This window comes from Listeria aquatica, assembly GCF_014223975.1.
In the GTDB taxonomy this organism is placed as follows: Bacteria; Bacillota; Bacilli; order Lactobacillales; family Listeriaceae; genus Listeria; species Listeria aquatica.
The window spans coordinates 1-57671 of record NZ_JAARRM010000001.1; the positions used below are offsets into that span (position 1 = coordinate 1).

The 57671-nt window shown below is 38.8% G+C and carries 56 protein-coding genes, 14 tRNA genes, 1 rRNA gene, 1 pseudogene and 1 riboswitch (1 of these 73 running past the window's edge); of the genes and pseudogenes, 62 read left to right on the forward strand and 10 right to left on the reverse strand.

The annotated features are described in order from the left end of the window. Nucleotides 1-154: 154 nt before the first annotated feature. From rrf to HB912_RS00080, 15 genes are all read left to right on the forward strand, one after another. Nucleotides 155-270 (forward strand): 5S ribosomal RNA (gene rrf / locus HB912_RS00010). A 13-nt stretch (nt 271-283) separates the two neighbouring features. Further along, nucleotides 284-358 (forward strand) — tRNA-Asn (locus HB912_RS00015). 10 nt (nt 359-368) lie between these two features. After that, nucleotides 369-455: transfer RNA gene (locus HB912_RS00020), tRNA-Ser, on the forward strand. A gap of 32 nt (nt 456-487) precedes the next feature. After that, a tRNA-Glu gene (locus tag HB912_RS00025) sits at nt 488-559 on the forward strand. A gap of 52 nt (nt 560-611) precedes the next feature. Next, nucleotides 612-687: transfer RNA gene (locus tag HB912_RS00030), tRNA-Val, on the forward strand. A 9-nt stretch (nt 688-696) separates the two neighbouring features. Then, nucleotides 697-770: transfer RNA gene (locus HB912_RS00035), tRNA-Met, on the forward strand. Between the two features lie 4 nt (nt 771-774). Then, a tRNA-Asp gene (locus HB912_RS00040) sits at nt 775-850 on the forward strand. A 3-nt stretch (nt 851-853) separates the two neighbouring features. Then, a tRNA-Phe gene (locus tag HB912_RS00045) sits at nt 854-926 on the forward strand. 13 nt (nt 927-939) lie between these two features. Next, a tRNA-Tyr gene (locus HB912_RS00050) sits at nt 940-1023 on the forward strand. 10 nt (nt 1024-1033) lie between these two features. Next, nucleotides 1034-1107, forward strand: a tRNA-Trp gene (locus HB912_RS00055). 22 nt (nt 1108-1129) lie between these two features. Next, nucleotides 1130-1205, forward strand: a tRNA-His gene (locus HB912_RS00060). A 19-nt stretch (nt 1206-1224) separates the two neighbouring features. Beyond that, nucleotides 1225-1296, forward strand: a tRNA-Gln gene (locus HB912_RS00065). An 11-nt stretch (nt 1297-1307) separates the two neighbouring features. Beyond that, nucleotides 1308-1379: transfer RNA gene (locus tag HB912_RS00070), tRNA-Gly, on the forward strand. A 23-nt stretch (nt 1380-1402) separates the two neighbouring features. After that, nucleotides 1403-1476, forward strand: a tRNA-Cys gene (locus HB912_RS00075). Between the two features lie 45 nt (nt 1477-1521). Further along, nucleotides 1522-1605 (forward strand) — tRNA-Leu (locus tag HB912_RS00080). A 172-nt stretch (nt 1606-1777) separates the two neighbouring features. On the opposite strand, the gene HB912_RS00085 is transcribed toward HB912_RS00080, so the two are convergent. Then, nucleotides 1778-2440, reverse strand: coding sequence for a HutD family protein (locus tag HB912_RS00085; RefSeq protein ID WP_185371656.1), 663 nt, complete (start codon nt 2438-2440; stop codon nt 1778-1780). A 389-nt stretch (nt 2441-2829) separates the two neighbouring features. Between HB912_RS00085 and HB912_RS00090 the strand changes: the two genes are divergently transcribed. From HB912_RS00090 to HB912_RS00145, 11 genes and pseudogenes are all read left to right on the forward strand, one after another. Continuing rightward, complete coding sequence (locus HB912_RS00090; protein WP_185371657.1) at nt 2830-4854, forward strand: urocanate hydratase; 2025 nt, start codon at nt 2830-2832, stop codon at nt 4852-4854. Between the two features lie 13 nt (nt 4855-4867). Continuing rightward, nucleotides 4868-6133 carry an imidazolonepropionase gene (hutI, locus tag HB912_RS00095; protein WP_185371658.1) on the forward strand — a complete coding sequence of 422 codons (1266 nt, stop codon included), beginning with the start codon at nt 4868-4870 and terminating at the stop codon, nt 6131-6133. A gap of 18 nt (nt 6134-6151) precedes the next feature. Continuing rightward, nucleotides 6152-7051 carry a glutamate formimidoyltransferase gene (ftcD, locus tag HB912_RS00100; RefSeq protein ID WP_185371659.1) on the forward strand — a complete coding sequence of 300 codons (900 nt, stop codon included), beginning with the start codon at nt 6152-6154 and terminating at the stop codon, nt 7049-7051. 11 nt (nt 7052-7062) lie between these two features. Further along, the gene (locus tag HB912_RS00105; protein WP_185371660.1) at nt 7063-7689 is read left to right on the forward strand and encodes a cyclodeaminase/cyclohydrolase family protein; all 627 of its coding nucleotides are present in this window, start codon (nt 7063-7065) and stop codon (nt 7687-7689) included. A 16-nt stretch (nt 7690-7705) separates the two neighbouring features. Further along, the gene (locus tag HB912_RS00110; protein WP_185371661.1) at nt 7706-9367 is read left to right on the forward strand and encodes a formate--tetrahydrofolate ligase; all 1662 of its coding nucleotides are present in this window, start codon (nt 7706-7708) and stop codon (nt 9365-9367) included. A gap of 29 nt (nt 9368-9396) precedes the next feature. Beyond that, entirely contained in the window at nt 9397-9996 is a 600-nt protein-coding gene (locus HB912_RS00115) for a HutD family protein (RefSeq protein WP_185371662.1), read from the forward strand. Nucleotides 9997-10044: 48 nt separating this feature from the next. Beyond that, nucleotides 10045-11370 carry an APC family permease gene (locus HB912_RS00120; RefSeq protein ID WP_185371663.1) on the forward strand — a complete coding sequence of 442 codons (1326 nt, stop codon included), beginning with the start codon at nt 10045-10047 and terminating at the stop codon, nt 11368-11370. Nucleotides 11371-11398: 28 nt separating this feature from the next. Further along, nucleotides 11399-12946: a histidine ammonia-lyase gene (gene hutH, locus HB912_RS00125; RefSeq protein ID WP_185371664.1), complete on the forward strand. Its 1548-nt coding sequence runs from the start codon at nt 11399-11401 to the stop codon at nt 12944-12946. A 66-nt stretch (nt 12947-13012) separates the two neighbouring features. Further along, a pseudogene (gene glmL / locus HB912_RS13135) lies at nt 13013-14385 on the forward strand (methylaspartate mutase accessory protein GlmL). 57 nt (nt 14386-14442) lie between these two features. Beyond that, nucleotides 14443-15081: a Vat family streptogramin A O-acetyltransferase gene (locus tag HB912_RS00140; protein ID WP_185371666.1), complete on the forward strand. Its 639-nt coding sequence runs from the start codon at nt 14443-14445 to the stop codon at nt 15079-15081. Between the two features lie 18 nt (nt 15082-15099). Next, nucleotides 15100-15828, forward strand: coding sequence for an epoxyqueuosine reductase QueH (locus HB912_RS00145; protein ID WP_425324762.1), 729 nt, complete (start codon nt 15100-15102; stop codon nt 15826-15828). A gap of 21 nt (nt 15829-15849) precedes the next feature. On the opposite strand, the gene HB912_RS00150 is transcribed toward HB912_RS00145, so the two are convergent. Continuing rightward, entirely contained in the window at nt 15850-16572 is a 723-nt protein-coding gene (locus tag HB912_RS00150; RefSeq protein WP_185371667.1) for a YebC/PmpR family DNA-binding transcriptional regulator, read from the reverse strand. A gap of 152 nt (nt 16573-16724) precedes the next feature. Here HB912_RS00150 and HB912_RS00155 point away from each other — a divergent pair, with 152 nt between their 5' ends. Then, nucleotides 16725-17066, forward strand: coding sequence for a zinc ribbon domain-containing protein YjdM (locus tag HB912_RS00155; RefSeq protein ID WP_185371668.1), 342 nt, complete (start codon nt 16725-16727; stop codon nt 17064-17066). Between the two features lie 74 nt (nt 17067-17140). On the opposite strand, the gene HB912_RS00160 is transcribed toward HB912_RS00155, so the two are convergent. Further along, the gene (locus HB912_RS00160) at nt 17141-18595 is read right to left on the reverse strand and encodes an MFS transporter (protein WP_185371669.1); all 1455 of its coding nucleotides are present in this window, start codon (nt 18593-18595) and stop codon (nt 17141-17143) included. 180 nt (nt 18596-18775) lie between these two features. Here HB912_RS00160 and HB912_RS00165 point away from each other — a divergent pair, with 180 nt between their 5' ends. Beyond that, nucleotides 18776-19519, forward strand: a complete 744-nt coding sequence (locus HB912_RS00165) for an SDR family NAD(P)-dependent oxidoreductase (RefSeq protein ID WP_185371670.1) — start codon at nt 18776-18778, stop codon at nt 19517-19519. Between the two features lie 49 nt (nt 19520-19568). Here HB912_RS00165 and HB912_RS00170 read toward each other — a convergent pair whose 3' ends face one another. From HB912_RS00170 to HB912_RS00185, 4 genes are read right to left on the reverse strand one after another with little or no spacing between them, the layout of a single operon-like run. Further along, nucleotides 19569-19709, reverse strand: coding sequence for a hypothetical protein (locus tag HB912_RS00170; protein WP_185371671.1), 141 nt, complete (start codon nt 19707-19709; stop codon nt 19569-19571). A 29-nt stretch (nt 19710-19738) separates the two neighbouring features. Next, complete coding sequence (locus tag HB912_RS00175) at nt 19739-20593, reverse strand: polysaccharide deacetylase family protein (protein WP_185371672.1); 855 nt, start codon at nt 20591-20593, stop codon at nt 19739-19741. A gap of 13 nt (nt 20594-20606) precedes the next feature. Beyond that, nucleotides 20607-21476, reverse strand: a complete 870-nt coding sequence (gene rsiV / locus HB912_RS00180; protein WP_185371673.1) for an anti-sigma-V factor RsiV — start codon at nt 21474-21476, stop codon at nt 20607-20609. Further along, entirely contained in the window at nt 21463-21966 is a 504-nt protein-coding gene (locus HB912_RS00185) for an RNA polymerase sigma factor SigV (protein WP_185371674.1), read from the reverse strand. The genes rsiV and HB912_RS00185 overlap by 14 nt, the downstream gene beginning before the upstream one ends. Nucleotides 21967-22172: 206 nt before the next feature. On the opposite strand from HB912_RS00185, the gene uvrC reads away from it, so the two are divergent. The 25 genes from uvrC to HB912_RS00310 all read left to right on the forward strand — a co-directional run bounded on the left by uvrC (nt 22173) and on the right by HB912_RS00310 (nt 44400). After that, on the forward strand, nt 22173-23294 hold the full coding sequence (uvrC, locus tag HB912_RS00190) for an excinuclease ABC subunit UvrC (RefSeq protein ID WP_185371675.1): 1122 nt from the start codon (nt 22173-22175) through the stop codon (nt 23292-23294). Between the two features lie 64 nt (nt 23295-23358). Then, nucleotides 23359-23802 carry a MepB family protein gene (locus HB912_RS00195; protein ID WP_185371676.1) on the forward strand — a complete coding sequence of 148 codons (444 nt, stop codon included), beginning with the start codon at nt 23359-23361 and terminating at the stop codon, nt 23800-23802. Nucleotides 23803-24487: 685 nt separating this feature from the next. Continuing rightward, entirely contained in the window at nt 24488-25120 is a 633-nt protein-coding gene (locus tag HB912_RS00200) for a DUF4352 domain-containing protein (RefSeq protein WP_185371677.1), read from the forward strand. Nucleotides 25121-25926: 806 nt separating this feature from the next. Next, a complete protein-coding gene (locus HB912_RS00205; RefSeq protein WP_221635611.1) occupies nt 25927-27972 on the forward strand; it encodes a heavy metal translocating P-type ATPase in 2046 nt (681 codons plus the stop codon). Between the two features lie 169 nt (nt 27973-28141). Next, nucleotides 28142-28552: an NAD(+)--rifampin ADP-ribosyltransferase gene (gene arr, locus HB912_RS00210; protein WP_185371679.1), complete on the forward strand. Its 411-nt coding sequence runs from the start codon at nt 28142-28144 to the stop codon at nt 28550-28552. 166 nt (nt 28553-28718) lie between these two features. Then, on the forward strand, nt 28719-29150 hold the full coding sequence (locus HB912_RS00215; RefSeq protein WP_425324763.1) for a DMT family transporter: 432 nt from the start codon (nt 28719-28721) through the stop codon (nt 29148-29150). A gap of 39 nt (nt 29151-29189) precedes the next feature. After that, on the forward strand, nt 29190-29633 hold the full coding sequence (locus HB912_RS00220) for a DMT family transporter (protein WP_244964421.1): 444 nt from the start codon (nt 29190-29192) through the stop codon (nt 29631-29633). Nucleotides 29634-29715: 82 nt separating this feature from the next. Beyond that, nucleotides 29716-30402, forward strand: coding sequence for a DsbA family oxidoreductase (locus HB912_RS00225; protein ID WP_185371682.1), 687 nt, complete (start codon nt 29716-29718; stop codon nt 30400-30402). A 110-nt stretch (nt 30403-30512) separates the two neighbouring features. Continuing rightward, complete coding sequence (locus tag HB912_RS00230) at nt 30513-30944, forward strand: universal stress protein (protein ID WP_036071441.1); 432 nt, start codon at nt 30513-30515, stop codon at nt 30942-30944. Between the two features lie 275 nt (nt 30945-31219). After that, nucleotides 31220-32821: an aspartate 4-decarboxylase gene (aspD, locus tag HB912_RS00235; RefSeq protein ID WP_185371683.1), complete on the forward strand. Its 1602-nt coding sequence runs from the start codon at nt 31220-31222 to the stop codon at nt 32819-32821. 245 nt (nt 32822-33066) lie between these two features. After that, nucleotides 33067-33462, forward strand: a complete 396-nt coding sequence (locus HB912_RS00240; protein WP_185371684.1) for a peptidase — start codon at nt 33067-33069, stop codon at nt 33460-33462. 96 nt (nt 33463-33558) lie between these two features. Beyond that, nucleotides 33559-34563 (forward strand): inorganic phosphate transporter, encoded by a 1005-nt coding sequence (locus tag HB912_RS00245; RefSeq protein WP_036071452.1) that lies wholly within the window; start codon nt 33559-33561, stop codon nt 34561-34563. A 145-nt stretch (nt 34564-34708) separates the two neighbouring features. Continuing rightward, a complete protein-coding gene (locus HB912_RS00250; RefSeq protein ID WP_185371685.1) occupies nt 34709-35095 on the forward strand; it encodes a DUF1149 family protein in 387 nt (128 codons plus the stop codon). A gap of 81 nt (nt 35096-35176) precedes the next feature. Continuing rightward, nucleotides 35177-35413: a hypothetical protein gene (locus tag HB912_RS00255; RefSeq protein WP_185371686.1), complete on the forward strand. Its 237-nt coding sequence runs from the start codon at nt 35177-35179 to the stop codon at nt 35411-35413. Nucleotides 35414-35464: 51 nt separating this feature from the next. After that, complete coding sequence (locus HB912_RS00260) at nt 35465-36274, forward strand: ZIP family metal transporter (RefSeq protein ID WP_185371687.1); 810 nt, start codon at nt 35465-35467, stop codon at nt 36272-36274. Between the two features lie 227 nt (nt 36275-36501). Further along, complete coding sequence (locus HB912_RS00265) at nt 36502-37884, forward strand: polysaccharide deacetylase family protein (protein ID WP_185371688.1); 1383 nt, start codon at nt 36502-36504, stop codon at nt 37882-37884. A 227-nt stretch (nt 37885-38111) separates the two neighbouring features. Further along, complete coding sequence (locus tag HB912_RS00270; RefSeq protein ID WP_342354348.1) at nt 38112-38414, forward strand: PadR family transcriptional regulator; 303 nt, start codon at nt 38112-38114, stop codon at nt 38412-38414. Continuing rightward, nucleotides 38411-38821: a permease prefix domain 1-containing protein gene (locus HB912_RS00275; RefSeq protein WP_185371689.1), complete on the forward strand. Its 411-nt coding sequence runs from the start codon at nt 38411-38413 to the stop codon at nt 38819-38821. The genes HB912_RS00270 and HB912_RS00275 overlap by 4 nt, the downstream gene beginning before the upstream one ends. A gap of 1 nt (nt 38822) precedes the next feature. Further along, complete coding sequence (locus HB912_RS00280; protein ID WP_185371690.1) at nt 38823-39611, forward strand: hypothetical protein; 789 nt, start codon at nt 38823-38825, stop codon at nt 39609-39611. Between the two features lie 72 nt (nt 39612-39683). Continuing rightward, nucleotides 39684-40202, forward strand: a complete 519-nt coding sequence (locus HB912_RS00285) for a VanZ family protein (RefSeq protein ID WP_185371691.1) — start codon at nt 39684-39686, stop codon at nt 40200-40202. Between the two features lie 58 nt (nt 40203-40260). Further along, nucleotides 40261-40647: a hypothetical protein gene (locus HB912_RS00290; RefSeq protein ID WP_185371692.1), complete on the forward strand. Its 387-nt coding sequence runs from the start codon at nt 40261-40263 to the stop codon at nt 40645-40647. Nucleotides 40648-40722: 75 nt separating this feature from the next. Continuing rightward, a riboswitch (TPP riboswitch) is annotated at nt 40723-40817 on the forward strand. A gap of 95 nt (nt 40818-40912) precedes the next feature. After that, nucleotides 40913-41479: an ECF transporter S component gene (locus HB912_RS00295; protein ID WP_185371693.1), complete on the forward strand. Its 567-nt coding sequence runs from the start codon at nt 40913-40915 to the stop codon at nt 41477-41479. 2 nt (nt 41480-41481) lie between these two features. Next, on the forward strand, nt 41482-43062 hold the full coding sequence (locus HB912_RS00300) for an ABC transporter ATP-binding protein (RefSeq protein ID WP_185371694.1): 1581 nt from the start codon (nt 41482-41484) through the stop codon (nt 43060-43062). After that, nucleotides 43052-43792: an energy-coupling factor transporter transmembrane component T family protein gene (locus tag HB912_RS00305; protein WP_244964398.1), complete on the forward strand. Its 741-nt coding sequence runs from the start codon at nt 43052-43054 to the stop codon at nt 43790-43792. The genes HB912_RS00300 and HB912_RS00305 overlap by 11 nt, the downstream gene beginning before the upstream one ends. A gap of 17 nt (nt 43793-43809) precedes the next feature. Next, nucleotides 43810-44400 carry a YkoF family thiamine/hydroxymethylpyrimidine-binding protein gene (locus HB912_RS00310; protein WP_185371696.1) on the forward strand — a complete coding sequence of 197 codons (591 nt, stop codon included), beginning with the start codon at nt 43810-43812 and terminating at the stop codon, nt 44398-44400. Nucleotides 44401-44520: 120 nt separating this feature from the next. Here the strand turns inward: HB912_RS00310 and HB912_RS00315 are convergent, their stop codons facing one another. Next, nucleotides 44521-45813, reverse strand: a complete 1293-nt coding sequence (locus tag HB912_RS00315; protein ID WP_185371697.1) for a sensor histidine kinase — start codon at nt 45811-45813, stop codon at nt 44521-44523. Between the two features lie 13 nt (nt 45814-45826). Next, the gene (locus HB912_RS00320; RefSeq protein WP_185371698.1) at nt 45827-46570 is read right to left on the reverse strand and encodes a LytR/AlgR family response regulator transcription factor; all 744 of its coding nucleotides are present in this window, start codon (nt 46568-46570) and stop codon (nt 45827-45829) included. Between the two features lie 292 nt (nt 46571-46862). Between HB912_RS00320 and HB912_RS00325 the strand changes: the two genes are divergently transcribed. After that, nucleotides 46863-47297 carry a hypothetical protein gene (locus tag HB912_RS00325; RefSeq protein ID WP_185371699.1) on the forward strand — a complete coding sequence of 145 codons (435 nt, stop codon included), beginning with the start codon at nt 46863-46865 and terminating at the stop codon, nt 47295-47297. 89 nt (nt 47298-47386) lie between these two features. On the opposite strand, the gene HB912_RS00330 is transcribed toward HB912_RS00325, so the two are convergent. After that, the gene (locus HB912_RS00330; RefSeq protein ID WP_483403572.1) at nt 47387-48874 is read right to left on the reverse strand and encodes an AcpB/EbpR/MafR family transcriptional regulator; all 1488 of its coding nucleotides are present in this window, start codon (nt 48872-48874) and stop codon (nt 47387-47389) included. 342 nt (nt 48875-49216) lie between these two features. Between HB912_RS00330 and HB912_RS00335 the strand changes: the two genes are divergently transcribed. The 8 genes from HB912_RS00335 to HB912_RS00370 all read left to right on the forward strand — a co-directional run. Beyond that, nucleotides 49217-51589, forward strand: a complete 2373-nt coding sequence (locus HB912_RS00335) for an immunoglobulin-like domain-containing protein (RefSeq protein ID WP_185371701.1) — start codon at nt 49217-49219, stop codon at nt 51587-51589. A 75-nt stretch (nt 51590-51664) separates the two neighbouring features. Then, on the forward strand, nt 51665-52150 hold the full coding sequence (locus HB912_RS00340; RefSeq protein ID WP_185371702.1) for a DUF4352 domain-containing protein: 486 nt from the start codon (nt 51665-51667) through the stop codon (nt 52148-52150). A gap of 19 nt (nt 52151-52169) precedes the next feature. Further along, nucleotides 52170-53450, forward strand: a complete 1281-nt coding sequence (locus HB912_RS00345; RefSeq protein WP_185371703.1) for a nucleotide sugar dehydrogenase — start codon at nt 52170-52172, stop codon at nt 53448-53450. 21 nt (nt 53451-53471) lie between these two features. Further along, the gene (locus HB912_RS00350) at nt 53472-54236 is read left to right on the forward strand and encodes a YveK family protein (RefSeq protein ID WP_185371704.1); all 765 of its coding nucleotides are present in this window, start codon (nt 53472-53474) and stop codon (nt 54234-54236) included. After that, complete coding sequence (locus HB912_RS00355; RefSeq protein WP_185371705.1) at nt 54193-54870, forward strand: CpsD/CapB family tyrosine-protein kinase; 678 nt, start codon at nt 54193-54195, stop codon at nt 54868-54870. The genes HB912_RS00350 and HB912_RS00355 overlap by 44 nt, the downstream gene beginning before the upstream one ends. An 18-nt stretch (nt 54871-54888) precedes the next feature. Beyond that, complete coding sequence (locus tag HB912_RS00360; RefSeq protein ID WP_185371706.1) at nt 54889-55533, forward strand: sugar transferase; 645 nt, start codon at nt 54889-54891, stop codon at nt 55531-55533. A 10-nt stretch (nt 55534-55543) separates the two neighbouring features. Beyond that, the gene (locus HB912_RS00365; RefSeq protein WP_185371707.1) at nt 55544-56293 is read left to right on the forward strand and encodes a WecB/TagA/CpsF family glycosyltransferase; all 750 of its coding nucleotides are present in this window, start codon (nt 55544-55546) and stop codon (nt 56291-56293) included. Nucleotides 56294-56600: 307 nt separating this feature from the next. Continuing rightward, nucleotides 56601-57671, forward strand: partial view of an O-antigen ligase family protein gene (locus HB912_RS00370; protein ID WP_185371708.1) — the 5' portion only. It continues 195 nt past the right edge of the window; the window shows 1071 of its 1266 coding nt (coding positions 1-1071); it begins with the start codon at nt 56601-56603; the stop codon falls past the right edge of the window.

Consider the following 57671-nt stretch of genomic DNA (forward strand, 5'->3'; position numbering starts at 1 on the left):
TCAGGTAGATAGGTTTGGAGTGGAAGTATGGCGACATATGGAGCGGACAAATACTAATCGATCGAGGACTTAACCTTAAAAAGAACTTTCAGATTCTGGTTCACACGCTTTTCTTCTCTAGTTTTGAGAGAACGACGTTCTTTCATATTCCTTGTCTGGTGGCTATGGCGAGAAGGTCACACCCGTTCCCATCCCGAACACGGTAGTTAAGCTTCTCCGCGCCGATGGTAGTTGGGGGCTTCCCCCTGTGAGAGTAGGTCGCCGCCGGGCAAGATATTACTTTTCCACAGTAGCTCAGTGGTAGAGCAATCGGCTGTTAACCGATCGGTCGTAGGTTCGAGTCCTACCTGTGGAGCCATATCTTTCTTGGAGAGCTGTCCGAGAGGCCGAAGGAGCACGGTTGGAAACCGTGTAGGCGGGCAACCGTCTCAAGGGTTCGAATCCCTTGCTCTCCGTTTCCAAGATAGTGTTTGTCAATTGTTGATATGGCCCGTTGGTCAAGCGGTTAAGACACCGCCCTTTCACGGCGGTAACACGGGTTCGAATCCCGTACGGGTCACTTTTTATTCTTTTTGGACAATTTATTTAGTTTACGGTAAAATATTATTTATGGAGGTTTAGCTCAGCTGGGAGAGCATCTGCCTTACAAGCAGAGGGTCAGCGGTTCGATCCCGTTAACCTCCACCATATTATTGTCGCGGGGTGGAGCAGTCTGGTAGCTCGTCGGGCTCATAACCCGAAGGTCGCAGGTTCAAATCCTGTCCCCGCAATTGTGGTTCCGTGGTGTAGGGGTTAACATGCCTGCCTGTCACGCAGGAGATCGCGGGTTCAAATCCCGTCGGAACCGCCATTTGGCTTGGTAGCTCAGTTGGTAGAGCACTTGATTGAAGCTCAAGGTGTCGGCAGTTCGATTCTGTCCCAAGCCATTTTTATTTATACGGAGGGATAGCGAAGTGGCTAAACGCGGCGGACTGTAAATCCGCTCCTTCGGGTTCAGTGGTTCGAATCCACTTCCCTCCACCATTTTTATTTTAGGGGCATAGTTTAACGGTAGAACAGAGGTCTCCAAAACCTCCAGTGTGGGTTCGATTCCTACTGCCCCTGCCATGATAAATTTAATTGAATAGTGGCGGCTGTGGCGAAGTGGTTAACGCATCGGATTGTGGTTCCGACATTCGTGGGTTCGATTCCCATCAGCCGCCCCATTATTAATTTTAATATTATTGGGCCATAGCCAAGCGGTAAGGCAATGGACTTTGACTCCATCATGCGTTGGTTCGAATCCAGCTGGCCCAGTCTTTAAAATTGCGGAAGTAGTTCAGTGGTAGAACATCACCTTGCCAAGGTGGGGGTCGCGGGTTCGAACCCCGTCTTCCGCTTTTTCTTTACTTAAAATTTATATGGCGCCATAGCCAAGTGGTAAGGCAGAGGTCTGCAAAACCTTCATCACCGGTTCAAATCCGGTTGGCGCCTCCATTTGCTTGATTTGAGTTAAGAAAAAGTTTATAATATTTGTGATATGCCGGCGTGGCGGAATTGGCAGACGCGCTGGACTCAAAATCCAGTGACCGCAAGGTCGTGCCGGTTCGACCCCGGCCGCCGGTATCGTGATCCCCATTAATACTTATATAGTATTAATGGGGATTTTTTGATATGGATTTAATTAACTTTGCCTTTACATTGTCTTAAAACAACACTTATCTAATAAATGTTCTAAAAAATTTTAAGGGATGTTTGCTCGGTTTGTAGACGGAGGGGGTTTAAAAGGTTAAATCTTTTAAGGATGATCACGTAAAAGGCTATCAACGAAATTTTGATAGTATTTACGATTGTGCAAGGTATCGAAGGTGCATAAAATGGCTAACTCGCTATTGAATGAAATGGATGCGTTTCGAAAGGTGAATTTGGCGGTTTCATTGAAAACAAGGAGGCTATCTCCTTGTTTTAATACGAGCTCGTCACGGAGATACTCATTTTCTGGTTCAATTTGAATTTCAATTAGATCGGAAATGGCATGGATTAACTGGAAAGAATAAGGCTCAATTAAGAAATTCTTTGTTTGGTTTTGATGGAGAATTTCGATTTTCGTCGCTAATCCATCACGGTAGATGAAATTGAAATCTTCACCGGAACCTAGGCTGGTCGTTTTGGCGCTGCCATCAAAATGGTCAAGTTTGAATGGGGCCATTTTAACGATGCGCTCGGTCGAATTTTCTTGGTGGCATAAAGTGACATGGCCGTGTAAGCTGATTAGGTCCCGTGTGTAACCGGGAAGGTCTGTGAAACGTGATTTTTTTTGATATAATTTAGTGCGCGAAATGCGCAAATCGAAGTCTTTGTTTTGGAATGAACGGTCGTAAGGGAAAATTAGAATTTCAATGGAATCACCGCCACTCCATTCGATCGTTTTATAGTCTTTTTGGTCAAGTATGATGTACAAAGCTTATTTCCCCCTAGTAATGGTTATGTAATTAATCATACACAAAATGGGCCTTATTGACAACTTCACGAATATGTAAAGAATTTGTATTGACAAATGGTTCACAATCGGATATAGTTAGGGCGTAATGTAAGCGGTTTCTCAAAATGAAAAACATTCTTTATCTTGGTAAAGAATGAAAGGATTATGACTATGAAACTTCTTTCAGATTTCTTGGGAGATATCGTTAGAAGTCAGTGTTTCCAGTGGTTTAACCAACAAAAAGAAAGCGCTTAATTATAATGCCGCAGTTTCTTGTTCTATGAAAAGGAAAGGAGTGAAGTGGGAAAATAAAGGGAAGGCTTGGAATGGGAAAGCGGAGAAATGATTAGAAGGGAATGTATGTCAACATGATAAAGAATGATGCAATTGCAAAATCGATGACCATTAAGTTAGATGATATTTTGCCAGAAATGCCTTCTTTTACTGAAGGAATTAGGCGGGCACCTGATCGCGGATTTCGTCTTACAAAAGAACAAACAGAAATTGCGCTTAAAAATGCTTTACGTTACGTCCCTGAAAGATTTCATGAGCAAGTAATTCCTGAGTTTTTAGAAGAGCTGACAACGCGCGGACGGATTTATGCATATAGATGGCGTCCCGAAGGAAAGATTTATGGGAAATCAATTGATGACTATAAAGGGAACTGTACGGCGGCTAAAGCAATGCAAGTGATGATTGATAACAACCTTGATTTTGATGTTGCCCTTTATCCATATGAACTCGTTACTTATGGTGAGACGGGGCAGGTTTGTCAGAACTGGCTACAATATCGTTTGATTAAAAAGTATCTTGAAGTGATGACGGAAGAGCAAACGCTTGTCGTGGAATCTGGGCACCCAGTTGGCCTATTTAAGTCTAAAAAGGATTCCCCTCGTGTTATTATCACGAATGGCTTACTTGTTGCCGAATACGATAATTTGGATGACTGGGAAATTGCCGAGGAAATGGGCGTCACGAACTATGGGCAGATGACTGCCGGTGGTTGGATGTACATCGGACCGCAAGGGATTGTTCATGGCACCTTTAATACACTTTTAAATGCTGGACGCTTAAAACTAGGGATTCCAGATGATGGCGATTTGGCAGGGAAGTTGTTCGTTTCTTCTGGCCTTGGAGGCATGAGTGGTGCGCAAGGAAAGGCTGCTGAAATTGCGCATGCGGTAGCAATCGTTGCAGAGGTGGATCAGTCGCGGATTGATACGCGGCTTGAACAAGGCTGGATTTCGAAGCTAGCTCAAACTCCGGAAGAAGCAATAAAACTTGCACAGGAATCTATGGCGAAAAAAGAAGCGATGTCGATTGCATATCACGGCAATATTGTCGATTTGTTGGAATATATGGATGAACATAAAATACATGTGGATCTTTTGAGTGACCAAACGTCGTGTCACAATGCTTATAATGGCGGTTATTGTCCAGTTGGGATTTCTTTTGAAGAAAGAACTCGGCTTCTTAAAGAGGATCAACCTAAATTCCAAGAGTTGATAAATAAGACCCTTGTGCGACACTTTAATGCGATTAAACATTTGGTTGAGCAAGGAACTTACTTCTTTGATTACGGGAATTCGTTCATGAAAGCTATTTTTGATGCAGGTGTGATGGAAATCTCGAAAAATGGACATGACGATAAAGATGGATTTATTTGGCCATCTTACGTAGAAGATATTATGGGACCGATGTTGTTCGATTACGGATATGGTCCATTCCGCTGGGTTTGCTTGAGCGGAAAACATGAAGATTTGGTAGCAACCGACCACGCGGCGATGGAAGCGATTGATCCAGAAAGACGCTATCAGGATAGGGATAATTATAACTGGATTCGTGATGCAGAGAAAAATCAACTGGTTGTCGGAACTGAAGCACGGATTCTTTATCAGGATGCACAAGGTCGGATTGATGTCGCGCTTAAATTTAACGAACTTGTTCGTGAAGGCAAGGTTGGTCCTGTCATGATTGGCCGTGACCACCACGATGTTTCTGGAACGGATTCGCCATTCCGTGAAACTTCAAATATTCGTGATGGTAGTAATGTTACAGCGGATATGGCTGTCCAGTGCTATGCAGGGAATGCAGCGCGTGGAATGAGTTTGATTGCTCTTCATAACGGTGGCGGAACTGGGATTGGTAAATCGGTCAATGGTGGTTTTGGTCTTGTTCTGGACGGCAGTGAGCTCGTGGATGAGATCATTCGCTCGGCGATTTCTTGGGATGTTATGGGCGGTGTTGCGAGACGAAATTGGGCTAGGAATGAACACTCGATGGAAACTTCGATTGCCTTTAATGAAGAAAAACAAGGAACGGATCACATTACGATTCCGTATTTGACGGATGATGGAGCGATTCGTGAGGCGGTTTCGAAATACGTAAAATGAAAGGCGGATATTGATGATTGCTGATAAGATCCTAACAAATTTAAATCAAATCTTTTGTCCGATTGACAAAGGAAGAGCTTTACGGGGAAGTGAAATGGGTGAAGCGAACATCATTCGACAAGGCTTTATCGCGATTCGTGAAGGAAAAATTTTGCGTGTAGCTGAAGGAGATCCGCCGGTTTCTCTCATAGGAGAACACACAAAAATAGTTGACTGCAGTGGGAAAACGGCTTCTCCAGGATTAATCGATTCGCACACACACCTTGTGTACGGTGGAACACGTGAAAATGAATTTGCTAAAAAATTGAACGGTGTTGCCTATTTGGATATTTTGAAAGAAGGCGGCGGGATTTTAAGCACGGTGAAGGCGACTCGAGCTGCTAGTTTTGCAGAGCTTTACGAGAAAACAGCTAAACTTCTTGAGCATATGCTTGTGCATGGTGTGACAACAGTTGAGGCGAAAAGTGGCTATGGTCTCGACTGGGAAACAGAAGAGAAACAAATGAAAGTTGCACATGAACTGGATCACCGTTTGCCGGTTGACATCATTTCGACGTTCATGGCGGCACACGCGATTCCAGAAGAATATCGTGAAAATCCAGATGGGTTTATTGATTTGATCATCGAAGAAATGCTTCCCAAGGTAAAGGCAGATAATCTAGCGGAATTTTGTGATGTATTTTGTGAATCTGGTGTTTTCACTGCTGAACAATCGCGAAAACTACTGAGCGCAGCGAAAAGACAAGGCTTCAAGTTGCGGATTCATGCGGATGAAATTGAATCTATCGGTGGTGTGAGCGTTGCAGCAGAACTTGGTGCGACAAGTGCGGAACATTTGATGGTGATTACAGACGAGGATATTGACAAACTTAGCCAAGCAAATGTGATTGGAAATCTGCTTCCAGCAACAACGTTTAGTTTGATGGAAGACACCTATGCGCCTGCCAGGAAAATGTTAGATCATGATATGGCCATTACCCTTTCGACAGATAGTAATCCAGGTAGCTGTCCAACGGCGAACATACAGTTCATCATGCAACTTGGCTGTTTTGCTGATAAATTAACGCCAATTGAAGTTTTTAATGCGGTGACAATCAATGCGGCATATGTAGTGGATCGCGGAGATTCTATTGGAAGCTTAGATGAAGGGAAATTAGCAGATATTACACTGTTTGACGCACCAAATATTGATTATCCTCTTTATTTCTTTGCGACAAACCTTGTAACGGATGTGTATAAAAAAGGTGAACTTGTAGTTAAGAATCGCCAAATGATTTAAAAAGGAGATAAAGAAACCATGGCAAAATTAGTTGAATGTATTCCGAATTTTAGTGAAGGTCAAAATCAAGAAGTGATCGATGGTTTAGTAAAAACAGCAACGGGTGTACCAGGTGTTTCCTTGCTTGACCATTCGTCAGATCCAAGTCATAACCGCAGTGTCTTTACACTAGTTGGAGATGAGGCGGGTATTCAAGAAGTGGCCTTCCAACTTGTGAAGTTTGCAAGTGAAAAAATTGATATGACAAAACAACATGGTGAACACCCACGTATGGGAGCAACAGACGTTGTGCCTTTTGTTCCTGTAAAAGATGTCACAATGGAAGAATGTATCGAAATTTCAAAAAAGGTGGCAGAACGAATCAATCGTGAACTATCGATTCCGATTTTCCTTTACGAGGAGTCAGCAGCGACACCGGATCGGAAAAACTTAGCGAAAGTTCGTAAAGGTCAATACGAAGGTATGCCGGAAAAATTAAAGGAACCAGAATGGGCACCTGATTACGGGGAACGCAAAATCCACCCTACAGCCGGAATTACTGCTGTTGGAGCACGGATGCCACTTGTAGCGTTTAACGTGAACTTAGATACGGATAATGTGGAAATCGCGAAGAAAATTGCCAAAGTAGTACGTGGTTCGAGTGGCGGATTTAAATACTGCAAAGGAATCGGGCTTTTACTTGAAGACCGCAACATTGCTCAAGTGTCTATGAACATGGTGAACTATGAAGGAACACCGCTTTATCGGACTTTTGAAACAATCCGCTTTGAAGCAAAACGCTATGGTGTAGGAATTATTGGTAGTGAAGTGATTGGTCTTACCCCTGCCAAAGCACTAATTGATTGTGCAGAATATTATTTGCAAATTGAAGACTTTGATGAGAAAAAACAAATTCTAGAAAATCATTTACTGGGTTAGGGGAGTGCGAGATGAAATTAGTTGATATGAAAATTACGGAATTCGTTGATGTACTTGGTTCAGATGCGCCAGCTCCAGGTGGTGGTTCAGCTTCAGCTCTTGCTGCGAGTGTAGGTTCAGCACTTACGATGATGGTTGCACAACTAACAATTGGTAAAAAGAAATATGTTGAATATGATGAGTTGATGAAACAAGTATTAAAAGAAGCAACGGAAGTTAATCAAGCTTTGCTTGAAGCAATTGATAAGGATACGGAAGCATTTAATCAGGTTTCAGCTGTTTTTTCTATGCCAAAAGAAACTGATGAAGAAAAAGCTGCGCGAAAAGAAGCTATGCAAAAGGCGCTTAAGCTAGCTGCTGAAGCCCCATATGACATCATGACTTTAGCGAGTAAAGCTATTACGATTACGGGAAAAGCGGTTGGCAAGTCCAATGTTAATGCTGCTAGTGATTTGGGTGTTGCGGCGCTTAATCTTAAATCAGGATTGCAAGGTGCTTGGTTAAATGTCTTAATCAACCTTTCAGGAATCAAAGATGAAGCTTTTGTTGCAAAATACAAAAAAGATGGAGAAGCATTACTACAAACAAGCTGTGATAGAGCCGATGAAATTTATCAAGCGATTTTAGAAATCGTATAAAAAAGGAGTTTTCAGCATGACACTTTCAGATATTGAAATTGCTCATAAAAGTGAAAAATTACCAATTGAAGATGTTGCAAAAGAAGTAGGAATTGAAAAGTCAGAGCTTGAACTTTACGGGAACTATAAAGCAAAGGTTGCTGTAGACGATTTAGAACAGGCCAAAGCAAAGCTCATTCTTGTTACGGCAATCACACCAACTCCAGCGGGGGAAGGGAAAACGACGACTTCTGTAGGTCTTAGCGATGGACTTCGGAAAATTGGAAAGAAAGCGATCAGCGCTTTGCGTGAACCTTCACTTGGACCAGTTTTTGGTGTAAAAGGTGGGGCAGCTGGTGGAGGATATGCACAGGTTGTACCGATGGAAGATATTAATCTACATTTTACAGGCGACTTTCATGCAATCGGTGCGGCTAATAATCTACTTGCGGCTTTAATTGATAATCACATTCAACAAGGAAACAAGCTTGGAATTGATAATCGCAGAATCACATGGAAGCGGGTCGTTGATATGAATGACCGTCAGCTTCGTCATATCGTTAATGGACTTGGTGGTAAAGCGCAAGGTGTGCCTCGGGAAGATGGATTTGATATTACAGTTGCATCCGAAGTAATGGCTATCCTTTGTCTTGCGAATGATATTCATGACTTAAAAGAAAAATTAAAACGAATTATTATCGGCTATACACGGGATAATGATCCAATTACAGCAGGTGATTTAAAAGCAGATGGGGCTATGGCGGCGCTACTGAAAGATGCGATTAAGCCGAACCTTGTTCAAACGTTAGAGCATACGCCAGCCTTTATTCATGGGGGGCCATTTGCGAATATTGCTCACGGTTGTAATAGTGTACTTGCTACGAAAACAGCGATGAAATATGCGGATTATGTAGTTACGGAAGCTGGGTTTGGTGCAGATCTTGGTGCCGAAAAGTTCATTGATATTAAATGTCGGAAGTCTGGCTTAAGACCAGATGCGGCGGTTCTTGTAGCAACGGTTCGTGCGCTTAAGATGCACGGCGGCGTGGAGAAAAAAGATTTGGGTGCAGAAAACGTGGATGCAGTTGTAAAAGGCATGCCAAACTTAGAAAAACATCTTGAAAACATCCAGAATGTTTACGGGCTTCCTGCTGTTGTTGCGATTAACAAGTTTCCTACGGATACGGATGCGGAACTGAAAGCAGTTGAGGATGCTTGTCAAAAATATGGTGCAAATGTTGTCCTTTCTGATGTTTGGGCAAATGGTGGTAATGGTGGAGTCGAACTTGCAAAAGAAGTCGTTCGTCTTGCTGAACAACCTAATCATTTTCAGTTTGTTTATGATGATGAGGATTCACTTGAAGAAAAATTAGAAAAAATCGTAACCAAAGTTTATGGCGGAAAAGGAATCGAATTAGCGCCAGCTGCTCGTAAAGAATTGAAGCACATCGAAGAAATGGGCTATGGACACTTACCAATTTGTATGGCAAAAACACAATATTCATTCTCAGATGATGCGAAGAAGATTGGGCGTCCCGAGGGCTTTACGATCACGATTAAAGAAGTTAAAATCTCTGCAGGTGCTGGCTTTGTTGTAGCTCTTACAGGAGCGATTATGACAATGCCTGGACTTCCGAAAGTACCTGCTGCTGAAAATATTCAAGTAGATGATAACGGCGTGATTTCTGGTTTGTTCTAAGTAGAAATGAAGAAGGAGGAGGGGAAGTCATGAATAGAATTATAAGGCGAAAATCAGAGTATAAGAAGAGCATTTGGCCTGGCGGAACGACAACGGAACTTTTGATTTGGCCGGAAAAAGCGCTGTATGAAGAACGTAATTTTATATACCGGATTTCAACGGCGACTGTAAATTTGCCAACTTCGACTTTCACCTCCTTGTCTTCTTATTGGCGAGAACTGATGATTCTAGATGGTGAGATTGAACTGTTTCACGAAAGCGCTTCAAGAAAACGAGAAGTAAAACTTTCTGTTTTTGAACAAGACAGCTTTAGCGGAGCAGAGACTACGACAAGTTACGGGCAATGTACAGATTTCAATTTAATTTATACACCTACCTATACCGGATCATTATCTTTGATAAAACCGGAAGAAAAATATGAAGTAGAAAAAGGGGCCGATTATTTTTATTATTCTTTGGTCGAAGAGATGCAGATTTGTTTTTCAGACGGTCAAACAGCCGTACTAGGGAAAGGGGACAGTCTATTTCTTCAAGCTGCTAACCAAATGACGATACAGCCGGTTGCAAATACATATTCTTCTTCTGACATTATTGCGATCGAAGCAAAAATCAGCAATATAAAAAGATGATACGAAAACGTGTATAGTCATGCCCGTCATAGTGAGAGGGGACAGAAAATGGCTACACAAACGTCAAATGAAAAGTCGAAATTCAGTTTGAGTGGAGCGACATTGTATGGAATCAATGCCGTGATTGGCTCAGGAATCTTCTTATTACCCAGAACTATTTATGAAGGACTTGGACCAGCATCTTTAATTGCAATGTTAGTAGATGTATTGTTGGTATTACTTTTAGCACTTTGCTTTGCCGAAGTCGCAGGCTATTTTGATAAAAATGGCGGTGCTTTTCAGTATTCAAAAGCGGCTTTTGGAGATTTTGTCGGATTTAATGTCGGCGTGCTTGGTTGGGCGGTTACCGTTATTGCATGGGGGGCTATGGCAGCCGGATTTGCACGTTTGTTTGTTGCACTAGTACCATCATTTAAGCCTTTTGAAATGTGGATTGCTGTGATATTGATTATTTTGCTTTCAGTTATTAACAGCTTTGGTGTGAAGACATCTAAGATTTTTACGATCACGATTACCATTGCAAAATTAATTCCAATTGTGGCCTTTGTTGTGATTGCTATTTTCTTTATTAAAGGCGGAATTAATGCTGGCAACTTTACACCATTTGTTCAACTTGAACCGGGGAAAAATTTCCTACAAGGAATGAGCTCGTCGGCACTAGTGGTTTTCTATGCTTTCATCGGTTTTGAAGCATTACCTGTTGTTGCTGGCGAAATGCGAAATCCCAAAAAGAATGTTCCAAAAGCGATTATTATGTCGATCATCATCGTGTCTTTGCTATATTTCTTAATTATTGCTGGAACAATTGCCCAACTAGGAAATGGAATTTTGAGTACGGATACACCTGTGCAAGATGCGTTTACTAAAATAATAGGACCAGTTGGAGGATTTATCATTACGATTGGTGCTTTGATTTCAGTAGGTGGTTTAAATACAGGGGATTCGATGATGATTCCTCGATATGCATGTTCAATTGCTGAAGATGGCCTTTTACCAAAAGCTTTTGCAAAAAAAAATAAGCATGAAGCACCGATTTTTTCGATTGTCGTTTCTGGTATTTTAGCCGTACTTTTAGTGATGAGTGGTTCGTTTGAACAATTGGCTCAATTGAGTGTGTTGATGAGATTTATTCAATATATTCCAACGGCTCTTTCTGTTATTGCACTGCGCAAAAAAGGGCTCGAAGATCCAGGATTTAAAATGCGTTTCGGACCTTTTATCGCAGTTTTAAGTGTTATCGTGAGTCTTTGGATTATGTCATCTTCAAGCTTGATCAATATTATCTTTACAATGGGAGCTATTTGCATCACGAGCGTTCTTTACTTTGTAATGTACGGAAAAAAAGGACGTCAAGGCGAAAAAATGGAAGACTAGCAAATTAAAACATGAAGAGGTGTGGAAAATGACGAAAGAAGTAATTTTAACAGGAAACGATTTAACGCTAGATGATGTTATAGGTGTGGCACGAGAAGGTTGGTCAGTAAAAATTTCAGCAGAAGCTATCGAAGCTGTAAAAAAATCGCGTGAGATCATTGATGATATTATTGCTAATAACCGCGTGACTTACGGGGTAACGACTGGTTTTGGTTCTCTTGTAAGCGTTAGCATTTCGCCGGAAGATGCAAGTGAACTACAAGAAAATTTGATTAGAACGCATTCAAGCGGTTTTGGAGATCCGCTTTCACGTGAAGAAGTTCGGGCAACAATGCTAATTCGAATTAATTCACTTGTCAAAGGCTGTTCAGGAATCCGTCTTAGCACGGTAGAAATGCTCCTAGCAATGCTTAACAAAGATGTTGTACCGTTTATTCCAGAAAAAGGCTCACTTGGAGCTTCAGGGGATTTGGCGCCGCTTGCGCACATGGTTTTACCAATGCTTGGCCTTGGCCGTGCTTACTTTTCTGGCGAATTGCTTTCTGGGAAAGAAGCGATGCAGAAGGCAGGAATCGACACGATCCACTTAGCAGCTAAAGAAGGACTTGCGCTTATCAATGGCACAACCGTTTTGACCGCAGTTGGAGCGCTTGCTACTTATGATGCAGTCGAACTTGTTAAATTGTCGGATATTGCTGGCGCATTATCGCTTGAAGTTCATAATGGGATTGTCGATGTGTTTGATGAAGCTCTTCACCGGATTCGTCCACAATATGGCCAGCTGGCGACTGCACAAAATATGCGGAATTTAGTGGCAGGCAGTACTAAGGTGGTACATGCTTCAACAGAACGAGTTCAAGACCCATATACGCTGCGCTGCATCCCGCAAATTCACGGTGCAAACAAAGATAGCATTAGCTACGTGAAAGCAAAAGTAGAAATTGAAATTAATTCGGCAACGGATAATCCGATTGTAACAGAAAGTGGAAAAGTCATTTCAGGCGGAAACTTCCACGGGGAACCTCTCGCTCAACCTTTTGATTTTCTAGGAATTGCGGCATCAGAAATCGGTAATGTTTCTGAGCGCCGGGTAGAACGCCTCGTCAATCACTCGTTAAGTGGACTTCCTTCGTTTCTTGTTAAACATCCAGGGCTTAACTCTGGCTTCATGATCACGCAATATGCGGCTGCTGCACTCGTTTCGGAGAATAAAGTACTTTCGCACCCAGCGAGTGTTGATTCGATTCCGTCATGTGAAAATCAGGAAGACTTTGTCAGCATGGGGACGATCGCTGCTAGAAAAGCACGTGATATTGTGAACAACTCTCAGCGTGTTGTTGCAACTGAAATTATGGCTGCTTGCCAAGCACTAGACTTTGATGAAAAACAAGCTGGAGAGCTCGGCAAGGGAACACAAGCAGCTTATGATACGTTCCGTAAGAGCTCAAGCTTTATTGAAAATGACCACGACATTGAAATTTATGACGAACTAGAAAAAGCAACTGAGGTTCTTACAAGTGGTCGTTTAGTAAAAGCAGTGGAAGAAGTTGTTTCGCTTGAGTTGCAAGTTAAATAAGTGATTTTTAAGAAGAAGCGCCGGGCGAAGAACCGGCGCTTTTTTTGGAGAGGAGAGAGGAGCAATATGCAGCCTATTTTATTAATTGATTTTGGTAGTACTTTTACAAAACTGGTCGCAGTGGATTTAAAACGTCCAGCTGTTCTTGCGGCGGCGCAAAGTGAAACAACGGTTCAAACGGATATTCGAGATGGATATTTGCATGCGCTTCAAAAAATTGAACAGCAAATTGGGACGACTGATTTTGAAGAACATTTGGCTTGTTCTTCTGCACGTGGCGGTTTCAAATTGATTGTCATTGGACTTACAGAAAGTTTAACAACAGAAGCAGCGAAACGCGCGGTTTTAGGAGCTGGGGCGCGTATTTTAAAAGTTTATGCACCGCTTATCACAGATCAGGATTTGCAGGAAATGGCTGAGATTAACCCCGATGCTATTTTACTGGCTGGTGGAACGGACGGCGGGAATCAGTCCTATATTTTACAAAATGCAAAAAAACTGATGAAACTTCGTCAAAATGCTGCAATTGTTGTGGCTGGAAATAAGCGAGCATATGTAGAAATTGAGCGAATTTTGAAAGGTTCCTCTCATGAATATTATTTGACTGAAAATGTGATGCCTAAAGCGGGGGTTTTAGTGAGGGAGCCAGTGCGTCAGGTGTTACGTGATATTTTTATGAAAAAGAAAAAGGATTCGAAGCCGTTTCTCTGAACATAGGACGAATTGTTTTACCTACTCCAACGGCTGTTTTGAAAGCGGCAAGTCTGCTTGCTTATGGCACGAAACGGGAAGCGGGACTTGGCGAATTAGCGGTGGTGGATGTCGGCGGAGCGACAACCGATGTTCACTCGGTCAGTAAACAACAAGCGGTGAATGAACCGGATATTTTTTTAACAGGACTTGCTGAACCTGTTTTAAAGCGAACGGTAGAAGGGGATCTTGGGATGCGCTATTCGGCATACAGCTTGTATCAAGCGGTTGGGGAGTCTCAAATTGTGCATTACTTTACTGGATGCGCACCGGAAATTTGTGAAGGCTGTCTATTTCGGGAAGCGCATCCGGAATTTATTCCGCAAAGTGAGGAAGAGCGCCGTTTGGACGATGCCATTGCGAGCAGTGCGATTCAAAAAGCAGTAGAGCGTCACTCGGGTTTCTTGGAAAAAGTGGCTACACCCACTCGGTATGTGTATGAACAAACAGGGAAGGATTTGCGCTATTTGAAGGCTATTGTTGGAACTGGTGGAGCATTAATTCATAGTGGCTACCCGAAACGTGTTCTTCTTGCAGCAACGGACAGGGCGAATTCTAGGCAGCTTTTACCGGAAAATCCAGCTCTTTTTTTGGATCAGGATTATGTGTTACAGATGATGGGACTTTTGTCAGAGCACTATCCGGATGTGGCGTTAGGTCTTATGAAAAGACACTTACGTGCGCTTTAGCGGTCATGGAAAGTGTGTTATACTGAAAGCGATGCTAATCAAAGGAGCTGAGGGCAGATGCTTGGACCAAATCCGGATGCGCTTTATCCGAATGAAGCTATTTCGTCGCTTGTGTTTATTAAAAACTGTGTGAAAAATCCGAATATCATTGTAGGAAATTATTCTTATTATGATGACCCTGAAAATCCAGAGCGTTTCGAAGAGCATGTGGAGCATTTATATGATTTTCTTTCTGATAAGCTTATTATTGGGAAGTTTTGTGCGATTGCTAAGGGGATTCGTTTTATCATGAACGGGGCGAATCACCGGATGGATTCTGCAACGACCTACCCGTTTAATATTTTGGGGCATGGGTTAGAGAAGGCAACACCTAGTTTGGCGGATCTTCCGTTTAAAGGTGATACGGTAATTGGAAATGATGTTTGGATTGGGCAAGAGGTCACGATTATGCCTGGGATTACAGTGGGCGATGGGGCTATTATTGCCGCAAATTCCGTTTTGACAAAGGATGTTTCGCCTTATACGATTGTTGGAGGAAATCCGGCTAGCCTAATTCGGGCTCGGTTTAGCGAGGAAATTATTGCTTATTTACTTGAGCTCAAATGGTGGGATTTCCCGCCTGAAAAAATTTGGCGTAACTTGGATGTGCTTTGTGACACGGATCTTACGTTAGAGAAATTACAGCAAATAAAATGAAAGAAGGAATTTTTGGAGATGTTGATGCCTGATTTGATGGAACTACTTGAAAACATGCAGCCAGATCAAAAAATCAATTATGATCGCTTGCTGGAAAAAATGATTCTTTTTTGGCAGGAAGAAGGGCTTCGCCCGAAAATTTTATTGCATAGTTGTTGTGCGCCTTGTAGTACGTATACTCTCGAATATTTAACGAAGTATGCAGATGTGACGCTTTATTTTGCCAATTCGAATATTCACCCACGACTCGAATTTGAACGGCGCAAAGAGGTGCAGGCGGATTTTGTTGCGGCTTTTAATGAAAGAACGGGTCAACAAGTTGAGTTTATCGCGGAAGCTTACCAGCCGCAAGAATTTTTGTGTGTGGTAAAGGGGCTTGAAGAGGAGCCAGAAGGTGGTTTGCGCTGTTCCGCTTGTTTTCAGATGCGACTTGACCAAACAGCATTAAAAGCGAAGGAACTGGGCGCTGATTATTTCGGTAGCGCGCTCACGATCAGTCCGCACAAAAATAGTTCACTGATTAATTCGGTCGGTGCGGAAGTGCAGCAACTTTATGATATGCGCTATCTTCCAAGTGATTTTAAGAAAAAAGGTGGCTACAAACGATCCGTTGAAATGTGTGAGGAATATGATATTTACAGACAATGTTACTGCGGATGCATTTTTGCCGCGAAACAGCAGAACGTGGATTTAAAGCAAGTAAGTCAAGAAGCAAGGGCTTATCTGCAAGCAAAAAAAGAGACTTGAGCAAGTCTCTTTTTTTGCGCTTTATTCGGCAGACAAGTCCACGTTGTGATAGACTTTTTGAACGTCTTCAAGATCTTCAAGGGCATCAATCATTTTTTCGAATTTAACCAAATCGTCTCCGTCAAGTGTGACTTCGTTTTGTGGAAGCATTTCAATTTCAGCAATGCTAAACTCGTCGATTCCTGCAGCCTTTAGGGCTTCTTGGACTTGATGAAAATCGCTTGGCTCGGCATAAATGATCGCTTGACCGTCTTCATCAAGAATATCGCGAACGTCTACGTCTGCTTCCATCAGGATTTCAAGCAGGTCATCTGCGCTTTTGTCTGCGACACCAAAAACGGCTGTGTTATCGAACATGTAAGAAACGGCTCCACTTACGCCCATGTTTCCGCCATTTTTACTGTAAGCGGCACGTACATCAGAAGCTGTTCGGTTGACGTTGTTCGTTAAGGCATCAACAATCACCATAGAACCGTTTGGTCCGAAACCTTCATAACGGAGCTCGGAGTAGTTTTCATCGCCAGTTCCTTTTGCTTTTTCAATGGCGCGATCAATGATGTGCTTCGGTACGTTATAGGTTTTTGCTCGTTCAATAACGAAACGCAATTTCTGGTTTGCGTGAGGATCTGGTTCGCCTTGCTTGGCTGCTACATAAATTTCAATCCCAAATTTTGCATAGATTCGGCTGTTATTTGTATCTTTTGACGCTTTTTTTTCTTTAATATTTGCCCATTTACGGCCCATTAGGAACACTCTCTTTCTAATTTAACTTAAGACTCTTTGTTTATTATATCGGGTCTTCGTTGTTTTGTTAAGTAGCAGGATAAAAAATTCCTGTGAAAAAATGTACAGATGGGCTATAATGGAGATAATTCATGAATGGAGGAAGATGATAAATGTCAAACTTACCAAATTGTCCGGAATGTAAATCAACTTATACGTATGAGGATCGCGGGCTTTTGATTTGTCCTGAATGTGGCTTTGAATGGAGCCCTGGGGAAGAAGCAAGCGGGCAAGAAGAATTCGTTGTACGTGATGCCAATGGGACAGTGCTTGTTGATGGGGATTCTGTAACGGTGATTAAGGATTTGAAAGTTAAGGGGAGTTCCTCAACACTTAAAATCGGCACGAAAGTGAAAAATATCCGTCTTGTAGAAGGCGATCATAATATTGATTGTAAAATTGATGGCTTCGGTGCAATGAAATTGAAGTCAGAATTTGTTAAGAAAAATGGCTGATAGGGATTGTGCTTTCATAAGAAGCGAAAAACCAAGCTTTCGAAAACTGATGTTGCGTTTTCGAAAGCTTGGTTTTATTTGTGTTCTTTACTTTTCTTGCGAAGTGCTTTGGCTTCTTTACGCCACCAGAGTGCTTTTTTGGGATTGTTTACCATTTTTTTAGCTTCTGCTTTCGTCTCTACGGCTGGAAGTGAACCGCGAAGGGATTTACCAGATGTTTGCTTAAACATAAGGGTAAACACAATCATGCCAATCACACCAACGAGCACAAGATAGAAGGATGGCATTAAATTGTTGCCGGTTTTGTCTATCAAGAAGGAGGCAATCATCGGTGTTGTTCCGCCAAAAATTGATACGGATACGTTAAAGGAAACGGATAATGCCCGGTAACGTACGTCGGTGAAAAATAAGGTTGGTAACATAGATGGGACGGTTCCTTCAAAGCAAGATAAACAAAGTGCTAGGAGAAGAAGTCCTAGGAAAACGGTTAGGATGTTATCATCACGTAGTAGCAAGAAGGCTGGGATGGCAAAGAGAATTAAGCCAACAAGGCCAATTTGTGTGATGATTTTATTGCCGAATTTGTCACTCAAATGCCCCATTAAAATGACGGTTGGAATCATGAACAGCATGACGACTAAAATGAGCAAGAGCGACTTCGAGTTTTCGTAGCCGAGAACAGCGTTTAAATGCGATGGCATATAAGATAAGAGCATGTAGCTTGTGATGTTGAAAAAGGCAACGATGACGATACATAAGAACAATTCTTTTTTGAAATATAAAAAGATGTCTTTGAAGGTTGGTTGTTTTTCCGTTTCACCTTGGTCTTGCTCGGATTCTTGAATTTCTTGGAAAGCTTGGGTTTCATCTAAACTGGTTCGTAAGTAAAAACCAATGAGACCAAGTGGTGCGGCAACGAAGAAAGGAATTCTCCATCCCCAATCTACCATTCCCTGGTTCCCTAAGATAAAGGTTAGAATTGTAACAAGTCCGCTTCCGGCGATGTAACCGGATAGGGTTCCGACTTCCAGCCCACTTCCTAGAATGCCTCGCTTTTTGTCAGGCGAGGATTCTGCTATGTATGTCATGGCTCCTGAGTATTCGCCACCGGTTGAAAAACCTTGGACAAGTCGCGCAGCAAGTAGCAGGAACGAGGCGGTTAAGCCAATAGACTGATAACTTGGGATAAGGCCGATACAAAGTGTCGAAAAGGCCATCATTAAGATCGTAATGGTCAACACGCGTTTCCTGCCTAAGCGGTCTCCAAGTGCTCCGAAAACGAAGCCGCCGATTGGTCGCATGATAAAGGCGATCGCGAATGTGGCGAAGGTGTAAACGAGTTGCAGAGTTCCTTCCATTTCTGGGAAGAAAACTTTCCCAATTGTAACAGCGAGGTAGGAATAAATTCCAAAATCAAACCATTCCATCGCGTTTCCGAGTCCCGTTGCGAAAACGGCTTTTCGTGCTTGGCTCGTGTCGATAATCGTCATATCATTAGGTAGTAATTTTCTTTTTTTGGTTGTATTCATTCATATTGCTCCCTTTTATAGTTCTTTTGCTTCATTTTACCACAAATGTGAATTTGTAAACGCATTTTTTGGTTTTTAGTCAGAAGAAAGTTGATCAAGCAAAACGATTGTTTATCATTTCGATCTGGGAGTATACTTAAAATGTAAGCGCAAATATTTTAACTGAAGGAGAGAATGGTCATGAGACTAAAAGACAAAGTAGCGATTATTACAGGTGGTGCAAGTGGGATTGGTAAAGCAACGGTTGAGCGTTTTGTTCGCGAAGGGGCGAAAGTTGTGATTGCTGATTTCTCTGATAAAGGGGAAGAACTTGCACAAGAATTGCGTGATACTGGTTATGAAGCGATTTTTGTAAAAACGGATGTAACGAGTGAAGAAGATATTAAGCAAATGATTGAAAAAACAGTTGAATCATTTGGTAAACTGGATATTATGTTCGCCAACGCAGGGATTGCAAACGATGCGGATATTGATAAGCTTTCGTATGAAAAGTGGAAAAAAACGATTGATATTAATTTAAATGGTGTATTTTTATCGGATAAATACGCGATTGAACAAATGATAAAACAAGGTCATGGTGGTGCGATCGTGAATGCTGGTTCGATTCATAGTCTTGCAGGAAAACGTGGCGTAACGGCTTATGCTTCTGCAAAAGGTGGCGTTAAATTGCTAACGCAAACACTTGGCGCTACGTATGCGGAACATGGTATTCGGGTGAATGCAGTTGGACCGGGTTATATTGATACGCCGCTAATTGAAGAGGCTCAAGGAAAAGCGCGTGAAGAATTGGTTTCACTTCATCCAATGGGCCGGTTAGGAAAACCAGAAGAAGTAGCAAATTGTGTTGTCTTTTTAGCAAGTGACGAAGCTTCCTTTGTTTCAGGAACCATTCTTGTTGTAGACGGAGCTTATACAGCTGTTTAATAAGGGAACAAAATAAGACTTTGAGCGTCTTGTTACGACGCTCAGAGTCTTATTTTTTTATATGTTCGATGATAAAATAAAAGGTTGCTTCAGTTTGTCTGAAATCTCCGCTTGTGACAAACTGGGAAGAGATCCAGATAAATAAAACTAGAAAGAGTGTAAGTACAATTCCGTGGATGATTTTTTTCATTTGTTTCACCTCATGTGAAGGCTTCGGTTTTAACGTTCTCTGAAGCTTAATTTAAACGGCGTATTTTCTTTGTAGGCTTGAAAGTTGTAGCCATTTTTTTTGAGTGCATGGATGATCGCGGGAAGTGCTTCTAATGTGTTTTTTCGTTCATGCATCAAGATGACAAGGGGTTCTTTTTGTTTGGCTAGGATGTTTACTTGGGTTAAGACGGTTTCTACTACGCGAGTGGAACTTGTTTTGTAACGCCAATCGTTGCTGTCAATATTCCAGTCAAGCAGTGTGAAGCCCTTGTCTTTTGTTTCTTGATGAAGTTGTGTGCTTAAATAAGTACTGCCGTAAGGGGCGCGAATTAAATTGCTTGCTATGCCTAGTTTTTCGCGTCCGGTTTTGCGGGCTTGCTCCATTTCGGTAAGGAATGTCGGATTGTTTTTACGGTAAAGCAAGCCAGCATCGTGTGTCATGCTATGCCAGCCAATGCTTGATCCAGATGCAAGCAAGGCTTTGGCGGTTTCGGGTTGGATGCGATTTAAGTTTTCACCGATGAAAAAGAAGGTTGCAGGGACTTTTTCTTGTTGCAATAGGTGATTAAATCGGCTTAGAAATGGCGAAGGGCCGTCGTCAAAGGTTAGGAAAACGGTTTTATCCGTAACGGGTCTTGGTTTTGCTGGCTGGGATACTTTTTCAGGCGGCTTTTTGGCGCTCGCTTTTTTTACGAGGGCTTTCTTGCTGACGATTTTTTCTTGTTTAGCTGGTTGCTTGGCAGGACTCTCGGTGTTTAAAGTTCCCCAGAGTAACAAGCAAGCGGAGCTAAGTCCGAGCAAAATCAGGCAAGCAAGAACGGCAGGTTTCAGCCGCAGCTTTTTTTGTGTTCTTTTTTTGCGCATTTTGGTACTCCTTTTATTTGAGATAACTTGGTTTTTTTAGGTCATTTTGAAGTAGCGATGTTGGAATCACAAACGAAACGGTTCCCATGTAGCCAGGTGCTACTTCGTAATCATTGAAGGAAAAGACAAGCTCGTTTTTGGCGTTGATGTAAAATCGTTTGGCTAGATTTTTTTCGCTGAGTGCGGCTTTAAGCTCGTTTTCGTCCCAATAAATTTTGTTGGGGTCTGCTTCGGTTTGTTTTTTCATTTGCTCTTGAATATTAGCTTGGATAAGCGAAATGTAGCGATCGTTTTTGAAAAGATCCGCAAGTTTGATGCGCTGCATTTTTTTCTTGTCCATCACGAGATAAGTGTGCTCGGTGTAGCTACTCGCACGGGTTTCTTGGACAGTAAACTGAAGGACGAGTAGTTTTTTTGTGTTGGTTATTTCTTTGTAATCGCTAGAAACGTAAAAATGTTCACCGCGATTTTGGCTAGCAAGCTGATATTCTTTATAAAGGGCTTCGCCCGTTTTATCGTAAGCATCGTTGAGTTTTTTCTCGAGTTCTGGATTTTTAAGACCACTTAATTTGGGTGTTTTAATGTGTGCTTCTGTTGTTTTGTTTTTTTCTTGATAATTTTTGCCTGTAATGACGGTGATGATGTTTTTTAGAATGGGAACGTCGCTCATCGCACGTGCAAGGGATTCATTTGTTGTAACAACAGTTAGAAAAATAGCCAGTAAGACGGGAACAGCAGCAATGAGACTCAAGCGCACTGGGTGGTGTTTCTTTTTGGGTTTCGCTGCGCTCAAGTTTTGGATCATTTGATCAAGCTCTTTATCTGGGATGGGGACTTGTCGATAAGCTTGTTTGAGTTGTTTTAGATCTTTATTCATGGACATTTTCATCCTCCTCGTCTAAATCAAGACGCAATAGCTGGAGTGCTTTATAAAGTCGCGTTTTGGTCGTACTGAGATTTTTATTAATAATATAAGAAATTTCTTGGATAGAAAGATCTTCGAAATAACGTAGAATGATGACGGTTTTATATTTCACGGGCAATCGTTCGAGTGCATGTTTTAAATCGAGATTTTCATATTGATCACTTGCGCCAGGCTGCAGGCTAGCCAAAACTTCGTGATCCATTAATGTGATTTTTTTATTTTTTCTCAAGAAATCGAGCGCAGTTCGCACGACGATTTTGTAAAACCAGCCCTTCATGTTTTCTTTCTTTTGAATGGTTGGGAGTTTTAACAAGGCTTTTTGGATAGATTCTTGAATAATATCAAGCGCGTCCGCTTGTGATTTAGTGTAGCTATAGGCCACACGATAAAAATCATCTTTATATTCAGTTACACAATCCAAAAAGCGCTCCTGTAAATTTTTATTCATACCGGTAGAAGCCTCCTAAAAATATCTCCACTTATTAGACGTATCAGAAAAGGAAAAAGTTTGTTTTTTTAAAGATTTTTTTAGTTGTATGTTTATTTTTTTGCACATAAAATTCCAAGTTAAACCTGATGGGAAATGTTGCTTTACAAGCTAAATGGAAAGGGTTAAAATGAAAACACGAACGATTGTTCTTGGGAGAGTTGCCTATGAGTAAGGTTTTGTTAAAGCAGAAGTTGAGTATACTTCCAGAGTCGCCAGGGTGCTACATTTACAAAGATGCGGCGGGCGAGATTTTATATATTGGGAAATCTAAAAATTTAAAAAAACGAGTGAAATCTTATTTTACGAAGACGCAAACTGGAAAAACAGCGCGTCTAGTTCATTATATTGAGGATTTAGAGTTGATTCTGACTGATTCAGAAAAAGAAGCGCTTCTACTTGAAATGTCGCTTATCATGAAGTATCAACCTCCCTATAATATCCTTTTAAAAGACGAAGTGCACTATTCTTATATAAAAATTACAAATGAAAAGAACCCAAGACTTGTAGTGACGCGCGAAATCAAAAAAGATGGGGCTGCGTATTTTGGCCCGTACACTAGTAAATATTCGGCGGAAAAAACGAAGGAATTGCTTCAAAAAATTTATCCACTTTGTCATTGTAGTGGTAAAAAAGGGCGTCCTTGTTTTTACTATCACTTAGGGATGTGTATTGGTCCATGTGCGCGTGAAGTTTCCCAACAAGAATATCAAGCACAAATCAAACGGATTAAACGCTTTTTTTATGCTGGACATTCAGCAGTTCGACGCGTGCTTGAAGAGCGGCGCGATTTAGCAGCTAGTGAGTGGCAATTTGAGCGGGCACAGGAAGTTCAAGAATGGATTGAGGCACTTGAGCAAGTGACGGAAAAGCAAAAAGTGGTAATCAAAGACCGAGAAGACCGAGATGTCATTGATTTTGTCCATGATGCAGGTGCACTTTCGATTCAAATCTTTTTTGTGCGAAATGGTGCGATCGTTGGCAGGTCTGCTCAAATTCTGGAACAAGTGGAAGAAATAGATGGAGTGATTGAGGCTTATGTTCAGTCATTTTATGAGCATCCAAATCACCTTTTGCCAAAAAAGCTGCTTGTTAGCGAGGAGATTGATGCGAGAAAATTAGCAGAAGAATTAGGGGTTAAAGTGAAAACGCCAAAACGAGGCGAGAAAAGAGCAGTGCTTCAATTGGTACAGGAAAATGCTTGTAGCGCACTCCGCGCGCATTTTAAGATGCTCGATTATGAGTATGAAGCAGGAAATCCAAAGGGTGAGTTAGCTGAAAAAAAGTAGCGTAGGTTTTGTATTACCATGAGGCAGCATTGAAGGTTTGGGATGGTGAAGGGGGATGTAAGAGATGGGTGAATGGACATCAGGAAAGATCTTACAAATGAAATTTGGGGAATTTAAAGTTTTGAGGATAGAAAATCAAGAATATGAAGGAATGGTTATTGAAATAGAGAAGAAAGGGATGAAAATAAGAAGTAGATTAGCTAAACAAACGCCTAAAAAAGATGGTTACTTTGTAGCATTTTGGGAAAAAAGTAATTCTCACGAAAATCAGGCTTTTTCTTATGAAGAAGAAATCATGTTGGCTATTGTGGTTAGAGATGGAGAGCGCGAAGGTATATTTATTTTTCCTAAGACTGTACTAATGGATAAAGGAATAGCTCGCTCTAAGGAACAAAAAGGAAAGATGGCGATGCGTGTTTATCCAGAATGGTGTCAAAATTTGAATAAAACTGCTCAAAAAACACAAAAATGGCAGAAGAATTATTTTTATAGGGTGGCAAGGGAATAAAAGGGAAAATCTAGAACTTATGAGTTCTAGATTTTTTTAATAGCAATGAAAGAATTGAAATTTCAAGTATCTTTTGAGATAGTTCACACAATTTATAATTATGGAATACCTCATTGACAAAAGAAACAAGAGAAAATTTAAGTCGATCTAACGGAAAATCTTGGAAGGGGTTTTGACGTTTTTCTTACTTTTTTTATCCATGTTTCTTTTTCTTTAAGAATCTCTTTAGCTTTTACGCTAAAGGTACTCTTCGTGCTATTTGAGATTCAAGCTGTTTTTTTAGTTGATTAATACAATAGGAATATACCAAGCGTATTTAAGTTTTTAATTATCACTATTACTAGATGAAAAATCCAATAAATTTAAAAACTGAAATTGCAACAATTATAGCACTTTGTTTCATTTGTATGTGCTACGCTGTGGTGAAGCTTAATTAGCTTTATGCATGGCGAAGTATAAAAGAAAGCAACCGATTTTAAAACGTAATAACCATGGGGAAGATTGTCAATTAGTATTTTGATTGTACAAAATTAATAAAGAAAGAAGTCGTTTCTGATTGTTAACAAAGGATGCATTGTAGATCTTTTTACGAATAAAAGTACTAAATGTTCACAAAATGTCTACATACTTTGAGTAATTAGCATGCTAATTACTCAATTATATCAACTCAAAAAGGAGAGAATTTATGAAAAAGTGGACAGGTTGGTTAGTTGTATTGGGAGTTTTGTTACTTGTAGGTTGTGGTCAAAACTATTCTGGAGGAACCAAGACTAATAATGCTAAAAGTTCAAATGCTTCAGCTGAACTCAAAGTGAAAAAAGGGGAATATGCGGTTTTACCAAAAGTATCAGAAGAAGGTCAAGATACTTTAGTGCTAAATGTTCAAGTGAAAAATAATGGAAAGAAAAAAATATATACCACGAGTGAAAATTTTTCATTATATGAAAAAGGAAAGGACGAAAAAATTAAGGCAGAAAATGTCTATAGTTCAGAACTAGATTTAAGTCCTTTTGATTATGGAACACTTAGCGCGGGCAAAAGTATGTCTGGAGATGTTATCTTTAATATTGATCCTAAGAAAGAGTATGAATTATCGTTTTCTACTATGACCTCTGATGGAGAAGATCAAGACGTACAAGTAGCTATTGATAAGGATAAGTTTAAAAAGTCAAAAAGCGCTCTTAATGATGCTGAAAAAGCAGGGCAGGCTTTTATCGATGTTCTATTTTTAGGAAAAGATAATGTGAATTATGATAAGTTTGTGGCTAATCAAAAGGGACAGATACAAGAAGAAATCAGTAAAATATACGTGGATTGATCGTGGATAATGAATCTTAAAATAATTGTTGATTATTACAATGTTTATTTTTTCGAGTAATAGTAGAATTATCAGTGCAAGTGAGATTTGGAATTAAATAGAAAAGTTGAAATTGAAGTGCTAGGAAAAGCTTTTTATATGACTTATTTGTGAACTTTTAACATTTACTCAAAGGAATAAAAGTAAGCAAATTTAAAGGAAGGGTTACAAAATCTAGAAAAAGGGAAAGGCTCTATATGCAAGGGAATAAAAGGCTTTTCGCCACTAAAAAGCTTTTGCACTAAACAAGGAAATAATTTTTCAAAAAAGATTACTCATCTTTTAGTCATAACTTGTTGACAAATAACGTCTACAGTTGTAGACTTTAATTATAGTTTACAAATGTAGACAGAGAAGACGGACTCAATGACAATTACGCCAATTAAGATTAGTGCTTCAGAGCGGGAAGTTATGCGTGTGATTTGATCGCAAGAAATGACAACTGAACAAGAGATAATAGATACTCTTGGACAAACGATATGGATGTAGTCATCACCATAAATAAAACACAGGTTATTTTGTAGATTAGCGAAAAAAGCGAGTTTTGATGAAATGATAAGTTGGCGAGTTAATCGTATCTCGGTAGATAGCAATCTTTTTACTAGTCTACTCTGAGCAAGAAAAAAACTTCTGAAACACTTATTGGACTGTGCACGACGGATTTTATAGTACAGCAATTTTGATTACATTAATTCAGTTTGGATCAGCAAAAAATGTAGGAGGAGTTTGTAATGAAACAAGAAAAAGAAAAGGAAGAAACCATGGAAATGGATCATTCGGGACACGATCAACACAAAATGAATCATTCTGGAAAGGGACATGGCAGCGATCATCGCGATATGGATAGTGGGGGAATGGATCATTCAATGCATATGGGGAATTTTAAACAAAAATTTTGGATTTCGCTTATTTTGGCTATTCCTATCATTGTTTTTTCACCAATGATGGGAATGCGGTTGCCTTTCCAATTCACTTTCCCGGGTTCTGATTGGGTGGTCTTGATTTTAGCAACGATACTTTTCGTTTATGGGGGACAACCCTTCTTAAGTGGTGCTAAAATGGAACTGAAAATGAAAAGTCCAGCGATGATGACTTTGATCGCAATGGGGATCTCGGTTGCATATGTTTATAGTTTATACTCATTTATCGCCAACAAAGTAAATCCTAATGATCATGTGATGGACTTTTTCTGGGAGCTTGCAACATTGATTGTAATCATGCTTTTGGGTCACTGGGTAGAAATGAATGCCATTTCTAATGCTGGCAATGCTTTGAAAAAGCTAGCTGAATTATTACCAGACGAGGTCAATAAAATCGAAGCAGATGGCTCTACGAAGAAAGTGAAGCTGCAAGAAGTTCATCATGGAGATATTTTACTCGTTCGTGCAGGAGATAAAATGCCAACAGATGGAGTAATTACGAATGGTTCGACTATCGTGGATGAATCGGCTGTGACTGGAGAATCGAAAGGCGTTCAGAAAAACGTCGGTGAAACGGTCATCGGAGGTTCTGTTAATGGCGACGGAACCATTCAGTTAAAAGTAACCGGAACGGGCGAGGATGGGTACTTGGCCAAGGTTATGACGATGGTTAAACAAGCTCAACAAGAAAAATCTAAATTAGAGTCGGTTTCTGATAAAGTAGCAAAGTGGCTGTTTTATGTGGCACTAGTCGCGGGTATTTTGGCTTTCGTTATTTGGCTCTTTGCGGCGGATCTTCCACAAGCTTTGGACCGAATGGTAACGGTTTTTGTTATTGCTTGTCCTCACGCACTAGGACTGGCTATTCCGCTAGTTATTGCTCGCTCAACTTCCATTGCGGCTAAAAATGGCTTGCTCCTAAAAAGTCGCCAAGCTTTAGAGCAAGGAAATCAACTAGATTATGTTTTTCTTGATAAAACGGGGACTTTAACAGAAGGTAAATTCACAGTGACTGGTATCGAATCTTTGTCTGATATGAATAAAGAAGAAGCACTGAAATATATTGGTGCCCTAGAATCCCAAACTAACCATCCTTTAGCGGTTGGAGTAATGAATTATTTGAAAGCTGAACAAATTGAAGCTTATCAAGCTCAAGATGTTTCTACACTGAAAGGTATTGGGGTAGAAGGTTTCGTAGAAGGACGCCAAGTTATTTTAGCTAATCAAAAAGAAGTTGAACGGCGGCAGTTAAACTTTGACCGAGAAAAATTGAAAGAATACCAAGCACAAGGAAATACGATTTCGTTTCTATTGATTGATGACGAACTCATAGCGTTTTTTGCAATGGGTGATACTTTGAAAGATCAAGCTCAAAACTTTATTAAAAGCTTGCGTGATGTAGGCATCGAACCAGTGATGCTAACAGGAGATAATAAGAGTGCTGCGGAAGCGGTGGCTCATTATCTAGGTATTAAAGAGTTCTATAGTGAATTGTTGCCAGATGATAAGGAAAAAATTGTTAAACGTTATACAGATGAGGGCAAGAAAGTAATGATGGTTGGAGACGGAATCAATGACGCGCCAGCTTTAGCGAGAGCTTCTATCGGCATGGCTATTGGTGCAGGAACAGATATTGCTATTGATTCAGCCGATGTCGTTTTAACAAATAGCAATTTGCAAGATATTTTGAAATTTGTTCGTTTAGCTAAACGAACACACAGTAAGATGATTCAAAACCTCTGGTGGGGAGCTGGTTATAATATTTTAGCTATTCCACTAGCAGTCGGCATCTTAGCGCCGATTGGAATTCTTTTGAGTCCAGCTGTTGGTGCGATTTTGATGTCGCTAAGTACGATTATCGTGGCAATCAACGCCATGACTTTAGACGCCTGAGTAATCAGGCGTCTTTAGTTTGTGCTAGCTAGCTCCTCGAGTGTTTCTTTTTCAAACTTTCAAGATTAGTAAAAACGTGAAATTTTACGAAAAAATGACTATAATGAGAAAGGATTATAAAAACAAGCAAGAAAAACTTAAAAGAAAACTGATTGTAAGGAGAAGAGTCATGACAGATCTTACACAAGAAAACGGTCCATTTTATCACGGAACAAAAGCTGATCTTCAGATTGGTGATTATTTAAGTCCAGGATTTCACTCGAATTATCGACCGAGCGTCGTGATGAACCATATTTATTTTACGGCGCTAAAAGATGGAGCAGGTCTTGCTGCTGCTTTAGCACGCGGAGAAGGTGCGGAACGTGTATACCAAGTTGAGCCAACTGGTGATTTTGAGGATGATCCAAATGTGACGGATAAAAAATTCCCTGGGAACCCAACAAGATCTTATCGTAGTGCATTTCCGCTAAAGATTGTTGCAGAAATCACTGATTACAAGCGACTTACAGATGAAGAGCGAGAAATGTGGAAAAAGAACTTAGAAGCTGGCACAAAGCGTGATGAGGATATTATCAACTAAATTTTAAGTTAGGCGTTTCAAGGCAAAAAGCGAGAGCTTTTTGTCTTGGGGCGCCTTGTTTTATTAAAAAAAGAAAAATTAAGTTGCCAAGAAGGCTTTTGCTCGATAAAATGAAAAGGTATGCAAAGCAGAAAGAAGGGACACGAAGTTGATTATTTTCTATGTAATGGCTGGGGTTCTTGCGGGAATGATGCTCCCCGTACAAACCTCTGTGAACAATCGTTTAAAAGGTTACACACAGTCGCCGTTTATTGCTTCTTTTATTTCATTTGCGGTTGGAAGTACGGTGCTTTTGCTACTTACACTGCTAACTTTTCACAATTTTGGGATCATTCCTGAAGCGATTGCCGCTAATCCGTGGTGGATTTGGTTTGGCGGCGGGGCACTCGGAATTATTTTTCTAACTAACAATATTTTACTTTTGCCGCGACTTGGTTCTGCGCTTACTGTGATGGTGACAGTTTGCGGACAAATGGTAATGGCAATCTTGATCGACCAGTTTGGCTGGTTTAACTTGCCTGTGCACGAATTAAATCTAGAACGGCTGCTTGGAATGGCGCTGATGTTTTTTGGCGTTTTTCTCATGCAGCGCTTTTAAGGGAGGCGAAGATAAGTGGAGAGACAAGCACCAAAAACGATGCTTCTTTTTATGTTGATGGGTTTTATTGCTGGAATGCTTTCGCCGATACAAACCTCGATTAACGGGAAACTACGGATAGCAGTTGGTTCACCATTTCTTGCTTCTTTCATCTCATTTTTAGTGGGTACCATTTTGTTATTCCTTATTTGTTTGCTCATCGAAAAGCGTGTCACTTTCAAAGTGCGTGGTGTCGGGAAAATCCCTTTTTGGGTATTCACTGGGGGCATCATGGGTGTCGTTTTTGTTACATCGAATATTTTGCTTTTGCCGCTTTTAGGCTCCGCGATGACAGTTGTTTTAGCCATTTGCGGGCAGATGGTGATTGCGCTAATTATTGATCACTTCGGCTTTTTTGGTGTGATTAAGCATCCGATTAATCGCTACCGTATCATGGGGGTTTTGGCAATGATTGCGGGCATTCTTTTGATTCAAAACTTCTAAGCAGAAAAATTGTTTCTTTTCGTATTTTAAGTTATAAATGATTATATACTTACTTTAAATAAGTTATAACGGAGGAGAAACGATGAAAATTGAAGTTTGGTCGGATTTTGTATGTCCGTTTTGTTATATTGGCAAGAAAAATTTAGAAAAAGCGATTCAAAAAACAGGACGCGAAGATATTGATGTAGTGTTTCGTAGCTTTGAGCTTGATCCGGATGCTCCTGTTAAAATGGATCAGTCCATCCATGAAGCAATTGCTGTTAAATACGGAAAGTCGCTTGATGAAGCTAAACAAATGAATATGCAAATTGGAGAAATGGCTAAGGTGGCGGGTTTGAATTATGATTTTGATCAAATGAAACCTACGAATACTTTTCTTGTGCATCGCATTGCTCAATATGCGAGGACGGTTGGGAAAGAAAATGAGTTTGTCGAGCTTGGAATGGATGCTTACTTTACTAAGGGGGCCTTTTTAAATGACGAGGAGACTTTGGTGGAGCTTGCCGGTAAAGCGGGACTTGACGAAACGAAAGTACGGGAAATCATTCATTCGAAAGAATATCTCGCGCAAGTCCGCGTCGATGAGACAGAGGCGGTTGAGTACGGTGTCACGGGCGTCCCATTTTTCTTGATTGATGAAAAATATGCAGTTTCTGGTGCGCAACCTGTTGAAAGTTTTGTGACTGTGCTTGAGCGCGCGGGGGGAACAAAGGCGGAAATTAAAGAAACGCAAGGACCGGGCTGTAATGACGGAAGCTGTTCGATTTAAATATTTAGCTGACTTTTGATGAAGTCAGCTTTTTTTTATGACGTTTTAAGGGGGCTTTTTTTAGGTATAGAATACTGAACGATAAATATGAACGAGTGGGGGAGATTGATATGGCTAGTTATAAACGAATTTTAGTGGCGATAGACGGATCTGAACAAGCGGAAAAAGCATTTGCTGATGCGCTGAAACTTGCAAAAGATACTGGGGCTTCTCTTGCGATGGCGGCAGTTATTGATACGCGTTCTTTTCCAAGTTTTACAGTAGAGGGAACAACTTGGGAAGAGGAACTTCGTGAGGAAATGGAAACGGTGCTTCGCGGCTTTCAAGAAAAAGCGGAAGCGGAAGGACTTCAATCTGTGGGTACTTTTCTTGAAAGAGGAAATCCAAAGAAAATGCTTGCAGAAGAAATTCCAGAGTTGTTTGGCGCGGACTTGCTCGTTTGTGGGGCAACTGGGCTGAATCGTGTGGAAAAAATGATGATGGGAAGCGTTTCTTCTTATTTGGTACAACATGCGAAATGCAGCGTCTTAATTGCACGCTAAGTGAATGTGGCGAGCCTTTATGGCTCGCTTTTTTGTATGAACGAAATTCACAAAGTTTTTTGTGAAAAATGGTCGGTTTTGGTGTACATAACATATGATGTCAGTTATAATGTTTTTAGAGAAATCGCTTACTTAAAGTCTGTTCAACAGATTTTTGTGAAGAGGAAGTGATGGCGACAGAAAAAAGATTGTGAGTTTTTTTGAAGAGGAGGAAATAGGTTCACAATTTTACTTTGGTGACTTAGCGTTAGTCCAAAAGGAAAGAGGAGCGATCAATGTTTTCTGTAAAAGAAGCGGAGAGTCTTAGCCCGTTCGAGTTAGGGCTATTTTTAGAAAAAAGTGCAAAGAAAGCCGTGAAAAATAGCGTGCCGCTCAATGCGGGAAGGGGAAACCCGAATTGGACAGCGGCCGCACCGCGGGAGGCATTTTTTTTACTGGGGTTGTTTGCTGTTTCGGAAATGGAGCGGGTCCGGCAAGGAGAACTTTCGGGGATGCCTGCTCGAATAGAAATGCTTGGTCGATTTGAGGCATTTCTTGAGGCGCAAAATGAAACACCGGGAAAGAATCTACTTACAGGAATTTGGGAAAAAGGGGAGCAGGTTCTCGGAGTAGATAAGCATGACTGGTTATTTGAATTTGTGGATGCTATTACGGGAGATAATTATCCAAATCCAGATCGGGTCTTAAATTATGTAGAAAAAGCGATTAAAGCGTATTTAAAAAAGGAGATTTTTGAAGGGCTTGAAGAGCCATTCGATATTTTTGCCGTTGAAGGGGGCACGGCAGGAATTTGTTACTTATTTGATTCTCTCGTCAACAATTTCTTGCTTCAACCAGGGGACAAAATTGCACTGATGATTCCAACTTTCACACCGTATTTAGAAATACCACAGCTATCGCGCTACCGATTTGATGTGGTTCAAATTCGTTCGACGCCTGAACTAATCGATGATAGACTCACGTATCAATTCAGTTCACGGGAAATTGAAAAATTACGAGACTCTTCGATTAAAGCCGTTTTTATGGTGAATCCAAGCAATCCGAGTTCTTCGGCGCTTAAGGAAGAAACGATTTCCAAGCTTGTGGACATTGTTGAAAACGATAATCCGGAATTGATGATTTTAACAGACGATGTTTACGGGACATTTGTTCCGAAATTTCAATCCGTTTTTAGTGTTTTGCCATTTAATACGGCTTGTATTTATTCATTTTCTAAATATTTTGGGGCGACAGGTTGGCGTCTTGGGACAATTGCTTTAGCTGATGAAAACGTTTTTGATGCTAAATTAAGGAATTTGCCGCAAGCGTTTATTAGGGAGCTTGAAATAAGGTATGAAGTGATTACAAAAGAAACGACAAATTTTAAGTTTATCGATCGACTTGTCGCTGATAGCAGAGAAGTTGCGCTTAACCATGCAGCAGGTCTTTCAACGCCACAACAAGTTCAAATGGCTCTATTTTCCCTTTTTTCTTTGTTGGATGAGGAAGAGTCTTATAAGAAAAAAGCGCAGTCCATTTGCCGCTACAGGCAGAAGTTGTTATATGAAGAACTAGATCTTGTGATGCCATTTGACCATTATGATTCGGCGTATTATTGTGAGTTTGATTTACTTGAATGGATGAAAACACATTTTGGCGAACAGTTTGGTTTAGATTTTCAAAGAGAAACGAGCATTACGAATTTTTTAATGCGTCTTGCACTGGAACAAGGCTTAGTGCTACTAAAAGGGAGCGGCTTTGGCGGTAGCGAATGGTCGGTTCGAATCTCACTTGCTAATCTTGAAACAAACGATTATAAAGAAATCGGGCGGCGAATTAAAAAAATGGTTTCCGATGAGTTTTTAAAATGGCAATTTGAACGTGGACAAGTGAAATAGGGAAAAACGGTTTCCATTTTTGGAAACCGTTTTTTTTATGGAAAAGTCAAATTTTTGAAGCTTTTTTTAGTAAGGCATGCTAAACTTAAAGTAGACAAAATGAAAATTGCCAAGCGAACTTTTGTAGATTTGAAAGCCACATCAAATGAATAGGGATGCTAGTGGCATAAAAGAAATTTGTTATGACTGCTTGCCAAGCAAGTTACATGTATAGTTTTTATGTGGAAGGGGGAAATGAATTAGGCATGAGTATACTTTTTTTTAGCATCGGACTTCTGTTTGTTAGTTTAATTTCACTTGCAGCGCGTGCTGTTCTCGCGATTTGGATTTATAAGGACGCTGAGCGCCGGGGGATGAATCCCATTTTATGGTGCCTTTTGGTCATTTTTACAAGTGCGATCATTGTGCTACTTGTCTATCTATTTGCGAAAAAGCCGTCACTTGAACCTAAAAAGGGATTGGGACTTCTTATTACGGGTTGCATTTTAACGGGATTGAGCTTTATTCTTAGCATTTTTATGCTTTTTGGTTTATTTGGATCCTTCCTTTATGAAATTCAACATAATCCAGATGTTTATGATAATAACTATGAACTTTATGACGATGAATTTGACGGTGACGACAGCGGATATGAATTTTAAACGAGTGCCCCTGCCTTAAAAAAGTAGGGGCTTTTGTTTTTTTGCGAAATTGGGTATAGAGTGTAAGAGAGAACTTTTGGGTGAGGAGAATGTCGGATGGATACGATCATTTTAATCACAATTTTAATTGTGATTGTTGGGCTCGCGTTTGATTTTATCAATGGCTTTCATGATATTGCTAATGCGGTGGCTACTTGTATTTCAACACGAGCTCTAAAACCACGTGTGGCTATTATGATGGCTGCTGTGATGAACTTTTTAGGAGCCATTTCTTTTACGGGGGTTGCTGAAGGACTGACCAAAAATATTGTAGACCCTTTTTCTTTACATAATGGTGAATTTGTTGTTCTTTGCGGTTTAGTGGCTGCGGTTATCTGGAACTTACTTACTTGGGTCATTGGCATGCCGAGCAGCTCTTCACATGCTTTGATTGGATCCATTGCGGGTGCGGCGATTGCTTCTGCCGGATTTACTTCACTGAATTATGCTGGCTTTGGAACGATCATTATCGCATTAATTATCTCGCCTATTCTTGGATTTACTATCGGTTATCTCATTTACTCAGCCTTTAAATGGATTTTCCGGAATCGCAAGCGCGCTAAAACCAATCGTCATTTTAAAGTAGCGCAAATCTTTACAGCGGCCATTCAAGCTTATGCGCACGGAACAAATGATGCCCAAAAAACTATGGGGATGATCACTCTAGCCCTTGTTGCAAGTGGATTGCTAAAAGAAAGTGCGGGCGTCCCGTTCTGGGTACAATTTCTCTGTGCCGCTTCGATGGCAATCGGGTCTTCTGTCGGTGGCTTTCGGATCATTAAGACCGTTGGAACAAAAATTATGCGGATTGAACCAGTTACAGGAGTTGCGGCAGACGTAAGTTCCCTTTCTGTTATCATGACAGCAACGCTTACGCATCTTCCAGTCAGCACAACGCAAGTCATTGATAGCTCGATCATGGGCGTTGGAACGGCGAATCACAAGAAAGAAGTCAACTGGCGCACTGGGAAAAATATGCTTGTGACATGGATTATCACACTGCCGATTTCTGCAGGCTTAGCAGCTATTGTGTACTGGCTTGCGGCTGCGATCTTTTTGTGAAAATCGGCGAGAGTGGTTTTTCACATTTTGTGGGACTTAAAACTTACAAATGGGCGAGCAAAATTTGAAAAGCGCTCGTAAAACCGATATGATGAGTGTATGGATTAGAAAATGAAATGTTTTTTTGAAATGGAGGACGAAAGATTTGGAATTTCGAGTCAATCAAATTATCGTAGAACAATTTAATTTTGAAACGCTACAAACACAACCTGAAAATGCGGAAAATAGCATCCAAGTTCAACTCAATGAAGTGGAGCCTACAGGGGATGATAAGTCAATTTTAGATGATGGTAAAATTTTCAAGGTAGATATGCCGTTTTCACTCGTGCTAGACAGGTTTAAAGTTAACGGTCATATCAGCCGAATCGTACAAGTAGTTGACTTTTTCGGCGAAGCAGAAGAACTGGGTGCGGAGCGTGCAGAGGAAATGTCTAAGCCGCTCATTAGCTATATTAAGCGTTTGACTTATGAGGTGACTGAAATTGCCTTTGATGAGCCCGGCTATGAGCTCGATTTCGAAAGTCATTTATAGGCGGAAAAGTAGTGTTTTTTGTGATTGAATCTTGCTAGATTTTTCGCTATGATGTGGAAAAGAGGAATGGAGGGACAAGTTATGACAAGAAACGATGAAGAACCGAAAATGTTCGACAAAGAAAGGGTCAAAGAAGTTTCTGAAAAGATAGAAGAAAAAGCAGGTGACGCAGCAGGAAAAGCGGGGGAAGTTCTCGGCGATACTGCGAAGCTTGCCTTCTATGGTTCACTTGAAGCAGCCAAAGTGATCGGGAAAACTGGCGGTGCCTTCTTTAAAGGCTTAAAACGCGGGTTTGATGGAGATCAAGATAAAGAATAAGATTTTGAGACATGCAAATGGAGTTCAAAATGCTCAGAGGGGTTGCTTTTTTTGTTAGAATATTTTTCGAGTTTGAATCCAGTCTTGCTCGCTTTGCTTGCCGGACTATTCACCTGGGGCTGCACAGCTGTAGGGGCAGCTCTTGTTTTCTTTTTTAAAGATTTAAATCAAAAATGGACGAATGTGATGCTCGGGTTTGCTGCAGGGGTTATGATTGCTGCAAGTTTTTGGTCGCTATTAAGTCCAGCAATTGAGCGAAGTGAAGGAATGGGTATCTTTTCATTTGTTCCTGCGCTTGTAGGTTTTACACTTGGCGGCGTATTTTTACGCCTCGTAGACAGGTTAATTCCCCATCTCCATCTCGGGTTTCCTGAAAAAGAAAAAGAAGGTCCAAAAACGAAGCTACATAAAAGTATCCTACTGGTTCTTTCGATTACAATCCATAATATTCCAGAAGGAGCGGCTGTTGGGGTTGCATTCGGTGCAGTTCTTGTCGGAGATACGGAAACATTTGTGACAGCAGCTGTGCTTGCGCTTGGAATCGGAATCCAAAATTTTCCAGAAGGAGCCGCAGTATCAATTCCGCTTCGCGGGGAAGGACTTAGCCGAGCGAAAAGTTTTTGGTATGGACAGCTTTCGGCTATTGTTGAGCCGATTTTCGCAGTTATTGGCGCACTACTTGTGGTATTTGTAACGCCGATTTTACCTTATGCGCTGGCTTTTGCAGCAGGAGCAATGATTTTTGTTGTGATTGAGGAACTAATTCCTGAATCACAAGTTGAAGGTTCAACTGACCTCGCAACAGCCGCTACGATGGCTGGTTTTGCGGTCATGATGGTGCTCGATGTGTCACTTGGCTAAAATGCCGAATTTGGGAATATAAAAAACGCGAAAAAGATTCTTTTTCGCGTTTTTTTTTATGGAAATGGGGTAGTAGAAATGGCGTTTAATTTTGGTTTGGATCCAATATTGCGAATGAATAAAATTCTACAAATGAAATTCAGGAAAATGGCTGGAATTTTGTTTGAAAGCATGTATAATATGGGACGGGATTAGGGAAAACCTATTGAGTTAAAGAGGTGTTATCCATGAATTGCAAAATACTTTGGACTAGTCTTGTGGCAATTGTCGTTGTTATTGGTGCTGTTTTTGGATTTTTTGCTTATCAAAATTATGAGCTTGGAAAAGCTCGTGACAAGGTGGCGAAGGATGTTGAACGTGGAATGGACCAAAAAAATGGTCGGGGGAATTTCCATAAAGTTGAACAAAAAAATAAACAAAATTCTGTTATTACTGCGTTTATTCCGGTTTTAAAAGATAAATCAGATAACCAAATTCTGAAACAAAAAATTCTTGATGCAGCTAATAAAGAGCAAAATGATCGGGATAATTTAGTGTTTTTCACTTTTGATAAACAAAAAACCGGAAATGGTGTGGAAGGCTATCGCTTGAAGAAAGTTAGATACGACCAGGTTGGGCATCATTATAAGCGAGTTTTAGAGAAACAATTTGATCAGCAGCTCATAGATGTGGATACTGGTAAGGTGCTGACTCTTGGCGAGGTGCTTAACTCAGATCCGGATGCACTTCTTGAGCTTAAGCTTGCCATGCAGAAGGCTGTGATGGCAGAGAAAAAATGGCCGATTGAGAAAATGGCGGCTCTTGGAAAAGCGAAATATCCGGATCGGCTTTCGGAAACGAGTATTAATCTCACGGATAAGACGCTTACGGTACCGATTTCGATTCCAAATTATCCGGAAATGAAACATGTGGCTGTACCACTTTCGTATTTAACTGGGCATATAAAGCCGAAATATTTAGCTGCCGAAACGGCGAAGAAAAAACCACTGAGCCCTCCAAATCGAGGAAAGAAAATTGCGCTAACGTTTGATGATGGACCAAGCAGGAAAGTCACACCGCGGGTTCTTGCTTTACTCAAAAAATATCACGCAAAAGCCACTTTTTTCGTATTGGGCTCTGAGGTGATGGAAAACCCGGGGCTTGTTAAACAGGAGCTTTTGGAGGGACACGAGGTGGGTAATCATTCTTGGAGTCATCCGGCGCTTACGAAGCTTTCCAGTGCAGATGTTTCGGAGCAAATTTTGAAGACGCAGCTTGCGGTGTATGAACAAACGGGCTATTTTCCAGAGCTTGTAAGACCTCCTTACGGGGCAGTTCATCATGATACGGCGCTTGCGATCGGGCTTCCGCTTGCGCAGTGGACGGTTGATACGGAAGATTGGAAATATAAAAGCGGGCGACTTGTCACAAATAAAGTGCTGAAAAATGCGAGTAACGGGGGTATTATTTTGATGCACGATATTCATGAAACAACGGCGGATAGTCTTGAGGAAACGCTGAAACAATTGAAAAAGCAAGGCTATCAGTTTGTGACAGTGAGTGAACTTTTGAATCGAAAATTAGAAATTGGTCATGAATATTTTGATGCTACTCAGGAAAAAGCGGTATAAATAATTAGAAGTAGAAACTTTCAAGGTTTCTGCTTTTTTTTTGCGCGCTTGTGCTTGATACAATGCGAGATCATTGGAAGGTTTTCAAGAAAAATAAAAATTACTTTGACAGATAGAGTAATACATGTTAAACTTTTTTATGTTATCAACTCTATCTGATAGAGTAATGTGTGGCAGAGTAATTTGGGGAGGTGGTCAAAATCCGCAGCGATATCTTAAGAGGCCACGTGGATTCGATTATTTTGCGGATTCTTTCGGATGGTGATTCCTACGGATATGCGATTTCGAAGGAGATTAGCGATCGAACGAAGGAAAAATTTCAAATCAAAGAAGCGACGCTTTACGCAGTTTTTCAACGCCTTGAGAAAAAGGGATTGATAAAAAGCTACTACGGGGATCGTAGTCATGGCGGTAAGCGCAAGTATTATTCACTAACGCGGCGAGGCGAGCTTTATTTGAATGAAATGATTGAGGAATGGCAAGAAATTAAAGAAGTAATTGACGTCTTTTTGGAGGAGAGGGAAAATTGAGAAGAATATATGAATTTGTAGAGAAGTTATTTGATGATGTGCCAGAAACTGAGCGTTCTGAGCAGGTCAAAGAAGAAATCATGCAAGATATGGAAGAAAAAGTATATGACTTGATGCACGAAGGCAAGTCCCAAGAAGATGCAATCAATAAAGTGATTATCGAATTTGGTGATTTTGATGAAATTAAAGAAGAACTCAAAATTGGTGGTAGCAAAAAACTCGGTTTTGCCAAACTAAATTTAGGTTTTTCAATTTGGGGAACCATCCTTATTATTGCTTTAATGGTATTTATTAATCTTTACTACACGCCAAAAATCATTTGGTTTGTTTATCCAACTTTTGCAGTCTTGTGGTGGCCGCTTTCCATGTTCTATTACTTACATCGCAAAAAAGAGGAGTTGAAATAAAATGGATAAAAGTACACGCGGGTTTCTTGCTTTCAGTTCGTTTTTGATCGCTGTGTTTTTAATGGCACTTAATTTTCTTGTGTTTCCAGGTTCAGACTGGTCTTTTTATACGGCAATTTTGTTTTTAGCACCGGTGCTTTTCTTTTTGCTAGACGGAAGCCGTCATTTTAAACTATTTTCGGTTGTAGGCAGTATCTTGGTTTTGATCGTACTTGCGGCGGCAAATCTAAGAGAAACACCGGACTATTTATGGGTCTTATTCACAGTTCCAGCTGTTCTCGCTTGGCCGCTTGTGATTTTAATGGGACAACGTGCGGCATCCTTTTTCTATTCCACCCTTGCTAGTTTAGTGCTCGTTTTAAGTTATGTGTTACTGAACATTTACTTTGAGCCAGGCTTTCCTTTTAGTATTTTTACGACTTTTGCGATTATGTGGTGGCCACTTTCAGTGGGAATCGGTTACTTCCCACGCGTTTTTTCAATCGTTGCTACCGCTTGGCTCATTTTGTTTTTCATTGTTGCGAATGCAGTCACAACAGATGCAATTTGGTGGATCTATCCAGCGTCTGCTAGCCTATTTTGGCCGCTTTCAGTATTGCTTGCGAGACATCTGTTGACTTATTCTATTATTTCAACGATTCTTATTAGTATCTTTTTCATTGTGGTTAATGTAATCACTTCGAAAGAAACGATTTGGGCGATTTATCCAATTTTTGCAGTGTTGTGGTGGCCGCTTTCGATTTACTTTTTTGTATATCGGCGCAAACAAACCAAACAAAAATTTATTTAGTTTTTTTCATCATTCTTTCATAAACAGATGGTATAATAAAAAAATGAATCTGTTGAAAGTGAGAATTTTTGGATGTTAAAAACGAAGAAATTTTGGATTATAGCAAGCTTTATCTGCGTGTTGGTGATTATGGGGACACTCTTAAAATCTTCTTCACAGACGTATGATGAACAATCGCTTGTACCTGTGATGGATAAAATATTAGCGAATAAACCGTTTGAAGGTTTACTTTCCCACGTTTCTTTTGTATATGCAAATGATGAAGTGAGTATCGCGCACTTGGGGTACAGTAAATTTTTAGAGTTTTTTATTCGAAAAGGCGCACATTTTGTGACCTATTTCTTGATGGGAGCAAGTTTATTTGCAGGAATGTATTTATGGCGAAAGAAAAAGCTTTGGGCTTTTCTTGTGGCACTATTAGTTCCTTTGCTGTTCGCGGCAAGTGACGAGATTCATCAACATTTTACAGGCGGACGAACTCCGCTTGTTCAAGATGTTATTTTGGATTTTTGTGGAGCGACAGTGGGAGCACTTCTATGTTTTTGGATACTGCGACATTTTGAAAAACGTAAAAATAACCGGACAGCTTAGATAGGGATCTAAGCTGTTTTTTGGTGAATAAATTTGCAAGAAACAGGAGGAAGGCAAAATGAAAATTAGTTTACCCAAAAGTTGTGAAAATGCACCAAGAAAGAAAATAGTAGCAGACTTTACGTTAGACTTACTTAAGCAAGAGCAAAAAACGATCTCAGAGTATGCGGATTTAGGCATAGCACTCCACGTTCTCCATGAAAAAAAGATTATCAGTGGGTTACCTAACTTGCTTGAGAGTTTAAAAGAAGAGAGAGAAAATCAAATTCGTGAGGTAATGGTGGAGCGCGTGATCACGCATGGAAATACGGCTGCAATTAATGGACAGATTTTCTTTGCGGAGGGTGGAAGGCTTGAGTTTTGTGATGTGTACCGATTTGCAAGCACTGTGAAAACGGCGAAAGTAAAGGAAATAAAACGTTATTGGATTTTCCAGAAATGTTAAATTTATTATTTTTTCTCAAGGGTTTGTTGACTTTATAAAAATAAACTGGTATTATTATCACGAAAAAAATATGTGAATAAACACTAGGGGAGCCTTTTGGCTGAGACGATTTCGGACCCTTTGAACCTGATCTAGTTTGCACTAGCGTAGGGAAGTGGTATAAATCTTTCTTTCAAAGGGTTTATGTACTTTTGGAACCACTTCAAAAAATTGAAGTGGTTTTTTGTATGCTTAGTTTGTTCATGAGGAAAGAAGGAATTTAAAAATGAAATGGAAAATGAAAGAAATTGTATTGGTCGTTGTATTATCTATTGTATGCGGCATTGTGTATTTAGGGTGGTCAACTTTATATCTGCCTCTTTCTGCTTTACTTGGGCCAATAACAAGCAGTTTGATGTTTGGTATTTGGATTATTGCAAGTCCAATTACTGCTCTTATTATTCAGAAGCCAGGAGTGGCCCTTATTTCGGAAATTATTGCCGCATCAGTGGAAGTTTTTACGGGCTCGCATTTTGGGCTTTCCTCGCTACTAATTGGAATTTTTCAAGGTTTAGGTGCTGAATTAGCTTTTGCTCTATTTGCCTATAAGAAATTTTCTACTTTCACGGTTATGCTTTCTGGGGCACTTGCGGGTGTGGGTTCTATCATCTACCAGATGATTTCAAGTGGATGGAGCTACTTTACACCCCAAATGTTTGCGACGGCTACAGTTGTAACTATTGTTAGCGGAGCCGTATTAGGAGGATTACTTGGACAATTGGTTGTTTTAGCTTTAAAGAAAACAGGTAGCCTAAACGGATATGCAGTTGCTAAAAATAAGGAAGTCAAGTAGTCATGGATATAGGCTGCAATAAAGCTAGCGTTCGCTTTGAAGAAAATGAACATCAAACTCTAGAAAATCTCTCTTTATCTGTTAAAAAAGGAGAAAAAATTTTGTTACTGGGTCCGAGTGGTTGCGGTAAATCAACTTTGCTTGCTACACTTGCAGGGATAATTCCTAAATCCATAGAAGCGGAAGTAGTAGGCGAAGTAGCTGCTGCTAGACAGGCTGGTTTTTTGTTTCAAAATCCTAACGAACAATTTTGTATGCAGACCGTTGGAGAAGAAGTTGCATTTAGTCTAGAAAATCGTGCTATTTCATTTTTTGAAATGGAGGCATTGATCGATCACTTTCTTCAGCTCGTTGGTTTAGATGAGAAAAAAGAGACCTTAATTCATGAATTATCGGGAGGAATGAAGCAACGACTCGCATTGGCATGTATTTTGGCGCTTCAACCAGATGTACTATTTTTAGATGAACCAACAGCACAGTTGGATCCGTTAGGAAGACGAGAATTTGCTCAGTTACTTGGGGAAATTGCTCGTGATGCGAATCAAACGATGGTTGTCGTTGAACATGATTACGAAGAATATTTAGATTGGCTAACACGAGTCATTATTTTTGATAGAAATGGAAGGATTCGTTATGACGGTGTTCCAAAGCAAGTCTTGCAAACTTATAGAGAGGAATGTCTTCAACTAGGGATTCGCTTACCAACCTTGTTTCCCTTTTCCTGGGAAGAAATTGTTACGTCAAGGAAGAATCCATTAGCAAAGAACTGGAATACTTTTCTTTCAGAGAAAGAGAAGCAAGAAAAAAATCAAGAAACAGGAGAAAGTATCTTTACAAGTAAGAAGGCCATTGTTGGATATAAAAACAAAAGGATATTATCCGATCTTTCCTTTACAGTACATCGTGGAGATTGGATCGTAATTGCTGGTGAAAATGGAGCGGGGAAAAGTACTTTAATTAAAAGTATGGCGCATTTAGAGCCCCTTTTAGCTGGAGAATTTTATTTTTTAAATAAAAATATAAAGAAATGGAGGGATCGATCATTTTATTCTCAAATCGGGTTCGTTTTTCAAAATCCAGAAAATCAATTTGTGATGAATAGCGTTTTAGAAGAGATAGTTTTGAGTGGGGAAAAAATGAAAGTGAAAAACGAACAGCTAGTAAAATGTGTAGATGAAATTTTAAGGGCTTTTCATTTAGTTCATAAAAAAAACTTACATCCGTTCAGTTTAAGTTTTGGCGAAAAAAGACGTCTTAGTATCGCTACAATGCTCATTAGTCAGCCTGATTTACTTTTCCTTGATGAACCTACTTTCGGACAGGACTATCAAAATGAACAAGAAATTTTTCGCTATTTAAAGCAGCTTCATCAGGAGGGGACAACCATTATCATGATCTCACATGATGTCGAAGCTATAGCAAAATATGCTTCGCGTTTATTTGTGCTTCATCACGGAGGGCTTGTTTATGACGGTTCTCCACATACTTTTTTTTCTAAATGTGAGTCTCCAGAGAAATTCGGTTTGACGTTCCCACTTGCTTATGAGTATTTACAGAAAGCAGGTCGTTCAATTGGGAAATAACAAGGATACATTTTTGGCATCTATCAATCCGACGCTAAAATTAATGACGCACCTAATGATCATGTTTATATTAATGAGTAGTATGTCTGCTTTATTTACCTTAATTATTTTGCTTATTTCATTTGTTACCGGTATCTTCCTTGCTAAGTGGGATTATACGTATTTTAGAAAAAATATTTTTCCGTATTTTCTTTTCGCTCTTCTAGTTTTCTGGTCGATGGCAGCATTTGGTGAAGGAACACATATTTTGTGGCAGTGGGGCTGGTTTCGAGTATCTACTGAAAGTATGCAGCACGGGCTTGTTTTAGCTGAACGAGCGATGGCATTCATTTTGATAGGTTTGCTCTTCATTTCGACAACGAATGTAACAGATTTAGTCATGAGTTTCATTCATCAATGTAAAATGCCTCCTAAATGGGGTTATGGTCTTCTTGCAGGCATTCGTTTTATCCCTGATTTTCAGACAGAATTAAAAGAAGTGGTGCAGGCACACAAAGTAAGGGGCTATATAAAATACAACAAACTGCGTCAATTTGTTCATTATTTATTACCACTTTTGACACGAGGGATTCGTAAAGCAGAACGAACTGCTGTTGCCATTGAAGCACGTGGATTTCAAGAAGGACAAAAACGTACTTTTTATAAGCAAACGATGGTGAAGAAAAAGGATTGGTTGTATATGCTAACAGGCATTTGCACGGTTCTTTTGCTACGATTTTTATTTGTATAATGAAAGGATGAAAAAAAATGGTTGGATGTGAAAGAGGAAATAAGGAAATCGCTGGTTGTCGAGTTAGTCTTTATCCGATGAGTGATCAATTCATCACGCTCCTTTCTAAGAGCATAAAAACAAATCGACTAGATGCGGTTTGGTCAGATACAGATTTATTTAGTACACTTTATCGAGGAAAACAAGAAAGTGTGGTTGATGCAGCCGCGGGTTTGTTCGTGCGAACCTATCGTCCAGAAGTGCATAGTGTTTGTGAACTGACCTTTTCAAAAGGTTGTCCTGGGGATGTGGCTCAGGATTATGTATTTAATAATGAAAATCCTACACCTAATAGTAGATTTATCAGTCAATATGGAAACTTTACTGTACAATGTAAATATTCCTTTTATGCCTTTGGAATAACGAATTATATGAATGAAATTGCGGAAGTAGTGACACTTGCTAAAAAAAGAAATTTATATGAAGGTAGTACGCACTATGTCACAATTCTCGAAGGAACAGCAGCTGAACTATTTGCCTACTTCGAAGAAGTGCTAGCATACGCGGATGAACATATTGAGCATTATGTGCTTGAAGCAACCCTCTCTGTGAATAGTCCATCAAAATGAATAAGTTGTTGAGAGAATAGGGGAGTATACCAAGAAATAGAGAGGAATCTTTAACAATGGGTGATACTCACCCAGATAAAAAGCTTTCAAAAATTACAGTTCTAATTTTTGAAAGCTTTTTTAAATGAAAGATTGGTTGCGGATCGCCAAATTAACAATAAAGGTGTTATCTTTTGCTTGTATAGAAATTCTCGTATTCTCGTATTTATTCATCAGTTTGAATAAAATGAAAAGGCCGCGTCCTTTATGCGATTCTTTAGTTGTGAAATTTTTCTTTACAATTCTAGATGTATCAATTCTAGATGAATCATCTACATTATTTGCAACAGTAAAAACAAGGTCATCATCTAAGGTTTTTATATCTAGAGAAATTTGTGGTTCATGGGAACTAGCAGAAGCTTCTAACGCATTATTTAACACGATACTAAAACACCTTATAAAATCAATCAAGTTCATATCAACATTTGGAACTTTATCGGGAATAGATAGCTTGTAAGGGATTTTTTGTTCTTTACATTTGTCAAGAAAAACTTTTAATAAGCCTTGTATGGGGGCTAGTTCAATATTTAAAAGGGCATCATCATCGCTTTCTAACACTTGGGTATCAAAGTATTCAGATTCAGATTGGATTAACGAAAGTGCTTCATCCTTTTGATCGTTTTTAATATATAAGGCTAATGATAAAAGCAAACTCTTATAATCATGCTTGAAATTTTGAACATTTTCAGCTTGTGTTTTAATTTTTTTAGCTCGTATAGCTAAATTTGATAATTTACGTTGATTTAATTCACTTTTAATAAAAAAAACAGCAATAATAATACCGTTAATTGTGTAAAACCATATAAAGAAAAGAGAAAAAATAAATTCTGCGGAAGAATCATAAGTAAAGAAAAAATGAAAAGCATTGACAATATAAAAGCCAATGAGTAAACAAATTGAATACGTATAATATTTTTTTATTGCTGCATTAAAGACTGAATAAAACTGAGTCTTTTTTTGAAGCAAATAGAAAAAATATAATAAAATAAGCACTACAGTATAGTAAACTAAGCAAAGCAAGGCAATAGTGAAAGGGGGCATTTCGAATACAGAAGTGTTAGTAAACTTTGGAATGATATCGATAACTAGTGTTTGACCAGCAAAGTTAAACATATAAATAACCATAAATAACAAAGCGGTCAATAAAATATTTCGTATAAAATAATAAAAAAGGATAAAAAGGACGATTAAAAAAATTAGTACATTAATTTCGCGAGTAATAAAGTTACTGATAACAATCGTGAAGATGCCAAGGAGTGAAATGAAAAAAAGTAATTTTTTCATTTGTTCTTTGCTAAAAAGTATTTTATATCCAACAAAAAAAATGGCTGTAATGATATTAAGAATATAAATAATCTGGAAAGGAAGTGGCATACTTTTTCTCCTTTTATAATTCTTGCTTTAATTTTTTAATTAGTTTATCAATAATTCGTTTGCTTGCGTAAATTTCAATCCCTTTATCAAAAGTGATGATTCCAAGTTTTCTTTCAATGGTTTGGATGTGATGAATATTGATAATATAGGACTTTAGGTCTTTAGCGATAAATGGGGCATCAATTTTTTCTTTTAGTTTATTAATTGTAGAGCGAAAGATAAAGTTGTTTTTTTTAGTGTGTAGCTGAACGTAGCCTTTTTGATCGGGTAAGCTCTCAATTATAACAATATCATTAATATTGATTAAGTTAATTGTATGGCTTTGTTTAATTTCAATATAAGAAGAATCAAGTTTTTTTTCAGAAAGTAATTTTTCAAAAATTTGTTTAATCTGTGGTTCTAGTTCATCTAAATGCTCCAGATCTTTAATGAGATAGCCAGAAGCTAAAATATTGCGGTTAATGATTTCAGCGGCTTTTCCTGGATTTGACGTCACAAAATAAATCAAACAGTCGGGAAGTTTATTTCGGATATTTACAGCGAATTCAATGCCATTTATGCTAGACTGCAAATCGATATCTAAAAAAAAGACTGAAGATTGTTCCAGTTCATCTAGATTTATTTTAGCAAGGAAATTATCTACATTTGCAAAGGTACGTATTTTTACAGCTATTTCATAGGGATTAGTTATTTTTGTAATCATTTTTTTTATAAATTCTCTTTGGACAAAATTATCTTCAATTAAAAAAATATCCATATTCCACCTCGAAAATTTTGATATAAGTTCCAATTTGTATTATAAAAGTGCCCACAAGTAAACTAGAAGTTATATAATAACTTTATTCTTAGAAGTATGATTATATTGTAGCATTTACAGTGTTCAAATGTAAAAATAAAGCTTTTGGAATAAATGTCGAATTTATATACAAAATAGCTAGTTTATTAAAAACAGGAGGCTGTTTTTACGATTCTTCTAACTCAGTTGTTTCAAAGTGATGAAACTAATAAAGGAGTAACTAAAAAAATTCATTATAAAAGGTCGTGTTAGTGTGAAAGAATTGCAGTCCTTTTGGGATGACTTATTTGTTGAACTAATTATGGATATGGAGTTCCAAATTAGCGGAGAACTAATTTATTTAAAGCCAGGAGAGAGACTTAACTCGAACTCGTTTTATTACATTGAGCAAGGGCATATTGAGTTAACTAATCTTAGGGAACCAACACAATTTGCAAGTTTCGGGAAGAAAGCGTTTATTGGTCTTGGGAATGGGAATTATCAATTTTGTGCGCTGCTTGAAAGTTATGTTTGGAAGGTTCCTCAAAGAATTATTTCCAGAAAAATAAACTTGCAGGAGCTACAACAGTTCTATGATGAATTGTATCAATATATCTGTATGCAAAAGCAAGGGATTCAATTAGAACGATTAGTGGATAAGAGTTTAAACAATCATTCAGAGGAGCATAAAATCCTAATAGGGCTTTAAATAGAAAAAGGCTAGCAACACTATTGTTCCTAGCCTTTTTCTATTGTCTACATATAATCAGTGTTTATGATTTGAATAACAATTCCAAGCTAGTTTGCCTGTTTGTATTTATCGTTTTCGAGTATTAGAGACTTAAATTGTTTTTCAAGCAATTTACGAGTATTTGCATCAAAATTTTGCCAATCTCGCTTGCTCGGGTCTTTATTCCAGAGAATGATTTTTTTCTCATCAACATAACCGGAAAGTGGATAGTCGCTAATGATAATATCTGCCTGTGAGAGTTTTTCAGCATCTAAAAAGAGAATTCTTTGATCAGTGTGTTGTAAAATTCTCTTTTTGAAGTAACTTTCAACTGGTGCCCCATTAATAGACATGACAATTATCTTTAGAGGAGGGGCATAACTTGCATTTAGATAAGCTGCATGAATTTGCGCCATGATATTAGCGGTAATGTTATCTTTATCTAGTTCTAGATACGTTAGGTCTGGATGGATTTGATTGAAGTGGGCTAGCTGTTTATAGATCCATTTTTCGATAGCGGCATTATCCCAGTTACTTGTTGTCTTTGTCCAAGGGAAATTTTCACACTCATAAGTAGGTAAAAGACATGGCAAGAAAATATAATTATCCAGGAAATTTAAAATATTGTTGCATAGAGCAAGTTTTTGTTCGCTTATTTCCGGGAGACCATCGATAATACTTTGTGTCAACTCGTAGTGGATAGGGGAATGTTTTTTTGCTAACATTATTCTTTTTTTCATGGTGTCGTCAGAAAAATGACAGTTCATGGCAAAAAATTGAGCAAAGAAGTGAATTTTTTCTGCAATGGGAAGCTCAAAAGGTAACTGTTTGAAAGCTTCTTCAATTGAAAAGATCTGCTCCATCTCTTGAAAAAAAGTATACTGTTTTGGAGTAATCGTTACACGTTTTTTCGAGAGATAGCGACGAAGATGGATCTCGGAAAATAAAGTGAAACGAATTTTAGAAAGTGTGTGCATACTCATCTGCATGTTTTCCTCGAGCACTTTAATAAAGTTTGAAATTTCATTGTTGTAATAGAGATGCAAGTCGAATGCGGGAGAGGCCGCAACTTTTGTGAAGAAAAAATAAAGAAATCTTCTTACTGCAGCTTCACTACCTTCAATAAAGATATACTCTTTCATATTAATGAACAACCCCATTTCGTTAAGCTGAGGTACCCATTTTTTGATTTCTCGATATAAAGTTGAGTAACTAATATGGTACTTATCCATTAAATCTACTGAGGTTATTTTTTTATTATCAAGGGTTGCAAGAGATACTTGATACAGGATCGTGTTCTGCAATAAGACTGCTTCATAGGTAGCTAAACTGTGATTATATGGAAAGGAAAGAGTAAGCAAATTTTGCTCGTTTGTTTCAAGAAACCAATCAAATTTATTCATTTCATAATTAAAGGAGTAAATATCGTTAGTGAGCGTATTCCAACTTATTCCTAGCTCTTCCATTACCTTGGCTCTTGTTATCCCTTCATTAGAAGAAAAAAATAATTGAATCATGTGTAATTTCCTCTTATCTTTACTGGAAAGGAAATCCATTTTTCGACCACCTTACTATTTAGATTTAAAAGAAATTTTTATATGGCTTCAAAATATGTGAAAATGCTAGAAAAACTTTTTTTACAATGAATATTATACTTGTTCCGCAAAAATCAAAGTCTTTTTTAGGAAACATTTTGGTACATATCGAAATTCTTATGTTTTAGAAATGCTTTTGCTATCAAAGGTTGTACGTTTTTTTTCAATAATGTAATACTTGAATTCACTTGTCTGAAAAAAAAAACAGGGGTTCTTGTTCTATACTTAATCTTGCTTTTAAAAAGCCGCGAATTTTCAGGTTGCAACCGAGCGCGAAAATCAATCAAAAAGTAGGGGGAAATTATGAACAAGAATTTAAAAAGGTTTTTCACACTATCTGCAATTCTTGGAGTTACTGTTTCAACTATTGTTCCGAACACTGCAGCCGCAACTGCAAATACTGCTGAACAAAAAATAAACAGCAATAAAACTACTGTACAAAAAGCAAAAACATCTAAACAAAGCAAACAAGAAAACACGAATATTAATGAAAAACTTTTGAATAGTGCTTCTATATCAATAATCGGAGATGCTGAACTAGCAACTAATGGATTAAAAGTTGACGAACATGGCAATAGTACGGGTCATCTTATATTACGCTATGCCTTTAAACAAGGTGCATCGGTTGATGTAGCTTCAGATTATCGTTTCTCATTTTATCTTCCAGCTGAATTTAGAGAGATTGCGAAAACACCAGAATTTTTCGCTGCTATAGAAAAGGCGGAGGTCTATAATACTTCGTGGCATGTCGGAAGCCCAGCTGTTCCAATTCCAAGGGATCATATTAGTTATAATGAAGAAGCAAATACATTCCGATTTGATCTAGATGATTACACAGCTACTGCGGCTAACTTTTTGCCAACGAATGAAATTACAGTGGATATTAATCTTGGTAAAGCGGTGACAGAATCACACATTCGGATTCCACGTGCATCGACAGGTAAATATCACTTTGGCGGGGAAGCATGGAAATCAACATTGGGTCTTTTAGACTATCGTTATGTTCAAAATTCTGGTGCAAACACTTATCTAACGCTTCCTCAAGGCATTGATCCAGGCTATGGTAAGGACTGGGATTATGGTGAAGATGGTAATGGAGAAAATGAAAACACAAAGCCAACAATCACAGCTAACAGTCTAAATTTTGAAAAAGGACAAAATGTTGCTGAGGGAGATCTAACTGCTGGTGCAGTTGCTGCTGATAAAGAGGATGGAATCATTGATTCAAGTAAAATTTATGTGAAGAGCTACAATGGTTTCACCACTGCTACTCCTGGAACCTACCATGTAACTTTGGCTGTTAAAGATAGTCAGGGTGCAGAAGGAACCTATGAAAGAACTGTTGTAGTAAAAGACAGCGATAGCAATAATGATAGTGGGGAAGAAGCAGGTACCCTAAATCCTAATGTTTATACAATTGGCGAAGGTTACGTTAAAGGAATGTATTCGGGAGATATTAAAACAGTAGCATTAGAAGTTAATGGAGCTGTTCAAAAGAAAGTTAATGTAGTCGATAATGCTAACTTCCAATACTATGCAAAAAACTTTATTACTTCCCAAAATGATCAAGTATATGTTCGAGGTTATGGAAAAGACGGCAAGCAGTTAGCAAGAGAAAAAGTCGAAGTTGTGAAAAACGAGAGTGGAGTTGCTACACCAGCAAAATATGCATTAGGTGCTACAAATGTAACTGGTAGTGTATCTGGCGATGTTAAAAAAGTGGCTTTAGAAGTAAATGGTCATAAATATTCACCAGTAAAAACAATTAGTGCAACAGCTTTCCAATATTATGCAAAAGATAAAATCACTTCTTTAACAGATGAAGTATATGTTATTGGTTATGCCAATGATGGAAAACAACTTAGTCGGAAACCTGTGACAATTACAAATAGTACCGTGCAAGGAAGTATCACTGCCAATACTATGAAAGTAGGTAGTGATGCCTATGTGACAGGTACTCATTCTAGTAACATTACAAAAGTAGCACTTCAAGTTGGAAGTAAAGTGTATCCAAAAGTTGCAGTGACTTCAGGCTCTGATTATCAATACTATGCAAAAGACAAGGTGAATTCAACAGATCAAACTGTAAAAATCATAGGATATGGAGCAGGTAGTACTAAGATTGCTGAAAAAATTGTCAATCTATCAGATCAAACACTAGGTAATGGTTCACTTAGTCCTGCAAGATATACGATTGGTTCTTCCAATGTGAAAGGAACTTATACAGGAAGCATTAAATATGTAGCTTTAAAAGTAAATGGTACAACATACGATAAAGTTGGAGTTGTAAATTCAACAGACTTCCAGTACTATGCAAAAGATAAAATTACAAGCACAGGTGATACGGTATCCGTTATTGGATATGATAGCCATGGAAAAATTGCTGAACAACCAGTTCAAATAGGAGATAGTTCAACCGCAGAGCAAGGAACTATTACTGCCAATAAATATACACTTGGAACTGCTAATATTACAGGAACACATTCTTCAGAAGTCAAATATGTACGACTTGTAGTAGATGGTAAAAAATATGATTCAGTACCTGTAATTTCTGCTACAGATTTTCGCTATTACGCAAAAGATAAAGTTACAAATAAAAATCAATCAGTTCGAATTGAAGGCTTAGCATCAAACAATACAACTGTAATCGCTCATGATGATATTATTTTTAACTAACACTTTAGTTATATAGTTAGTAGCACTCTTTAAAGTTAAAGAGTGCTACTAATAAAAGTAGGAGGTAGGATGGTTATGAAAAAAATGGTATTAATGTCTATAGCTTTTTTGGTTGCTATAGGTTTATTTGGTTGTAGTTCAGACTCAGATAATAAACAAGAAAAGAATAATGAGAAAGCACGTACAGAGCAAAAGCTACCAAGTAAAACGATCAATAACGTTAATATTAAAGTCTCAAATTTAAAATTGACAGAAAATCCGTCAGGTAAGAAAAATATTTTACAAGCCGAACTTGCAATGGTAAACAATTCGAACAGTACAGTAGGAATCGGAGCTGGAGATTTTCAAGTAACTGCAAAAGGAAAAACATATATGATTTATCCAGAAGGCAATAATTTCGGTTCTGAAATCTCTAAAGGTAAGAAACTAAAGGGGAGCGCTTACTACGAAATTCCAAAAGGAATAAAAAAAGTGGAATTACAGTATAAACCGGTGGTTGTTGAGGGACAAAAATCAAAAGTTTTAGGAACTTGGAATCTTAATTTACCGGCAGTAGATTAGTATAGAGGATGTGTGGATTTTGAAAATTTCTGTGTTGGGTTTGGGCTATATTGGATTGCCCACTGCCGTTATGTTCGCAAATCATAATCAAGAAGTTATTGGTGTAGATGTAAAAGAAGATGTTATTACAATGTTAAATAATGGACATGTGCATTTAGAAGAGCCTGGGCTGGAAACAGAACTAAAAAAAGCTGTTCAGTCTGGGAACTTCAAGGCACAGTTAAAGGTGGAACCGGCAGATGCATTTATTGTGGCTGTTCCAACGCCAAATAAAGACGATCCGTATAAAAGCTGTGACTTAACCTATGTGCTTGATGCAGTGAAATCACTCGTACCGGTTCTTGAAAAAGGCAATACGGTCATTATTGAGTCAACGATTGCGCCGCGAACGACAGAAGACTTTGTGAAACCACTAATCGAAGAGGCTGGGTTTGAAATTGGAAAAGATATTTTTCTTGTGCATTGTCCAGAACGCGTGCTTCCAGGAAAAATTTTACATGAATTAAAGTATAACAATCGAATTATTGGCGGAGTGACGAGTGCGTGCACGGAATCCGGAAAAAAAATCTATAGCATTTTTGTTGAAGGCGAATTAATCACCGTATCTGCTTCTGCGGCAGAGCTTTCCAAATTAATGGAAAATACTTATCGCGATGTCAATATTGCGCTTGCAAATGAGCTTGTGAAGATCGGAGAGGACCTCGACATTGATGCGCTTGAAGTGATTGAAATGGCAAATAAACATCCGCGTGTCAATATTCATTCACCAGGACCAGGTGTCGGTGGGCATTGTCTAGCGGTAGATCCGTATTTTATCGTGGCTAGCACACCAAAAACAACCCCTCTTATTCAAACAGCTCGGGCCATTAATACATCGATGCCAGACTTTGTTTTTTCAAGAACAAAAATATTAATGGAACAAATTAATGGTAAAAAAATAACTGTTCTAGGTGTCACTTATAAAGGAAATGTGGATGATATTCGTGAAAGTCCCGCACTTGAAATCACGCAAAAATTAGTGAATGACGGAAGTTATGAGGTCAGTGTTTTCGATCCGCATGTGAATCAGTCTTGGATTGAAAAAGATTTCAAAAAGGCGACGCTTGATAGTGACTTATTACTTGTTTTAACAGATCATAATGAATTTAAAACGTTAACTGAAGAGGATTTAAGTGAGATGAAACAGACCTATGTATTTGATACTAAACATATATTCCCAAGTCATGTGGTGAAGAATCACTATCTTTCGTTGGGGAATATTGGCTCGCTAAGTCGGATAGAAAGAGTCCCTTCGTTTTAAATAATGGAGTAGGAGAGTGCAATGGAGGAATTAATTGATTTAAAAAGAATATTTGGTGCGATTAGCCGGGGTAAATGGTACATTTTGGGGGCAATCGGCTTATGTGTCTGCATCATGAGTATCTATCTTTGGTTTATTGCGACGCCTGTTTATCAAAGTAAGACGCAAGTTTTGGTGAACCAAGTAGATTCGAGTAAAACCAATATCCAAGCGCAAGATGTCCAGGCGAACTTACAATTAGTTGACACGTATAGTGCGATTGTCACGAGCCCAAGAATTTTAAAAGAAGTGGAAAAAGAACTAGGAAATAAATATTCACGGGAAGAAATTGCCAATGCTGTCCAGGTTAATAGTAGCTCCAATTCACAAATTATCGAAATTACTGCTGAATATTCAAGTGCAAAAGGTGCGACGGAAATTGTTAATAAAACCGCACAGGTTTTCGAAAAGCAAATTCCGAATATTATGAATTTTGGAGATGTCACGATACTTTCTCAAGCTCAGTATTCTAAAACACAAGCACCTGTAAAACCTCATAAGAGTTTAATGTTGACACTTTCATTTGTAATTGGAGCAATAATTGGGATTATGATCATTTTTGTTCAGACCATTTTTGACCGCACAATTAAAAGTGTGGAAGATCTACAAGAAGCACTTGGACTTACTGTGCTGGGAACGGTCAATGCTTTTGAGCCAGAACAGATGGAGCCAGAAAAAAATATAGAGGAGGGGAGTTTTAGGAATGAAAAAAAGAACCGAACGGAAGCAATTAATCGCGTACAATGACCCAAATTCACCTGTAAGTGAACAGTTCAAGACGATCCGTACAAACATTGATTTTTCAAGCATTGATTCTACTTTCAAAACGATTTTAATTACTTCACCTGAAGCAGGAAGCGGGAAGTCAACGATTTCGGCGAATCTAGCAGTTGTCTTTGCTCAGCAGGGAAAGAAAACGTTGTTGATTGATGCAGATTTGCGAAAACCTACCATTCATAAAACCTTCTCTAAGAACTTATATACGGGTCTTTCGGCTGTTTTAACCGATGAAATTAGTTTAGAGGAGAGCTATCAGTCAACAGAAATTGATAATTTATTTGTTTTAACAAGTGGAGCTATTCCGCCGAATCCGAATGAAATGTTGGGGTCGAAAAAAATGGCAAGTGTCCTCCAAGAATTACAACAGAGTTTTGATTTAATCCTTATCGATACCCCTCCTGTTACGATTTTATCCGATGCACTCGTTATTGCTAAGAATAATACGGATGGAATTATAATGGTTACTCGTTACGCTAGCACATCAAAAGATAAAATTAAACAAGCGATAAATGCAATAAATGTAACACATGTACCAATTATTGGTGCGGTTCTAAATGGAGTATCGGAAAAGAAAAGTAATTATTATTCCTATACCTATTAAGTAAGAAGGGGACAAAAAATGTCAGATAGAGAAATAGCTTTAGAAATTAATCAAAAAAAATGGTACATTGACGTGAAACAGGTATGTGAGACATTACTTTCAATGTTGGGATTAATTATCTTATCTCCCTTATTTTTAATCGTTTGTATCGCGATAAAAATAGAAGACCCTAAAGGTTCAATCTTTTTCAAACAAATAAGGGTGGGCAAGGAGGAATGTGAATTCAAAATTTATAAATTCCGAACTATGAGACCTGATGCAGAAGAGATGTTAGAGGAATTACTTCAATATAACGAAATTGAAGGTGCAATGTTCAAAATGAAAGAAGATCCGCGAATTACAAAAGTAGGCAAGTTTTTACGAAAAACAAGTATTGATGAGTTGCCTCAACTTTTAAATGTTTTAAAAGGTGAAATGGCACTTGTTGGCCCGCGACCTCCATTACCGCGAGAAGTTACAGAATATACAACATATGATAAAAAGCGTTTAGTGGTGAAACCAGGTTGTACTGGACTATGGCAAGTGAGTGGACGAAATGCTCTTGATTTCCATCGAATGGTTGAACTCGATTTGCAATATATCCGTGAAGCCTCCTTGTTTTTAGATTTTAAAATTATGCTCAAAACGATAAAGGCCATGTTGTTTCCAAAAAATGTATACTAAGGTGTGAAAAATGAAACGAATAAAGATGTTAGGAAGTTATGTTGATGGGCTTACTATGGCAGAAACTATAAATGAAATTGAAAGGATAATTCAGAATAAAACACCTGTGCAACATGTTGTGATTAATGCTAATAAAATTAATTTAATGTCAAAAGATCAAGAACTACGTAGCATTATCAATGCCTCTCCTCTCATTAATGCAGATGGTCAGTCTATTGTGATAGCTGGACGGTTCCTAGGCTATGATATACCAGAACGTGTTACAGGCATTGATTTATTTCTAAATTTAGTTGCACTTTGCGCTCAAAAAGGCTACCGTCCATATTATTTTGGAGCTACGCAAGACATAGTAGAGGAAGTTGTAGCAAGCCACAAAAAGCAATTTCCGGAATTAGAAGTAGCTGGATATCGAAGTGGCTATTTCGAAGAATTTGAATCACCTAACATTGCATCTGATATTCGAAAAAGTAATGCTGATATTTTATTTGTTGCATTTTCCAGTCCCAAAAAGGAATTTTGGATTGATAGTTATTTATATTTTATGGATGTGCCTTTTGTGATGGGAGTTGGGGGAAGCTTTGATGTTGTTGCAGGAAAAACAAAACGTGCACCACAATGGATGCAAGACATTGGGTTAGAGTGGTTTTATCGGTTTATACAGGAGCCACGACGCATGTTTGGTCGCTATGTGAAAGGAAATATATTGTTTTTAATCAAAGTGATGAGAGAAAAAATTAAGGCGCGAAAGCAAAAAAATTAAATATCAAAAAGAGGTTATTTTCTTGGCGCTGTGAGGAGGCCTGGCTTGGGAGTGGGGCGTTTAATTTAGTTAGACCCAAGACAGATTACTTTTCTGCTAAAGCTCTTACAAAATAGCATATCAAATGGCAGGGGGGATATTCGTTTAGCCTATTTTTATACTGATTCTGTGTATTTATAGTCCCTTTTATGATGGAGGTTATTTGTTTCCTCGCCACATTTTGCATAGAAATAAGCAATTATTTTATCGCTAATCTTCATGATTAATAGGTCGATATTTATTTAAGTAATAAGGAGGAAGAGTAATCTTGGAGTGCAAGCTAACAAATATTTATTTTTTTATTATTTTGTTCTCAATTTTTCCCATCATTGATTTTTTTAATGGGCTATTTATCAGTTATAACTTATCCCTGCCTATTGGAATAGTATATCGGATTTTCTGCTTTATCTATTTAATTGTCTGTATCGTATATGCTGGATTTGAGAAAAAAACGTATACTATTTTAACCGTGTTTTTTATCTTTGCCTGTATGATGATCTTGTTGATTCAAACGGTTGTGTTACAAAATTCTGTGATCATGATGTTCAAAGATATCATCGTTTTTATAAAATTCTTTTTATGGGTTCTTATTCCTTATTTTATTTATCAAAGACGTGAGAAGCTTAAACAAATCCATTATGATGGTGTTTTTATTGCAACCAGTTTGTTCTTTGCATTGGGACTACTTATCCCATATGCACTAGGGATTGGAAATCAAGCATATGAGAATAGCGATGCAGGGTATAAAGGATTCTTTTTTGCAACCAATGATATGACAATTGCTTTTATGATTTCTGCAACTTTTACTGGGTGGTCCTTTATCAAATCTTTGACAGAAAAAGCAAAAAAAAAATCAATTGGACTCGCCATGTTATATTTGAGTATTTTAATTTGTCTCATTCTTCTAGGCACAAAAACAGGCATACTTTATGAAGTTATCTTTACGCTTGGGATGTTATCTTATTTCTTATTTAAACAAAAAGGAGTGCAGCTTTCGTATCGAATTACGACATTTGTTATAACTGGCATTTCAATTATTGTATTACTTGTTATAGGAAAAGATTTTATTGTATCAGCAGTGTCAGGAACTTTCGATCGAATCGTTTATTTTTACCATTTATATGATGGAGATTTAGTTCGGTTGCTAACAAGTTCTCGAAGTGACTTTCTTCGGGGAGGCCTCGAAGAGTTTGCGAGTAATAAAAATTCAATACTTATTCCTGTAATAGGTTTTGGTTTTGAATATAGACTCATTCATTTTGGACGAATTGGCCTAATTGAAATGGACTTTTTTGATGGATTATTTGCATTAGGGTTATTTGGCGTATTTGTTACTACC

Bases quoted from the DNA above. Each gene is read 5' to 3' on its own strand.
- HB912_RS00225 (WP_185371682.1), top strand. From the start codon at position 29,716: ATGAAAATTGAAGTTTGGTCGGATTTTGTATGTCCGTTTTGTTATATT.
- HB912_RS00170 (WP_185371671.1), bottom strand. From the start codon at position 19,709: ATGAAAAAAATCATCCACGGAATTGTACTTACACTCTTTCTAGTTTTA.
- HB912_RS00205 (WP_221635611.1), top strand. From the start codon at position 25,927: ATGGATCATTCGGGACACGATCAACACAAAATGAATCATTCTGGAAAG.
- HB912_RS00215 (WP_425324763.1), top strand. From the start codon at position 28,719: ATGGCTGGGGTTCTTGCGGGAATGATGCTCCCCGTACAAACCTCTGTG.
- HB912_RS00335 (WP_185371701.1), top strand. From the start codon at position 49,217: ATGAACAAGAATTTAAAAAGGTTTTTCACACTATCTGCAATTCTTGGA.
- HB912_RS00120 (WP_185371663.1), top strand. From the start codon at position 10,045: ATGGCTACACAAACGTCAAATGAAAAGTCGAAATTCAGTTTGAGTGGA.
- HB912_RS00355 (WP_185371705.1), top strand. From the start codon at position 54,193: ATGAAAAAAAGAACCGAACGGAAGCAATTAATCGCGTACAATGACCCA.
- HB912_RS00140 (WP_185371666.1), top strand. From the start codon at position 14,443: ATGCTTGGACCAAATCCGGATGCGCTTTATCCGAATGAAGCTATTTCG.
- HB912_RS00115 (WP_185371662.1), top strand. From the start codon at position 9,397: ATGAATAGAATTATAAGGCGAAAATCAGAGTATAAGAAGAGCATTTGG.
- uvrC (WP_185371675.1), top strand. From the start codon at position 22,173: ATGAGTAAGGTTTTGTTAAAGCAGAAGTTGAGTATACTTCCAGAGTCG.
- HB912_RS00295 (WP_185371693.1), top strand. From the start codon at position 40,913: ATGAAATGGAAAATGAAAGAAATTGTATTGGTCGTTGTATTATCTATT.
- HB912_RS00175 (WP_185371672.1), bottom strand. From the start codon at position 20,593: ATGCGCAAAAAAAGAACACAAAAAAAGCTGCGGCTGAAACCTGCCGTT.
- HB912_RS00290 (WP_185371692.1), top strand. From the start codon at position 40,261: ATGAAAATTAGTTTACCCAAAAGTTGTGAAAATGCACCAAGAAAGAAA.
- hutH (WP_185371664.1), top strand. From the start codon at position 11,399: ATGACGAAAGAAGTAATTTTAACAGGAAACGATTTAACGCTAGATGAT.
- HB912_RS00360 (WP_185371706.1), top strand. From the start codon at position 54,889: ATGTCAGATAGAGAAATAGCTTTAGAAATTAATCAAAAAAAATGGTAC.
- HB912_RS00330 (WP_483403572.1), bottom strand. From the start codon at position 48,874: ATGGATTTCCTTTCCAGTAAAGATAAGAGGAAATTACACATGATTCAA.
- HB912_RS00160 (WP_185371669.1), bottom strand. From the start codon at position 18,595: ATGAATACAACCAAAAAAAGAAAATTACTACCTAATGATATGACGATT.
- HB912_RS00310 (WP_185371696.1), top strand. From the start codon at position 43,810: ATGGTTGGATGTGAAAGAGGAAATAAGGAAATCGCTGGTTGTCGAGTT.
- HB912_RS00265 (WP_185371688.1), top strand. From the start codon at position 36,502: ATGAATTGCAAAATACTTTGGACTAGTCTTGTGGCAATTGTCGTTGTT.
- HB912_RS00285 (WP_185371691.1), top strand. From the start codon at position 39,684: ATGTTAAAAACGAAGAAATTTTGGATTATAGCAAGCTTTATCTGCGTG.
- HB912_RS00090 (WP_185371657.1), top strand. From the start codon at position 2,830: ATGATAAAGAATGATGCAATTGCAAAATCGATGACCATTAAGTTAGAT.
- HB912_RS00245 (WP_036071452.1), top strand. From the start codon at position 33,559: ATGGATACGATCATTTTAATCACAATTTTAATTGTGATTGTTGGGCTC.
- HB912_RS00195 (WP_185371676.1), top strand. From the start codon at position 23,359: ATGGGTGAATGGACATCAGGAAAGATCTTACAAATGAAATTTGGGGAA.
- HB912_RS00365 (WP_185371707.1), top strand. From the start codon at position 55,544: ATGAAACGAATAAAGATGTTAGGAAGTTATGTTGATGGGCTTACTATG.
- HB912_RS00315 (WP_185371697.1), bottom strand. From the start codon at position 45,813: ATGCCACTTCCTTTCCAGATTATTTATATTCTTAATATCATTACAGCC.
- HB912_RS00155 (WP_185371668.1), top strand. From the start codon at position 16,725: ATGTCAAACTTACCAAATTGTCCGGAATGTAAATCAACTTATACGTAT.
- HB912_RS00280 (WP_185371690.1), top strand. From the start codon at position 38,823: ATGGATAAAAGTACACGCGGGTTTCTTGCTTTCAGTTCGTTTTTGATC.
- ftcD (WP_185371659.1), top strand. From the start codon at position 6,152: ATGGCAAAATTAGTTGAATGTATTCCGAATTTTAGTGAAGGTCAAAAT.
- HB912_RS00340 (WP_185371702.1), top strand. From the start codon at position 51,665: ATGAAAAAAATGGTATTAATGTCTATAGCTTTTTTGGTTGCTATAGGT.
- HB912_RS00150 (WP_185371667.1), bottom strand. From the start codon at position 16,572: ATGGGCCGTAAATGGGCAAATATTAAAGAAAAAAAAGCGTCAAAAGAT.
- aspD (WP_185371683.1), top strand. From the start codon at position 31,220: ATGTTTTCTGTAAAAGAAGCGGAGAGTCTTAGCCCGTTCGAGTTAGGG.
- HB912_RS00320 (WP_185371698.1), bottom strand. From the start codon at position 46,570: ATGGATATTTTTTTAATTGAAGATAATTTTGTCCAAAGAGAATTTATA.
- HB912_RS00105 (WP_185371660.1), top strand. From the start codon at position 7,063: ATGAAATTAGTTGATATGAAAATTACGGAATTCGTTGATGTACTTGGT.
- arr (WP_185371679.1), top strand. From the start codon at position 28,142: ATGACAGATCTTACACAAGAAAACGGTCCATTTTATCACGGAACAAAA.
- HB912_RS00165 (WP_185371670.1), top strand. From the start codon at position 18,776: ATGAGACTAAAAGACAAAGTAGCGATTATTACAGGTGGTGCAAGTGGG.
- HB912_RS00255 (WP_185371686.1), top strand. From the start codon at position 35,177: ATGACAAGAAACGATGAAGAACCGAAAATGTTCGACAAAGAAAGGGTC.
- HB912_RS00350 (WP_185371704.1), top strand. From the start codon at position 53,472: ATGGAGGAATTAATTGATTTAAAAAGAATATTTGGTGCGATTAGCCGG.
- hutI (WP_185371658.1), top strand. From the start codon at position 4,868: ATGATTGCTGATAAGATCCTAACAAATTTAAATCAAATCTTTTGTCCG.
- HB912_RS00145 (WP_425324762.1), top strand. From the start codon at position 15,100: ATGTTGATGCCTGATTTGATGGAACTACTTGAAAACATGCAGCCAGAT.
- HB912_RS00240 (WP_185371684.1), top strand. From the start codon at position 33,067: ATGAGTATACTTTTTTTTAGCATCGGACTTCTGTTTGTTAGTTTAATT.
- HB912_RS00230 (WP_036071441.1), top strand. From the start codon at position 30,513: ATGGCTAGTTATAAACGAATTTTAGTGGCGATAGACGGATCTGAACAA.
- rsiV (WP_185371673.1), bottom strand. From the start codon at position 21,476: ATGTCCATGAATAAAGATCTAAAACAACTCAAACAAGCTTATCGACAA.
- HB912_RS00200 (WP_185371677.1), top strand. From the start codon at position 24,488: ATGAAAAAGTGGACAGGTTGGTTAGTTGTATTGGGAGTTTTGTTACTT.
- HB912_RS00110 (WP_185371661.1), top strand. From the start codon at position 7,706: ATGACACTTTCAGATATTGAAATTGCTCATAAAAGTGAAAAATTACCA.
- HB912_RS00300 (WP_185371694.1), top strand. From the start codon at position 41,482: ATGGATATAGGCTGCAATAAAGCTAGCGTTCGCTTTGAAGAAAATGAA.
- HB912_RS00185 (WP_185371674.1), bottom strand. From the start codon at position 21,966: ATGAATAAAAATTTACAGGAGCGCTTTTTGGATTGTGTAACTGAATAT.
- HB912_RS00220 (WP_244964421.1), top strand. From the start codon at position 29,190: ATGCTTCTTTTTATGTTGATGGGTTTTATTGCTGGAATGCTTTCGCCG.